This window comes from Planosporangium mesophilum (assembly GCF_016863255.1).
Classification (GTDB): domain Bacteria; phylum Actinomycetota; class Actinomycetes; order Mycobacteriales; family Micromonosporaceae; genus Planosporangium; species Planosporangium mesophilum.
The window spans coordinates 1-56,449 of record NZ_BOON01000035.1; the positions used below are offsets into that span (position 1 = coordinate 1).

56 protein-coding genes, 1 tRNA gene and 1 pseudogene (1 of these 58 cut by a window edge) are annotated in these 56,449 nt (G+C 69.5%); 46 read left to right on the forward strand and 12 right to left on the reverse strand.

Annotated elements, in window-relative coordinates:
• The 3 genes from Pme01_RS19195 to Pme01_RS19205 all read left to right on the forward strand — a co-directional run.
• On the forward strand, positions 1-360 hold a 360-nt coding region (locus tag Pme01_RS19195), incomplete at its 5' end, for a hypothetical protein (RefSeq protein ID WP_203935736.1).
• 93 nt (positions 361-453) lie between these two features.
• Positions 454-1,161 carry a DUF6193 family natural product biosynthesis protein gene (locus tag Pme01_RS19200; RefSeq protein WP_168116598.1) on the forward strand — a complete coding sequence of 236 codons (708 nt, stop codon included), beginning with the start codon at positions 454-456 and terminating at the stop codon, positions 1,159-1,161.
• 21 nt (positions 1,162-1,182) lie between these two features.
• Entirely contained in the window at positions 1,183-1,581 is a 399-nt protein-coding gene (locus tag Pme01_RS19205) for a hypothetical protein (protein WP_168116599.1), read from the forward strand.
• 512 nt (positions 1,582-2,093) lie between these two features.
• Here Pme01_RS19205 and Pme01_RS19210 read toward each other — a convergent pair.
• Positions 2,094-2,966 (reverse strand): 8-oxoguanine DNA glycosylase OGG fold protein, encoded by an 873-nt coding sequence (locus Pme01_RS19210; protein WP_168116600.1) that lies wholly within the window; start codon positions 2,964-2,966, stop codon positions 2,094-2,096.
• A 364-nt stretch (positions 2,967-3,330) separates the two neighbouring features.
• Here Pme01_RS19210 and Pme01_RS19215 point away from each other — a divergent pair, with 364 nt between their 5' ends.
• The 5 genes from Pme01_RS19215 to Pme01_RS19235 all read left to right on the forward strand — a co-directional run bounded on the left by Pme01_RS19215 (position 3,331) and on the right by Pme01_RS19235 (position 9,817).
• Positions 3,331-3,636, forward strand: a complete 306-nt coding sequence (locus Pme01_RS19215) for a helix-turn-helix domain-containing protein (protein WP_203935744.1) — start codon at positions 3,331-3,333, stop codon at positions 3,634-3,636.
• Positions 3,624-4,754 carry a tyrosine-type recombinase/integrase gene (locus Pme01_RS19220; RefSeq protein WP_168116601.1) on the forward strand — a complete coding sequence of 377 codons (1,131 nt, stop codon included), beginning with the start codon at positions 3,624-3,626 and terminating at the stop codon, positions 4,752-4,754. The genes Pme01_RS19215 and Pme01_RS19220 overlap by 13 nt, the downstream gene beginning before the upstream one ends.
• A 1,052-nt stretch (positions 4,755-5,806) precedes the next feature.
• Complete coding sequence (locus tag Pme01_RS19225) at positions 5,807-6,856, forward strand: GIY-YIG nuclease family protein (RefSeq protein ID WP_168116602.1); 1,050 nt, start codon at positions 5,807-5,809, stop codon at positions 6,854-6,856.
• 808 nt (positions 6,857-7,664) lie between these two features.
• Positions 7,665-9,035, forward strand: a complete 1,371-nt coding sequence (locus Pme01_RS19230) for a PIN-like domain-containing protein (RefSeq protein ID WP_168116603.1) — start codon at positions 7,665-7,667, stop codon at positions 9,033-9,035.
• A 161-nt stretch (positions 9,036-9,196) separates the two neighbouring features.
• Positions 9,197-9,817: an HD domain-containing protein gene (locus Pme01_RS19235; RefSeq protein ID WP_239088328.1), complete on the forward strand. Its 621-nt coding sequence runs from the start codon at positions 9,197-9,199 to the stop codon at positions 9,815-9,817.
• On the opposite strand, the gene Pme01_RS19240 is transcribed toward Pme01_RS19235, so the two are convergent.
• The gene (locus Pme01_RS19240) at positions 9,814-10,281 is read right to left on the reverse strand and encodes an NUDIX domain-containing protein (protein ID WP_168116604.1); all 468 of its coding nucleotides are present in this window, start codon (positions 10,279-10,281) and stop codon (positions 9,814-9,816) included. The genes Pme01_RS19235 and Pme01_RS19240 overlap by 4 nt on opposite strands.
• A 12-nt stretch (positions 10,282-10,293) precedes the next feature.
• Positions 10,294-10,926 carry a phospholipase D-like domain-containing protein gene (locus tag Pme01_RS19245; RefSeq protein ID WP_168116605.1) on the reverse strand — a complete coding sequence of 211 codons (633 nt, stop codon included), beginning with the start codon at positions 10,924-10,926 and terminating at the stop codon, positions 10,294-10,296.
• 315 nt (positions 10,927-11,241) lie between these two features.
• On the opposite strand from Pme01_RS19245, the gene Pme01_RS19250 reads away from it, so the two are divergent.
• From Pme01_RS19250 to Pme01_RS19310, 13 genes are all read left to right on the forward strand, one after another.
• Positions 11,242-11,562, forward strand: coding sequence for a hypothetical protein (locus Pme01_RS19250; RefSeq protein WP_168116606.1), 321 nt, complete (start codon positions 11,242-11,244; stop codon positions 11,560-11,562).
• 245 nt (positions 11,563-11,807) lie between these two features.
• A complete protein-coding gene (locus Pme01_RS19255) occupies positions 11,808-12,755 on the forward strand; it encodes a hypothetical protein (RefSeq protein WP_205864249.1) in 948 nt (315 codons plus the stop codon).
• 196 nt (positions 12,756-12,951) lie between these two features.
• Positions 12,952-13,770 carry an FtsK/SpoIIIE domain-containing protein gene (locus Pme01_RS19260; protein WP_239088343.1) on the forward strand — a complete coding sequence of 273 codons (819 nt, stop codon included), beginning with the start codon at positions 12,952-12,954 and terminating at the stop codon, positions 13,768-13,770.
• 92 nt (positions 13,771-13,862) lie between these two features.
• A complete protein-coding gene (locus tag Pme01_RS19265; protein WP_168116609.1) occupies positions 13,863-14,288 on the forward strand; it encodes a DUF6197 family protein in 426 nt (141 codons plus the stop codon).
• Positions 14,285-14,983, forward strand: coding sequence for a hypothetical protein (locus Pme01_RS19270; RefSeq protein ID WP_168116610.1), 699 nt, complete (start codon positions 14,285-14,287; stop codon positions 14,981-14,983). The genes Pme01_RS19265 and Pme01_RS19270 overlap by 4 nt, the downstream gene beginning before the upstream one ends.
• Entirely contained in the window at positions 14,980-15,279 is a 300-nt protein-coding gene (locus Pme01_RS19275) for a hypothetical protein (RefSeq protein WP_168116611.1), read from the forward strand. Before Pme01_RS19270 ends, Pme01_RS19275 begins: the two co-directional genes overlap by 4 nt.
• Entirely contained in the window at positions 15,272-15,670 is a 399-nt protein-coding gene (locus Pme01_RS19280) for an RRQRL motif-containing zinc-binding protein (protein WP_168116612.1), read from the forward strand. The genes Pme01_RS19275 and Pme01_RS19280 overlap by 8 nt, the downstream gene beginning before the upstream one ends.
• Positions 15,667-16,185, forward strand: a complete 519-nt coding sequence (locus Pme01_RS19285; protein ID WP_168116613.1) for a hypothetical protein — start codon at positions 15,667-15,669, stop codon at positions 16,183-16,185. Before Pme01_RS19280 ends, Pme01_RS19285 begins: the two co-directional genes overlap by 4 nt.
• Complete coding sequence (locus Pme01_RS19290; RefSeq protein WP_203935737.1) at positions 16,182-17,009, forward strand: hypothetical protein; 828 nt, start codon at positions 16,182-16,184, stop codon at positions 17,007-17,009. Before Pme01_RS19285 ends, Pme01_RS19290 begins: the two co-directional genes overlap by 4 nt.
• Positions 17,006-17,299 carry a hypothetical protein gene (locus Pme01_RS19295; RefSeq protein WP_168116614.1) on the forward strand — a complete coding sequence of 98 codons (294 nt, stop codon included), beginning with the start codon at positions 17,006-17,008 and terminating at the stop codon, positions 17,297-17,299. The genes Pme01_RS19290 and Pme01_RS19295 overlap by 4 nt, the downstream gene beginning before the upstream one ends.
• Positions 17,296-19,074, forward strand: coding sequence for a replication initiator (locus Pme01_RS19300; protein ID WP_168116615.1), 1,779 nt, complete (start codon positions 17,296-17,298; stop codon positions 19,072-19,074). Before Pme01_RS19295 ends, Pme01_RS19300 begins: the two co-directional genes overlap by 4 nt.
• 27 nt (positions 19,075-19,101) lie before the next feature.
• Positions 19,102-19,308, forward strand: a complete 207-nt coding sequence (locus Pme01_RS19305; protein ID WP_168116616.1) for a helix-turn-helix domain-containing protein — start codon at positions 19,102-19,104, stop codon at positions 19,306-19,308.
• Positions 19,308-20,531 (forward strand): tyrosine-type recombinase/integrase, encoded by a 1,224-nt coding sequence (locus Pme01_RS19310; protein WP_168116617.1) that lies wholly within the window; start codon positions 19,308-19,310, stop codon positions 20,529-20,531. Before Pme01_RS19305 ends, Pme01_RS19310 begins: the two co-directional genes overlap by 1 nt.
• Positions 20,532-20,606: 75 nt before the next feature.
• On the opposite strand, the gene Pme01_RS19315 is transcribed toward Pme01_RS19310, so the two are convergent.
• A tRNA-Val gene (locus Pme01_RS19315) sits at positions 20,607-20,678 on the reverse strand.
• A gap of 103 nt (positions 20,679-20,781) precedes the next feature.
• Positions 20,782-21,057 (reverse strand): annotated as a pseudogene (locus Pme01_RS31815) (PGPGW domain-containing protein); the annotation flags it as partial.
• Between the two features lie 451 nt (positions 21,058-21,508).
• Here Pme01_RS31815 and Pme01_RS19325 point away from each other — a divergent pair.
• The 3 genes from Pme01_RS19325 (at position 21,509) to Pme01_RS19335 (ending at position 24,539) form a co-directional block, all read left to right on the forward strand.
• On the forward strand, positions 21,509-21,940 hold the full coding sequence (locus tag Pme01_RS19325; protein ID WP_168116619.1) for an SsgA family sporulation/cell division regulator: 432 nt from the start codon (positions 21,509-21,511) through the stop codon (positions 21,938-21,940).
• Positions 21,941-22,038: 98 nt separating this feature from the next.
• Positions 22,039-22,848 (forward strand): SDR family oxidoreductase, encoded by an 810-nt coding sequence (locus Pme01_RS19330; RefSeq protein WP_168116620.1) that lies wholly within the window; start codon positions 22,039-22,041, stop codon positions 22,846-22,848.
• A 44-nt stretch (positions 22,849-22,892) separates the two neighbouring features.
• A complete protein-coding gene (locus tag Pme01_RS19335; RefSeq protein WP_168116621.1) occupies positions 22,893-24,539 on the forward strand; it encodes a CocE/NonD family hydrolase in 1,647 nt (548 codons plus the stop codon).
• A 60-nt stretch (positions 24,540-24,599) separates the two neighbouring features.
• Here the strand turns inward: Pme01_RS19335 and Pme01_RS19340 are convergent, their stop codons facing one another.
• Complete coding sequence (locus tag Pme01_RS19340) at positions 24,600-25,061, reverse strand: SRPBCC family protein (RefSeq protein WP_168116622.1); 462 nt, start codon at positions 25,059-25,061, stop codon at positions 24,600-24,602.
• Between the two features lie 328 nt (positions 25,062-25,389).
• Between Pme01_RS19340 and Pme01_RS19345 the strand changes: the two genes are divergently transcribed.
• Positions 25,390-26,274: an MHYT domain-containing protein gene (locus Pme01_RS19345; protein WP_168116623.1), complete on the forward strand. Its 885-nt coding sequence runs from the start codon at positions 25,390-25,392 to the stop codon at positions 26,272-26,274.
• Between the two features lie 52 nt (positions 26,275-26,326).
• On the opposite strand, the gene Pme01_RS19350 is transcribed toward Pme01_RS19345, so the two are convergent.
• Genes Pme01_RS19350 through Pme01_RS19360 form a run of 3 tightly spaced genes read right to left on the reverse strand, consistent with a single transcriptional unit; the run spans position 26,327 to position 29,404 of the window.
• On the reverse strand, positions 26,327-27,178 hold the full coding sequence (locus Pme01_RS19350; RefSeq protein ID WP_168116624.1) for an ABC transporter permease: 852 nt from the start codon (positions 27,176-27,178) through the stop codon (positions 26,327-26,329).
• Entirely contained in the window at positions 27,165-28,151 is a 987-nt protein-coding gene (locus Pme01_RS19355; protein WP_239088330.1) for an ABC transporter ATP-binding protein, read from the reverse strand. The genes Pme01_RS19350 and Pme01_RS19355 overlap by 14 nt, the downstream gene beginning before the upstream one ends.
• The gene (locus Pme01_RS19360) at positions 28,148-29,404 is read right to left on the reverse strand and encodes a LolA family protein (protein ID WP_203935738.1); all 1,257 of its coding nucleotides are present in this window, start codon (positions 29,402-29,404) and stop codon (positions 28,148-28,150) included. The genes Pme01_RS19355 and Pme01_RS19360 overlap by 4 nt, the downstream gene beginning before the upstream one ends.
• A 163-nt stretch (positions 29,405-29,567) precedes the next feature.
• Here Pme01_RS19360 and Pme01_RS19365 point away from each other — a divergent pair, with 163 nt between their 5' ends.
• Both Pme01_RS19365 and Pme01_RS19370 read left to right on the forward strand, forming a co-directional pair.
• Complete coding sequence (locus Pme01_RS19365; protein WP_168116625.1) at positions 29,568-30,227, forward strand: response regulator transcription factor; 660 nt, start codon at positions 29,568-29,570, stop codon at positions 30,225-30,227.
• Positions 30,228-30,280: 53 nt separating this feature from the next.
• On the forward strand, positions 30,281-31,636 hold the full coding sequence (locus Pme01_RS19370) for a sensor histidine kinase (protein WP_168116711.1): 1,356 nt from the start codon (positions 30,281-30,283) through the stop codon (positions 31,634-31,636).
• 40 nt (positions 31,637-31,676) lie between these two features.
• On the opposite strand, the gene Pme01_RS19375 is transcribed toward Pme01_RS19370, so the two are convergent.
• Positions 31,677-32,753: a LolA family protein gene (locus tag Pme01_RS19375; RefSeq protein ID WP_168116626.1), complete on the reverse strand. Its 1,077-nt coding sequence runs from the start codon at positions 32,751-32,753 to the stop codon at positions 31,677-31,679.
• Positions 32,754-32,856: 103 nt separating this feature from the next.
• Here Pme01_RS19375 and Pme01_RS19380 point away from each other — a divergent pair, with 103 nt between their 5' ends.
• Together Pme01_RS19380 and Pme01_RS19385 are read left to right on the forward strand one after the other, a co-directional pair.
• Positions 32,857-33,468, forward strand: a complete 612-nt coding sequence (locus Pme01_RS19380) for a MerR family transcriptional regulator (RefSeq protein ID WP_168116596.1) — start codon at positions 32,857-32,859, stop codon at positions 33,466-33,468.
• Positions 33,469-33,477: 9 nt separating this feature from the next.
• The gene (locus tag Pme01_RS19385) at positions 33,478-35,859 is read left to right on the forward strand and encodes a VIT domain-containing protein (protein WP_168116627.1); all 2,382 of its coding nucleotides are present in this window, start codon (positions 33,478-33,480) and stop codon (positions 35,857-35,859) included.
• On the opposite strand, the gene Pme01_RS19390 is transcribed toward Pme01_RS19385, so the two are convergent.
• Positions 35,856-37,868, reverse strand: a complete 2,013-nt coding sequence (locus tag Pme01_RS19390; protein ID WP_239088332.1) for a GGDEF domain-containing protein — start codon at positions 37,866-37,868, stop codon at positions 35,856-35,858. The two genes, Pme01_RS19385 and Pme01_RS19390, sit on opposite strands and share 4 nt — an antisense overlap.
• 120 nt (positions 37,869-37,988) lie before the next feature.
• Here Pme01_RS19390 and thrS point away from each other — a divergent pair, with 120 nt between their 5' ends.
• The 3 genes from thrS to Pme01_RS19405 all read left to right on the forward strand — a co-directional run bounded on the left by thrS (position 37,989) and on the right by Pme01_RS19405 (position 41,604).
• On the forward strand, positions 37,989-40,013 hold the full coding sequence (gene thrS, locus Pme01_RS19395; protein ID WP_168116628.1) for a threonine--tRNA ligase: 2,025 nt from the start codon (positions 37,989-37,991) through the stop codon (positions 40,011-40,013).
• Positions 40,014-40,086: 73 nt separating this feature from the next.
• On the forward strand, positions 40,087-40,629 hold the full coding sequence (locus Pme01_RS19400) for an HIT family protein (protein WP_203935739.1): 543 nt from the start codon (positions 40,087-40,089) through the stop codon (positions 40,627-40,629).
• 159 nt (positions 40,630-40,788) lie between these two features.
• Positions 40,789-41,604, forward strand: a complete 816-nt coding sequence (locus tag Pme01_RS19405; protein WP_168116630.1) for a polysaccharide deacetylase family protein — start codon at positions 40,789-40,791, stop codon at positions 41,602-41,604.
• A gap of 118 nt (positions 41,605-41,722) precedes the next feature.
• Here Pme01_RS19405 and Pme01_RS19410 read toward each other — a convergent pair whose 3' ends face one another.
• Complete coding sequence (locus tag Pme01_RS19410; RefSeq protein WP_168116631.1) at positions 41,723-43,879, reverse strand: elongation factor G-like protein EF-G2; 2,157 nt, start codon at positions 43,877-43,879, stop codon at positions 41,723-41,725.
• Between the two features lie 167 nt (positions 43,880-44,046).
• Between Pme01_RS19410 and pgsA the strand changes: the two genes are divergently transcribed.
• The 14 genes from pgsA to secF all read left to right on the forward strand — a co-directional run.
• Positions 44,047-44,670: a phosphatidylinositol phosphate synthase gene (gene pgsA / locus Pme01_RS19415; RefSeq protein ID WP_168116632.1), complete on the forward strand. Its 624-nt coding sequence runs from the start codon at positions 44,047-44,049 to the stop codon at positions 44,668-44,670.
• Entirely contained in the window at positions 44,667-45,656 is a 990-nt protein-coding gene (locus Pme01_RS19420) for a phosphatidylinositol mannoside acyltransferase (RefSeq protein ID WP_239088333.1), read from the forward strand. The genes pgsA and Pme01_RS19420 overlap by 4 nt, the downstream gene beginning before the upstream one ends.
• A gap of 14 nt (positions 45,657-45,670) precedes the next feature.
• The gene (locus Pme01_RS19425) at positions 45,671-46,816 is read left to right on the forward strand and encodes a glycosyltransferase family 4 protein (protein ID WP_168116633.1); all 1,146 of its coding nucleotides are present in this window, start codon (positions 45,671-45,673) and stop codon (positions 46,814-46,816) included.
• Positions 46,817-46,830: 14 nt separating this feature from the next.
• Positions 46,831-47,346 carry a hypothetical protein gene (locus Pme01_RS19430; protein WP_168116634.1) on the forward strand — a complete coding sequence of 172 codons (516 nt, stop codon included), beginning with the start codon at positions 46,831-46,833 and terminating at the stop codon, positions 47,344-47,346.
• A gap of 77 nt (positions 47,347-47,423) precedes the next feature.
• Positions 47,424-48,386, forward strand: a complete 963-nt coding sequence (gene pdxS / locus Pme01_RS19435; RefSeq protein ID WP_168116635.1) for a pyridoxal 5'-phosphate synthase lyase subunit PdxS — start codon at positions 47,424-47,426, stop codon at positions 48,384-48,386.
• A gap of 73 nt (positions 48,387-48,459) precedes the next feature.
• Entirely contained in the window at positions 48,460-49,068 is a 609-nt protein-coding gene (gene pdxT / locus Pme01_RS19440) for a pyridoxal 5'-phosphate synthase glutaminase subunit PdxT (RefSeq protein ID WP_168116636.1), read from the forward strand.
• On the forward strand, positions 49,068-49,820 hold the full coding sequence (locus Pme01_RS19445; RefSeq protein WP_168116637.1) for a YebC/PmpR family DNA-binding transcriptional regulator: 753 nt from the start codon (positions 49,068-49,070) through the stop codon (positions 49,818-49,820). Before pdxT ends, Pme01_RS19445 begins: the two co-directional genes overlap by 1 nt.
• A gap of 138 nt (positions 49,821-49,958) precedes the next feature.
• Positions 49,959-50,990, forward strand: coding sequence for an aminotransferase class V-fold PLP-dependent enzyme (locus Pme01_RS19450; RefSeq protein WP_168116638.1), 1,032 nt, complete (start codon positions 49,959-49,961; stop codon positions 50,988-50,990).
• A 131-nt stretch (positions 50,991-51,121) separates the two neighbouring features.
• Positions 51,122-51,658, forward strand: a complete 537-nt coding sequence (gene ruvC, locus Pme01_RS19455; protein WP_168116639.1) for a crossover junction endodeoxyribonuclease RuvC — start codon at positions 51,122-51,124, stop codon at positions 51,656-51,658.
• Positions 51,655-52,257 (forward strand): Holliday junction branch migration protein RuvA, encoded by a 603-nt coding sequence (ruvA, locus tag Pme01_RS19460; RefSeq protein ID WP_168116640.1) that lies wholly within the window; start codon positions 51,655-51,657, stop codon positions 52,255-52,257. Before ruvC ends, ruvA begins: the two co-directional genes overlap by 4 nt.
• Positions 52,254-53,294, forward strand: a complete 1,041-nt coding sequence (gene ruvB, locus Pme01_RS19465) for a Holliday junction branch migration DNA helicase RuvB (protein ID WP_168116641.1) — start codon at positions 52,254-52,256, stop codon at positions 53,292-53,294. Before ruvA ends, ruvB begins: the two co-directional genes overlap by 4 nt.
• A gap of 142 nt (positions 53,295-53,436) precedes the next feature.
• Complete coding sequence (gene yajC / locus Pme01_RS19470) at positions 53,437-53,781, forward strand: preprotein translocase subunit YajC (protein ID WP_373315496.1); 345 nt, start codon at positions 53,437-53,439, stop codon at positions 53,779-53,781.
• Between the two features lie 52 nt (positions 53,782-53,833).
• Positions 53,834-55,666 (forward strand): protein translocase subunit SecD, encoded by a 1,833-nt coding sequence (secD, locus tag Pme01_RS19475; RefSeq protein WP_239088334.1) that lies wholly within the window; start codon positions 53,834-53,836, stop codon positions 55,664-55,666.
• Positions 55,667-55,668: 2 nt separating this feature from the next.
• Positions 55,669-56,449: the 5' portion of a protein translocase subunit SecF gene (secF, locus tag Pme01_RS19480; protein ID WP_203935740.1), read on the forward strand. It continues 383 nt past the right edge of the window; the window shows 781 of its 1,164 coding nt (coding positions 1-781); its start codon is at positions 55,669-55,671; its stop codon lies beyond the right edge, outside the window.

Sequence of the window (56,449 nt, forward strand, 5' to 3'; positions counted from 1 at the left end):
GTCGTTGACACCAGGCAATTCGCTCTGTCGAGAGGGATCGGTCACTTCCTCGACTTGAGCCCTGATGCATGGCGAGATCCTGTGATGAGTTCGATTGCGGACGGAAGCATGCCACTGTATGTGAACACAAAGGGATTTGGGGCGGACTTCAAGACGATGGCGCTGAGAGGTCTCAAGCGGGATCCGGATTTCCCTAATCCGTATGCAACCGAGGAGGAGATGGGCTGGATCGCCAGGGCCGTCGCCAACGGGCAACGTGAATGGAGTTCGATGAAGTTCTTTGATCCCGACGGAAACCTCATGACCGTTCCCGAGCCGGACTGGTCCACCTTTGGGCGATTGGCGCCCCTGCCTAAATAGGTGGCTGGGCCATGTGGCTCCGACCACCAGAAGCCACGTGGCCCTGTCGGCGTATTCTGAATACCTGGTTACCTGTCCCGGAGGCGTGCCACGATGGCAGAGAGCGACGCGCAACCCGAACCTGCGCTCACCGAGGTCCTCGATCCCGACCTGTACCCGGATCTCATCCGGCAGGGTGGACTTGCCGCGGCAATGAGCGACGTGGCACGGCGCAACAATATTGATTTGGGAACGGTCGGCGTTCACTCCAGATCAGGACGATTCAACTCCGCCATGATCGACTCTGGCAGGGGGACTATTTCGGTCCTACTCGGGGCGGAGAGGCGGTTCTTTGATGTCAATATCTATGGCAAAACGCACCCTTGGGCCCGTGGCGCAACGGACGATCTCACGGCAACGGTGATGGTCGCTGACGCGTGGCGCAGAGGCGCGACGCTCACTGAGTTGACCGGAGAGTTCCCGTTCATGTCCTGCACTGAGTTGGCGCAGGCGTACGAGAGCGGTGACCCCGTCACGACACAATGGCAGCGACTTCTCGAGGATGGGGACCTGGAATCGATCCGACCTCTGTTACGGGCGGCCTACGCAAACAGTCGGATCCGAAGCTTGTTTCCGGTTGTCAGTCATACCACGCTCCTGCGTCTGGCCAGAAATCCCGTTGATCGGTCTGGTGACGAGACGTGGATCACGCAGACTTCGGACGACGCATATCGCGTCGAATTGACGAGGCGGGACCGCCCACAGCGTGTGGCCGGGTCCCCAGGCGAAGCCATTGAGGTGGCGCTTTCCTATCTGGATTGATGATGCTCCCGCAGAGGACTCATGCCGTTCAACATTTCACACCGGTCACCCGAAGAGATCGAAGACCTCAATCGACTTGCCGATGAGGTCGTTTCCGCTCTGTCCAGGGCGGGACTACCCGCCGCGATGGAGGTGGACGCCATAGATGACCACATGGGTGCTCTGGTGTACGTGGACACCGTCGCCGACGCCATAGGTGGCGTGCATGTCCGGTGGCGTCCGCATCCGGAGCTCGCTGCGGCATCCCGACGTGCCTTCGAAGCCGGCGATTACACCCACGCTGACATGGACTTCGATGGTGCGGTTGCGGAAGCGATGGCGGCGTCTATCATGCGAATCCTGCAGAGGGCGGGGTTTCAAGTACAGGACGCCGCTGAGCTCAACGACTACCAACCATTCGAGGTGCGTGTCCATAGGTGACTGACGCCCCCCACAATGAAGCGTGGGTCACGTACATCGAAGCACGAGTCGTAGCGCAGCGGGTGCGTGCCCGTGATCGTCGAGCAAGATCACGGCGGTCCATGTGATCGGTGTGCGATCGCCGGTCGGCGCTGTCGCTGCTGTTCGGTGGGTGAGCGTCCCTGACGCACGCTGATAGCCGCTGGCAGGTACCCTAGTGCCCGTCGCCCTCATAGCTCAGGGGATAGAGCAACGGTTTCCTAATCCGTTGCTGCTTGCAAGCTTGTATCCACCCGTGACCTGCCAGTCCTACTGGCCAGGCGAGCCGGCAGCACGCCGGTAGTGACGTGGCCGATACTTGCAACCTGACTGCAAGAGCCCCATCCGCGACACCGAGTGGCTGTTCCTGCCGGCGCGGGTCTCACGACGGTCAGCGACAGCAACTCGCCGACTGCCATGAACGGTGGCAGGGCTACACCAGCGGCTTCCGGGAGTGCGCAGCCCTACAAGGTGCGGCCCGTTCGCCCATGCCGTCATTGATGGCCCAGCACGATTTGGCGTAGCTGCTGAAGCCCTCGCTCGAAGTCCGCTGTGTCGCTCGGCGTTGCGGTGGCCGGCAGTGCGGCGAAGGCCTCGGCGGCTTCGTCAAGCGCGTCAAGGACGGCCATGACGTCTGGCCGAGCGTCGCCTGGCGGTTGCCCGCCGGCGGCCGAGTCGCCAGTTGAGTTCGGGCCGGCCCATTGGCCGGTTGGGTTCCTGGAGGCGGCGTCGGCGAACATCAGGTATTCCACGTCGGCGGGGGCGCACCCTAGCTCGAAGGCCCACTCGATGGCTGTGTGCACGTACTCGCGGTAGTCGGCCGCGTGCCAGTCGAGGCGGACTCGCCAGCCGGCGTGCTCACGTAGCCAGGCCTGTACCAGGCGGTCCAGTACGAGCGCCGGCGTCGCGGACGACCCAGCGCTGCAGAAGAACAGGTACTTGGTCGCGAACGCTACGCCGAGCCAGTTCAAGCGGTTCTTCGCCAGCCACGCGAACGCCTCCGGCCCACCATCGCTACGCACCCGATCGGCCGCCTCGCGCAATATGGGGGCGGCATCCTTGTTTTCGGTAAGCACGCGTGCGGTCCGAAACGGGCCGTACCCGACCCGGCCGTACCCCCACACCATGGCTGCGATAAATGCCTCCACAGCCGCTCGTTCGTCGTCACCGCGCACCGAAGCCACTACGGCGGCACGATCGATCGGGTTGGGCAACCGGGCAAGCAGTGGTGCGTGAACTGGCAGGAACGTCGACCACGACGACCGGCTCCACCCGATCGCCAGCTGCCCCGGCCGACCCTTCCGATCCCAAACAGCGAAGAGCCGACGCAGCCGCGCCGGGACGGCCCTACCGTTCGCATCGATCATGTGGACATCTTGTCCCAGTCCAGGCAGCCGCGGTTGTCGTTTGCCGCGCCTACGGGAGTGCATGCCCGATTGCCCGGGATTGAGCCAAGCCAGGACATCCACAAGCCCAGGCATCTACTCGGACAATCCGTTGACTACGTCGTGATGGCTCGACCTCCGTCTTAAGCCCGGCGCCCGCTGTAGGCGCCGGGCTTGCTTGTTTCCACCCCCGTTTCCGGCTTCATCGGCCGAACCCTTCGTCAAGGAGCCCGTCGCGTCCACCGCTCACCCCAATCCCCACCGTCATCTGGCCTGCCAAACGGCGCAGCGGTCTCTCGATCCCCACCTGTCGGCCGCGCCCTCGTCGACCGGGGAAGGCAATCAGTTGCTCTACACCCCATCCGAGGCCGCCGAACTGCTGCGGGTGCGTGAGTCATGGCTGCGGCGCAAGGCCGCCGCCCGGCAAATCCCGTGCACTTTCCTCGGCAAGCACCTGCGGTTCTCCGCGGCCGACCTCGCCGCGATCGTCGCCCAGCACGGCCAAGCCCCGACCGGCCGCCGGCCCCGCCGCCGCACGCCGCGGTCCACCGTCCGGGATCGTGACTTGCCCACCCGGCCGATGCGAAGCGTGGATCCACCCGACCGCGTTGACCACAACCACGACCAGGGGAGCAGTACATGGCATGGGTAGAACGTCACCGCAGCGCGTTTCGGGTCCGGCTGCGGCTACCCGACGGCACCGTGATCACCGACTCGCTGCACGAGGCCAAACCGGCCGCGCAGCTGCGGGCCAAGGAGATCGACGTGGACATGGCCCGCGACGCCTTCATCGACCCTCGTGACGGGAAGATCAGCTTGGGGGAGTGGGTGGAGATCTGGGCCGCCACCCACCAGGCCGCGCCCACGACCTGGGCGGCCTACCGCAGCCACCTGCGGATACACATCCTGCCCCGACTCGGTCATCTCCAGCTGGTGGCGATCCGCCGCCAGCACGTCAAAGCCCTCGTCGTCGAGCTACGCAAGACCCTGGCGGCGCGCTCGGCCGCCGACGTGGTCATGGTGTTGTCGATGGTGTTGCAGGAAGCCGTGGAAGATCGCAGGATCCCGTTCAACCCTTGCCGGGGAGTGCGGGTGGCCAACCCGAATCGCCCGGAACGCCCGCACGCCACCACCGAGCAGGTCGCCGCGATCGCCGCCCGGATGCGCCGGCCCATCGACGCCCTGATGGTCATCACCGCCGCATACACCGGGATGCGCTGGGGCGAACTTGCTGGCCTCGACCACGACAACATCGACCTGGATAGGGCGACCATCTACGTGCACCCCGAGGTCGGCGCGCTGCACGAGGTCGGCGGCAAGCTATTCCTCGGCCCGCCCAAGACCGCCGACTCCGTCCGGCACATTCAGCTGCCGCCCTTCCTGGTCGACCAGCTCACCCGGATGCTCGACGCCCATGACCATCCGATCGTGTTTCCCGGTGCCCGGGGGAGCTTCCAACGCCGCTCCAACTTCAACCGTCGGGCCTGGACCCCGGCGGTGGCCGGCGACCCGGCCGCCGGTATCCCGCCGGTCCTGGCCGGCATGCACTTCCACGACCTTCGTCACACCCACAAGACCTGGCTGATCGAGGACGGCATCCCCGAGATCGCCCAGGCCCGGCGGCTGGGTCACCGACTCGGCGGGGTGCGCGGCATCTACAGCCACGTCACGCCGGCCATGCAGCAGCGCCTGACCCAGGCGCTGCAACGCCGCTGGGAATCCGTGCAGTCAGCGCCGACCGAGCAGGGGCGGCCGGCCGCCGCGGCGTGACCGCCACGCGGGCGCGGTCCACGCCCGTCTGCCGGCCCGTCGCAACGTGAATGATCTTGTGCTCCCCATTTGCTCCCCACGTAAGGGACGCAACGGGAAACGCCCGTTACCGGCGAGCCGGTGACGGGCGTTTGACCTGCATCAATGCTGGTGGGCGATACTGGGATCGAACCAGTGACCTCTTCGGTGTGAACTACGGGCAACCTGGTCGCTTGAAGTCTCGTAGGAGGTCACGCGGTCTGTTGCAGTCGGTCGTGGTCTGGTTCGGTGCGGTCGGTTGCTGTACTTCGCTGCTGTACGGCACTATGCGATCAGGACGGCTGATGTCTGATCGCGTCGCGACTGGTGCTTGCTCCTGCCCCGTACCCTGGCTCAGTGTATCTAGCCGAAGCCCCGAAGATCACTGACTGGATGCAAGCCTGGGGCAGCATCGCGAGTCTGATTATTTCGACAGGCGCACTGGTCTTCACCGGCCTCCTACTGCGGCATGAGATTCGGATCCGACGCGAAGAGGAAACAGCTGCCAGCGCTAACCAAGCCCGCCTCGTATTCACGCGGATAACGGAGACAAGTTCTGACGGCAGGTACCTCCAGATAGGATGGGAGGTTGTAAATTTTAGTAGCGAGCCGGTGATGGACGTCAGGGTTAGAGCCTCGAAAACTGGTCGTCGTGGGACGGCGTTCTCGCAGTGGACTAAGGCCGATGAGATTGTCAAAGTGCGCCGGGAAGGCTCTTGTCTGATCCCATATCCGGGTTACCCCTCGGACTTTGGCGTTGCACTTGAGGTGCACTTCGTGGATGCGAACGGCCTTGAGTGGTCGAGGACGAATAGAGAACGTCCAGTCAGGCGGTTCGTGTGGGTCACGCCCGCCGATGACGAAGACCTCCTACTGCCCGACATCGGACGTAATCCGCTTGCGCGACTCGTCATTCGGCTTATTCATATCCTCCGTGCCGCCAAAGTAAGGCGAAGGTGGCGCAAGAGAGGGATGGAGGTAAAGATTGCTTCACCTCGCTTTTGGTAGCCAGTGTGGGTATAGAGGAGCACGACATGCCAAAGATCAGTGCCGCTCTGCGCGACCTCGCCACTCGACCCCATGCCCTCTATCGCTTTTGGGACCGCACGGACGTGCTTCTTTATGTGGGCATCACCGCTGATTTGCCGCAGCGGATGGGTGACCATCGGACCGATAAACCCTGGTGGTCTCAGGTCGCCCGAGTTACTGTCGAGCATTTCGATACTAGAGAAGCCGCACTTAAGGCCGAGACGGAATCGATTCGGGAAGAGCGTCCTCTCTACAATGTCCAAGGAAATATCCTGGTGCATGCACCCTCAAATGAGGGTGTTGAGGATGCGGTGCGTAACCAAGTCGATTTAATACTGAGGCACATGTGCGTACACCAAGACGAATACGACAAGGCCCTTAGTGATGCGACGGATGCAATTGATGAAGCCAAGAATGAACCGGATGACGGCCTTGCAGATGCCGATCCAACCTTGCTGGCGGCCGAGTTAAAGGCGGATAGTCTCACAACATCTATCTTTTATCTGGAACGCGCTTGGGAACACCTTAGTGAGTGGCTCCCTGATGGTCAGTATGAGCGGTGTCGTGCACTTGCTGAGGAGTACGAACGCCAATGGAACCTAGAAATAGGCGAAGCGGAGCTTCGTGATCGGACCGCCTGGTTCATCGCTCTTGAGTATGGCCGAGAATATCTGGCCAAGATGCCACCGGAAGAACGTGATGAGTGGTTCGAGGTCGCCCGAGGCTTTCTTGCTGAACATGTCGATGACGACCATCTTACGTTTCATGCCGCCCACTATGCGCGCGCCTACAAGGCCAACAGGTGGTACGGACGTGCGTATCAGATGTGCTCCGGATCTGGTCGACACAACGCAGCCTGCCGAAACAAAGCCGCGTTCAAGGTCTGGTATCGCGACGACCCAGCGTGTTCACCCGGTCCGTGCGTTGGACACTCAGAGTTGTGCCAGTCACACCTTCGGGCAGTTCTCGAAGGCCATTACACCTGGCCCCAGACGGGCTCACCAGTTGTCGTGAATAGGTATGAACCAGTGCCCGAAGACACCCCACCGTTCTGAACGCCTTTCGCCATCCCGTCCGCCGTCGACCCGCCCTCCGGGGAGCGGGCCGCCGCCTGGGCCGCCACGTCGTACGGGCCGTAACGCGAGTACGGGCGCTGGCGGCCCGGGCGGGGGTCTGCTCGGCTTGCCCGGGTCGACGGCGGACGGGATGGCTCCGCGCAACCACCCACCCACCGCGACGGCTGCACGGATCTTGGCCATCCCGGGGCCGGAGCGCCCCCGCCGGAGGCAAAGAGCCCGACCAGCGCGGCGCCCCAACCCGCGCTACGGCGCGGCGTGGCTGCCGCGCCGCGCCGCGCGTCCAGCTCGCCGTCGGCCGGCTGCCGGCCCCCCTACATCACGAGCCTCGGCGCTGCCCGTCCTTCGGCGGCCCTGGGGGCTTCTCGCTGTTCGCGCCAGCCGATGGGCGTCGGCCTGGTCGCCGCCGAGCGACAGCGGCAGCGGCGGCCAGGCGCCCGATCGGCGGCGCGTGCGGCCCGGTTCGGGCCGCCTTGAAGCCGTACAGAAACTCCTCCCGACTCGGAAGTAGCTTCCGGCGGCCGGCCGGTTTGTTGCCGGATATGGCACATCCCGAGCGGCACCCCCCGTCATCCACACTCAGCGCGTCACGATCGGCAGACGATCGCCTAACGGTGCCGCTCGCTGGTGCCCTGCGTCCCGGCTCTGGCTGCGGTAGTACCAAGGCTGTCGGTCTTTTGGCGTGTCACCCGGAAGTGGCGATGGGTTAGTGGACCGACAGCTTGAACATGACTACGCTCGCATCCCGAGCAACTTTATCCCCCGAAGTGCGGAACAAAGAGGAGCAATGGCGGGCTTCAGCGAAGAATTCCGGCAGTACCTTCCGCCAGACGAAGAGATGATCGGCCGCGTCTTCACCAAGGGGGTGATCACCCTCGACGCAAACGTGCTGCTGGATGCGTACCGATACGCTTCTGACGCTCGTGCAGAGCTTCTGCGTGTCCTCCATAGCCTCGGTGGCCGGCTTTGGGTGTCACACCAGGTAGCGTTGGAGTTCCACCGCAATCGCGTGTCGGTGATCTCGGGACACGGCGATTCGTATCGCGAAGTTTTGAAAGCAGGTCATGATTTCCGGCAGAAGTACGACGCTGAGCTGGCTAAACAGTTGCGCGAGTTTGCCAATCGGGTAGCTCTTCCTGACGGGGAACGTACCGAGATTCTTCGACATGTGACAAGCGGGCTGGATGCGCTTTCGGCTCATCTCAATCAGTTGCAGGCTCGCCACGGCGTATCTGATCGGTTTGTCAGTGACGACCCTGTATTGAAGCAGTTGCAGCATCTCCTAGACAATAAGGTGGGACCTCCGCTCGCCCCAGAGGAAGAGGCGGCCGTGAGGAAAGAGGCGCAACGAAGGATTGAGGAGAAGATCCCTCCGGGGTTCAAGGATGCAGGCAAGAGTGAGGGTGACCCGTGTGGGGATTACCTCGTTTGGCATCAAAGCCTTTTGGAGGCCAAAGCTCGATCCGTCCCACTGTTATTCGTTACCCGAGATACTAAAGAGGATTGGTTCCTTAGAGTAAAAGGGAAGACCGTCTCTGCGCTCCCAGAACTGATATTGGAGGCGCGGCAAGTAGCGGGAGTTGACTTCGTTGCTATGACTACGAAGACATTCCTGGTTCACTCGCAGCGGTATTTGGATACTGCGATTAGTAAAACAACCTTGGATCAGGCTGAAGCTATACGTCTGAACAGCAGGCAGCGTCAACTGAAGGGTCGGCTGATTTATCTCCTGCCAGAGGCCTGGAATGCTCTGATTCAGAGCATCAACGTTGAACTCCCATTGATTGAAGATCGGCAAGCGGAAATTGAGACGATCCTTGCTCATCTTCGCAAAACAAACCAGACGGAAGGGGACTATTACAAGGCCCTTCTGCCTGAGCTTAGGGGTCTGCGGTTGGAGAGGCTAATGCTCGAAGATGCCAGACGGGCCCTGCTCAGAGGTACCGTTGAATCCGATGATGGAACAATTGCCGTAGAGGTGGACAGTAAGGGCACCACTATAGCAATCTCGGAACAGTTGGCTCGCCTCTCCTCGGAGGTCGCTAATAAAGCTGAGATGCAGATGTTTAAATCAAAGCCGGGAAAGGTCCGGGCCATCCCCGGCGAAGTTCCGCTCCCAGGCCTTCTTGATGACGATCAAGATAATGGTGCTGGCTAGTGGTTCGGTTGTGACGGGTGTGGTGCAGTTGTAACAAGGGTACGACGTGTGCTTGGCTCCGGTACCACCTTTTGATAGGCGTCCGTGGCTCTTCGACGGTAAGCCAAGGTGGTCTTTTGGCGGCTTCAACGGGCGTGACCGGCAGGGACGTTTTGGGACGGATGTGGGACGTTCTCGTCTGCGTATCGGTTCTGGTCAAGATCGGCTCTACCGTCGTGGCCATGCCTTACTCAGTTACATGGGCGCGCGAGCTGGCTGCGGCTCGCATGGCTGAACCGCTGCCCCGACGATGGGGGCATGTGCAGGCGGTCGCCGCTAAAGCCGAGAGTCTTCGACCGCTGGCCGGCGAAGACGCTGACCTCCTAGTGGTCGCTGCCTGGCTGCATGACATCGGCTACGCCCCCGATGTGCAAGACACCGGCTTTCATCCGCTCGACGGGGCCCGCTACCTGCGCAGCCTCGACGCTGATCCCCGTTTGTGCGGGCTGGTCGCCAACCACTCAGGCGCCAAGTACGAGGCGGAGCTACGTGGCCTGGCCGACGAGCTCGCCGAGTTCCCCGACGAAAACACGCTCGCTCGCGATGGTGTTTGGTACTGCGACATGACCACCAGTCCGGTCGGCCTGCCGGTCACGTTCGACACCCGGCTGGCCGAGATCCGGGAACGCTACGGCGAAGACCACAGCGTCCCCCGAGCAATCATGGCCGCCTCGGACGAGATCCGCGCTGCGATCGATCACGTGCTGAGTCGGGCGCGCGCCTTCGGTGCGAGCGCCGTCTAGCGGACTGCGCCTCGCTCGCCGGCGAGGAAGTCGAGGATGCGAGCCCGGATCCGTGGATGCATGGGCAGCTTCTCGACTTCCTCGGGCGTGAACGCGCCCAGTTCGGTCGACTCGTCGCTGATCTGAAGCTGGCCGCCCTGCGCTCGGCACGCGATGCACACCGAGTACTCCTGGCGGACTTCGCCATCGTCATAGGCGAAGACATGTTCAGGGTCTGTGTACACGCCGATGATGTACTCGGGACGCACGTCCAGCCCGGTTTCCTCCCGGACTTCTCGAACCACCGTCTCCGCAACGGACTCGCCGATCTCCATCGCGCCACCCGGTAGCGCCCACAGGTCGTTGTCGGCCCGGCGCTGAAGGATCAGCCGTCCGGCCTGGTCGACCACAACCGCTGAAGCCGCGGGTACGAGGGAGTTTGCCTGAGGTGCGTCCGTGTCCCGGTAGTAGTCGATCCGCCCCATCGCATTCCCTGTCTAGCTCCTGGCACGTGTGCTCTTCTTCGGCCGATCATCCCTCACCGGCATTGTTGTCGCCCAGACGCTGTCGAAGTGCGTGGCGAAGCGGGAGAACATGCCGTTAGGGCCGAGCCTGCGAAGGTGCAACATCGGCGCGGACGCCCCAGGCGTGGCGTACAGGTGCGGCGTGACCAGCATTTCGTCATCGAAGCGGAAGACCGAGTTGTACAGCGGCACGTTCTGCTGGCGCATTTCGAAGTTCTCGCACTGCAACAGTGGCGCGAAGTACTTCATCGACGTGTGGATGCGAACGACCAGTGTCATGGCTAGGTCTTCTTCGGCATCACGGTCCGCGACGTACTTCGACTCGGGGTCCGCGATCACGGCCCGAACCTTGCAGCCGTTACTGCACTTCTCCTGGAGCGCCTCGATCAACCGTGGGTGCTCCATGGGCAGGAAGTACAGCGTGTAGCCGAGCAGGTCGATCTGGCGCCCGGCACGTTCGATCAGCTCCCACCATCCCGAGTGCGGCATGTCGCTCCGATATGGATACGCCCCAACGATCTCGGCGTTGGCGGTCCCAGTATCAGCAGGCTTGCGCTGTGCTCCCGGCCAGAGAAACTCTTCGTCCTCGTTGAGGAACTTCGCCACCGTCCACCGGTGCCGAGGATGTGGCGTCCGTCCTCCGAGCCATCGACCGACTGTCTTCGGATCGACCTCGGCCGCTGTAGCCACAGCCTCAATCGATGTCCTACGGCGTTCCAGTGCTGCTCGCAACCGTTCATTCGCCATCAGGACCCCTCCCTGGGTCACGGGACGCATCGAGCGTACCGCAAGCGTCCTAAACGTCCCAGCGACGTTGTGTATGCGTCACCTCGCGCCCTGTCTCCTTGAGTTGCAAGCGAAAGCGCTTTGCATAACCGAGCAGTAGTCCACAAGGGACTCGCTCATGACAAGGAGGACGCAGTGAAGCTCATCGTGGACACCACCGGCAAGCAGGTGACGGCGACGAAGGAGCCGGTCGAGAGGCTGGACCAGAACGGCAGGCAGCGGTCGGACAAGGAGACGGGCCGGCTGATGTGGTCGACGCAGGTGTTCGTCCTGGACCAGGACGGCGGCGAGGTCATCACCGTTCACACGGCAGGAGAGAAGCCCGACGTGAAGGTGGGACAGCTCGTGGCCGTCTCCGATCTGGAGGCCCTGCCCTGGGCGACCAACGGGCGCAACGGCGTGAGTTTCCGCGCTACCGCGATCAAGCCAGTTCAGGTCCCCGCCTCCGGCAAGTGACCTTCACTCGCCGGTGCTGCTGACTGCTCCTGGTGTTCGTGGCTGAGGCCAACGCGGACCGTTTCGTCCGCTACCCCAACTGAATCCGGCTCCGGGGATGGTGACGGCTCCTACATCCCTGAACCGCTGACCACCTGTTGTGTGGTCGCACCGAAGAAGAACTGGCGCGGGGTCGGTAACGGCTCCTACACCTGCCGACCCCACGCCATCTACCCATCCAGCCCAATGTCTTGGGAGGACGTGTCATGTCCAAGTCTAACGGCCGCTGGTCGTCCGGGCGCTCCTGGAAACGTGGATCCGGAACGGTGACGGTCATCGAGGCCCGGGTGCACCGCACCTCGGAACGCAACGCCAAGCTGGCGTTCTTCCTGACCACCTTCGTGGTCGGCCTGCTGTCGGCGACCGTCGCCGCGTCCTACATCCACCCGATCCTGGCCCTGTTCGTCGGCATGGCCCTCGGCCTCGTGTGCGGCGCCATCGTCTGGGCGCTGGTCCGCATCTGGCCGGTGATCCGGCTGCTGTGGTGGTGGACCCCCGAAACCCTCCTCGGCCTGGCGGTCGTGTACGGCTTCACCGCCCTGGCCCACCACACCACCCTCGCCGTCCGCATCGCGGTCGTCGCCCTGATCGTGGGCGTGCCCGCCGCGGTTCCCTACACCCGTCGCCGCATCGTGGCCCTGGCGTGGTGTTTCATCGTGCGGCACCGGATCCGGACCTGCTTTGCGCAGTTCATCATCGCCAACCAGTCCGGCACCCTGCCGCTGATCCTGTGGGCCAAGCCCACTCCGGTCGGCGAACGCGTCTGGGTCTGGCTGCGCACCGGCCTGTCGCTGGCCGACCTCAACGCCCGACTCGACAAGATCGCCGTCGCCTGCTGGGCCTCCACCGTCACCGTGGAGCGGGCCAGCGACGGCAACGCCGCCTACGTGCGGCTCGACATCAAGCGCCGTGACGCGCTCACCGCCACCGTGGGTTCCCCGCTGGTCGGCCTGGTCGACCCCGACACCCCGGCCGCCGAACCCACCACCGTCGAGGTTCCGACCGCGCTGGATCTGCCCGACATGCCGGCCGAGCCGGCCACCGTCCGCATCCGCCCGATGCCCACCCCGCGCACCGCACCGGCCAGCAAGCCAGCCGCCGCCCCGGCGGTCGCCGGTGCCCGTGGCGAAGACCTCTCCGACTGGATCGACTGACCAGCCGTTTCGCCACATCACCCATCGATCGGGCGCGAGGCAGTCGCGTTACGGGGCTCCTCGCGCCCACCCAACGCCCTCGAATGGAGGCACCACCATGTCCACCGTCACCGCAGCAGGCGCTGCGGAACCCGACGAGCCCGGCCGGATTCCGAACTGGGCCACACCCGCCCCGGCCGAGGTTCCGGTCGGACCCATGCTGTCGATGTTCGATCCCGTGTTCCTGGGCATCGACGAGTTCGGCGCCCCCGTCTACCTCGAACTCATCTACCGCAACGTCCTCGCCGCCGGCGAACCCGGCGGCGGCAAATCCGGGCTGCTCAACACCATCGCCGCCCACGCCGCCCTGTCCGACAACACCCGCCTGGTGCTCTTCGACGGCAAGCTCGTCGAACTCGGCATGTGGGAGCAGGTCGCCGACGCCTTCGTCGGCCCCGACATCGACCACGCCCTGACCACGCTGCGCCGGTTGCAGCAGGTCATGAACAACCGCTACGCCTGGCTACGCGCCCACGGCCGCCGCAAAATCGCCCGCGACGACCGGCTGTCGGTCATCGTCGCCATGGTCGACGAGATCGCCTACTACTCCGCCACCATCGGCACCGAACAGCAGCAGAAGGAATTCGCCGCACTGCTCAGGGATCTGGTTGCCCGTGGCCGGGCCGCCGGGGTCATCGTCATCGCCGCCACCCAGCGGCCCAGCTTCGACATCATCCCCACGTCGCTGCGCGACATCTTCGGCTACCGGTGCGCGTTCCGCTGCACCACCAGCAACAGCTCCAACATCATCCTCGGCCAGGGCTGGGCCGAGCAGGGCTACAACGCCAACGACATCGCCCCCACCAACCAGGGCGCGGCCTACCTGCTCGCCGAGGGCGGCATCCCGCGCCGGGTCAAGGTCGCCTACCTCACCGACACCCAGATCGCGGCCATCGCCGACTACGCCGCCTGGATCCGCCGACCTACCGGCATCCACACCCCGGCTGGCACCACCGGCATCGCCACGGCCGCCTGACCACAACCCAAGAAAGCGCTCGGGGCCGGCTCATCGCCTGGCAGCAGACCGACCCCGAACCATCCGACAACCCACGAAGGGACGTGGACACCATGCACCCTACCCACAATCCGCCCACCACGGCCGGGGCCGACACCCCGGCCCAGGTGCTGCGCGACGCCGCGCTCTACCTCGAACGCCACGGCTGGACCCGGGGCGCCTTCTATGACTACCTCAACGGCCTGCACCGGATGCCGGCCGCCTGCGCCGTCGGCGCCATCCGCGTCGTCTGCTTCGGCACCCCCGTCGACGACGCCACCGACCTCGACGACCTGGCGGACGAGCCGCCGCGCGCGCAGGTCTTCGACGCCATCCGCGTTCTCGCCCAACGACTGGCCGGACCCCACGTCGCCCACGGGGTCGAGAACTTCGTCGTCACCGACTGGAACGACCGCGCCATCACCATCGGGCAGGTCGTGACCGTCCTCCGCGACGCCGCCGACCACTGGGACTACACCACCCACGGCGGTGCGGCATGACCACCACCACCGATGTGACACGTACGTGTCAAAGTCCGTCCCAGGACTTCACCACCGCGCGACTGCTCGCCGCGCTCGAACAGTGCTGGGCCGCCATCCGCACCCGGCACCCCGAGGTCCCCGCCGCCGTGCTGGTGGTCGCCTCCGGCTCCCCGGCCCGGGCCAGCCAGAACCTGAAGTGGGGCCACTTCGCCACCTCCCGCTGGCAGCACGGCGACAACCGGCTGCCCGAGGTCCTCGTGTCGGGGGAGGGGCTGTCCCGTACCCCCGCCGAGATCCTGACCACCCTGCTGCACGAGGCCGCCCACGGCCTGGCCGACGCCCGCGGCATCGAAGACACCTCCCGCCAGGGCCGCTGGCACAACAAGCACTTCGCCGCCCACGCCCAGGAACTCGGCCTGACCCCTTCCAAGGACGCCAAGCTCGGCTGGTCGCCCTGCACCCTGCGCCAGGAAACCGCGCAGCACTACACGGGCGAACTCGACCAGCTCACCACCGCGCTCGGCGCCTACCGGCACGCCGAAGTCATCGCCACCAAGACGCGCACGAACAACAACAACGGCGTCTCCGCCGAATGCGCCTGCGCCCGCAAGATCCGCGTCTCCCGCGCGGTCTACGAAGCCGGTCCCATCCTGTGCGGCCTGTGCGAGACCCGCTTCGCCGCCGACACCGACGACGAGGGGGATCCGGCATGAACCCCTCCACCGTCAAGACCGCCTTGACGTCCAACCGCCGACGGCGCGCCGTCGAGAACGACGAGTACGCCGCCTTCATCCGCCGCGCCATCGCCGCGCACGCCCGCCGCGTCGCATCCGGCGACGTCGAAGCCCTGCGGGATCTGGTCGGCCTGTCCGCCGACCTCGATGCCGCTCTCCTCAACGCCGTCAAGGGCCTACGGGCATTCGGCTACTCCTGGTCCGAGATCGCCGACCGGCTCGGCGTCAGCAAGCAGGCCGCCCAACAGCGCTGGGGCGGTGACCGGGATGCGTAACGCCTACCTCGACACCCTCGTCGCACTCGGCCGGTTCATCGAGTTCTACGACCCCGACGGCGACCGCCACGGGCTACCCACGTTCCCGTACCGGTGGGCGCCCACCGACCTGGCCACCCGCCGCCAGCTACGCGCCGCCGGACTGCGCCCGGCCGGCCAGCCCATCGCCGCCCAGATCCTGTGGCGGCACAAGAAGCAGCGCCGCGTCGCCTACCTGTACCCGATCGCCGGGGCCAAGGCCAAGCGCAGCGCCACCCCGGCTCAACAGGTCGCCATCGCCAAGGCACTGCTGGCCCGGCGCACCTGCCCGACCTGCCGTCAGGTCAAGGGCTACTACATCCCCCGCCGTACCGGCGAATGCCTCGACTGCATCCCGGGAGGTACCCGATGACCATCCGTCATGTGTGCACCTGGCCCGCGAAGCCGTGCGCCTGGTGCGAAGACACCATCAACCACCTGCAACGCTGCGGTCGCCTCGGCTGCAGCAACTACGTCGACGACCGCGACCCGGTCACCGGGCACCTCGTGACCACCGCCGACCCGGACAATCCGCACCACGCCATCGAGGTGTGGTGCTGCAACCTGTGCCTGGATCTGCTCGACACCTATCTCGGCCAATCCGGCTGCGGCTACTGCATCGACGGCTGGATGCCGGTTTCCCACGGTGTCCTCGGCCCGGCCTACCGCACCTGCCCCTACTGCCGGGACGCCTGCCCCGGCTGCCATGGCATCGGCCGGTTCGCTGCCGGTTTCTTCGACTACGACGAAGGCCAGCTCAGCTATGACAACAGCTACCTGATCGAGGCATTCGCCGAACACCACCTGAGGCCGTACTTCTGCGGCACCTGCCACGGCCTGGTCACTGTCGTGCCGCTACGTCACCCGGCCGGAGGCGACCGGTCATGACCGCCTCCACCACCATCAAGACGGGAGCCCACCACGGTGGGCTCCCCACCCCCGCCACACCGACCACGGCCGATAAGGCCGAGGGCTACGTCCAGGTCGCCATCATGCTCGGCGTCGCCGCCATGGCCGGCGCCGCGAGCTTCCGCCACGTCCACGACTGGACCATGCACAACAGCCCACCCGGCACCGGGGACTGGTTCGGCTGGGCCAACGCCATGGTCAGCGAACTCATCCCCCTCGCTGCTGGCTTGGAAGCCCGCCGCCGTCACCGCCGCTATGGCAAAGCCGGCGCCTACCCAATCGCTCTCATCCTCGGCGCGGTTGCCCTGTCATTGACCGGCCAGTTCGCCGAAGCCAAACCCGGCATCTCCGGCTGGATCATCTCCGCCGTCCCCGCCCTCGGGTTCCTGGCCCTGGTCAAACTCGTTCTGTCCCGGCCCACCTCGCCGGTCAGCGAACCCGCCGAACCTGCCCCCGAAGCCGTCGACGCCGGACCGTCCGATTGGCACCCCACCACCCAACCGCACGACCACGCCACGTTCGTCGTGCCCGAACCCGGTCCGGCCACCCTGACGGCTGAACCCGCGTCGGTCGACTCCACCTCCCGGCTGGAGGCCCCGGCCCATCTGATTCCCGGCGCCAGGTTCGCGCTCGCCCAGCACGAGCAGGCCACCGGCCGGGCCATCACCGCCGACGAGCTCGCCGCCCGCATGAGCCTCACCCCGCAGGTTGCCGGGCAACTCCTGACCGCCCTCGGCCAACCCGCCGCCCCGGCTACCCCGGCGCGGGTCAACGGCCACCCGGTCCTCGGCGGTGACGCATGACCATCTACGCCATCGAGGTCTTCCACCTCGTCCACACCTGCCCCGCCAACCCCGAACCCCACCCGGTCGACACCCGCCGCCGGATCGTCCACGTCACCCCTGGCCGGGACTGCCTCACGCCGAAGACCTTCGACAACGGCGTCACCATCCGCTGCGGCGATTACAACGCCTACGACCAGCAGTGCGCCAACTGCCGCACCATCATCACCATCACCAAGGTCACCACTCACGACCTCGGCTACCAAGGACCCGCGCACCTCGCGCCTGTTCCTGCCGAGGAGTCGGCGTGACCGCCTCGACGCTGGACACCGCGCCCCAGGCCACCCCGGTCTGGGGCGCGGTCTCGAACGCCGAGACCCCCATCGACCGCACCAGCCTGGTCGGACAGGTCATCCTGCGCACCCGAGCGGGCGACTACGACCGCTGGCTCGACCACGTCCGGCCCGCCGCCGGCTGCACCCGCCCCATCCGCCTGACCGGCACCATCGACACCCACGACAAGGCCACCGGCGCCCGGCTGGCCCGCGTCGACACCGCAACCCTGCCCGACGGCGTCCTCTACAAGGCCTGCGGCAACCGCCGCCACACCGTCTGCCCATCCTGCGCCGAGACCTACCGCCGTGACGCCTTCCAGCTCATCCGCGCTGGTCTGGTCGGCGGCAAGGGCGTCCCGGAATCGGTGGCGACCCACGACGCGGTGTTCCCGACCTTTACCGCGCCCTCGTTCGGCACCGTCCACACCCGGGTCGTGCGCAAGCACACCTGTACTGGCCGGCGCCGCTGCGACTGTCGCGCCGAGCCCTGCCACGTCCGCCGCGACAGCCCCGGCCGGTGCGAACACGGCCAGCCGACGGTCTGCTTCGCCCGCCACGAAGAGAACGATCCCCGGCTCGGCAAGCCACTCTGCCTGGACTGCTACGACCACGACCACCAGGTCGTGTGGAACTACCACGCCGGTGAACTGTGGCGGCGCACCAAGCAGGCCATCGAACGCCACCTCGCCCGCCTCGCCACCAAACGCGGTATCTCACCGGTCATCGTGCGCACTGCCACCGGCAACCTCCGCGAAGTGCCGCCGGTGCGGGTATCCCATGGCAAAGTCGCCGAATTTCAGGCCCGCGGCGCGGTCCACTTCCACGCCCTGGTGCGCCTTGACGGCGTCGACCCCGACGACCCGGACGCCATCGTTCCCGCACCCGACGGCATCACCGCCGACGACCTCGACGACGCCATCCACACCGCCGCCGCCCAGGCCGCGTTCACCACCCCACCGCACCCCGACAATCTCGAGGGCTGGCGTATCGCCTGGGGTGACCAATTCCTGGTCAAGCACATCACCATGCGCGGCGAGGGAGAGGTCACCGACCTCATGGCCGCTGCCTACCTGGCCAAGTACGCCACCAAATCCACCGAAGCCACCGGCCACCGCTCCGCCCGCCTCACCCCCGACACCATTGATGACCACGCCGACGCCGACGGCGACCACACCGCCCGCCTGCTCGACGCCTGCTGGCGTCTCGGCCGTCCCACCCACACCCCGCAACCGCTCGCGGACCGGCCCCGTCCCGCCCGGTCGGCCACCGCCCTACGATCGCAGTGGACGTGTCCGACCTGTGGGAACACCACCCGCCTCGCGGTCTGTCCGCACTGCCCGGCCTCCGCCCCGGTTGACACGTACGTGTCAAAACCGGAGATGGACAACCCCTACGCCGGGCTCCGCCGCTGGGCACACATGCTCGGCTTCGGCGGCCACTTCCTCACCAAGGCCCGCCGCTACTCGACCACTTTCGGGCTCCTGCGCGAGGCCCGCACCGCCTACCGGCGCACCGAACATCTCCACGGCCCTGACGACTGGGCTCACGCCGATGACCACACCGCCGAGGACACCACCCTCGTCGTCGGCACCCTCACCTTCGCCGGTGTCGGCTGGCACACCTTCGGCGACGCCCTGCTCGCCAACACCGTCGCCGCTCTCGCCCGCGCCCGACATGCCACCGGACGCGAAGAGATCGATCACGAAATCGGCACCGCCCTGGCCGTCGGCGTCCTGCCGGTAGCCGCCTGAGCAGACAACCGAGAGGAGAACGCATCCATGAGCAGCACACCCGTGCAGCTCACACCCAAGTGGTATTCACCCAAGCAGGTCGCGGCCCTGCTTGGCTATGGCCCATCCAAAGTCAAGATGCTGATCGCTACCGGTGAACTCCGGTCCATCAAGGACGGCAAGTACCGGCGCATCCTGCCCGAGTGGGTCGACGAGTACGTACAGCGCCGCGCTCAGCAGCAGGAGGCGGCCTGATGACCGCAAAAAGGACCCGCGCCAACGGTGAGGGCTCGATCTTCCCCTACCGCAGCGGCTTCGCCGCTTACGTCTGGGTGACGAAACCGGACGGCAAGCGGACCCGCAAATACGTCTACGGCAAGACCCGCGAGGACGTCCACGACAAGTGGATCAAGCTTCACGCACAGGCGAAAGCCGGGCCAGTCGCGACCAAGGTGCCCAGGCTGGGGGAGTACGTGACCGGCTGGCTTGAGGAGGTTGTCCGGCCCAACGTCGCGCCACTGACCTACGCCACCTACGAGACGTTCACCCGGCTCTACATCATTCCCGGCCTCGGTCCGGCGCGACTGGACCGGCTTCAGGTCCGCGACGTGCAGACCTGGTTGAACAAGATCCGTGAGACCTGCCAGTGCTGCGCGCAGGGCAAGGACGCCGCCCGGCCCGCTGCCAAACGGCGGTGCTGTGCGCTGGGCCGCTGCTGTCAGGACACGTTGTCCGGCCGTTCCATCAGCGACATTCGGGCGGTCCTGCGATCGGCGTTGTCCAGCGCGATCACCGAAGACCTGATCACCAAGAACGTTGCTGCGGCGGTCAAGCTGCCCACGGCGCGGTCGCGCAAGCGTAAGGCGTGGTCGGGCGACGAAGCTCGCCGGTTCCTGGAGTCCGCCCGGGCCGATGATGACCCGTTCTATGCCGCCTACGTCCTGGTCCTCGTGCTCGGATTGCGCAAAGGTGAGGTGCTCGGCCTGGCATGGGACGACGTGGATCTCGACAGCGCGGAGTTGGCGATCGGTTGGCAGGTGCAACGGGTCCGCCGCAAGCTCCTGCGCCGGGAGACCAAGACGGAGGGCTCGGACGCGACGCTGCCGCTGCCGGCCATCTGCGTCACCGCGCTGCGGCACCGCCAGGTACGGCAACAGCGAGCCAAGGCGACGGCGGGTAATAGCTGGCAGGACTCCGGTCTGGTCTTCACCACCCGGTACGGCACGCCGATCGAGCCGCGTAACTTCAACCGTTCCTACGACCGGCGCATCGCCAAGGCTGGCGTCCGCGACATCACCGTCCACGACGCCCGGCGCACCTGCGGCACGCTGCTGGCCGACCTCGACGTGCATCCCCGGGTGGCGATGACGATCCTGCGGCACGCCCAGTTCTCCATCACCATGGAGATCTACACCCAGGTCTCATCGGAGGCGACCCGGGCGGCGCTGAAGAAGCTGGGGGAGAGCCTGGATGGTTAGCCGCTGCTGTACTTCGCTGCTGTACAAGATCGAAAAGAGGCCGTCTCCGACATCGGAAACGGCCTCTGACCTGGGTGGGCGATACTGGGATCGAACCAGTGACCTCTTCGGTGTGAACGAAGCGCTCTCCCGCTGAGCTAATCGCCCGGGCGAGGTACGACTGTACCTGATCCTCCCCGCTGCCCGCATTCCCGGGGTGGTCACGTGTCGGCACCCCCTCCCCGGAGCCGGTCAGACGTCCGCCGGCGACCTACGCCGACATGAACAGCCGAGCGAGGCGCGCGGTCGGGTCGATGCCGAAGCCGTGCTTGAGCGAGAGCCACAGCGCCGCCATGACGATCACGAACAAGGCCGTCAGCAGGAGGGCCCGTACCAGCCAGTGCTGCTGGCGTTGCCAGGCGTTCCACTGGAACAGCCGTTCGTGGGTGTGGTGCAGCAAGCTCCTGGCCCATACGAACTCGATCGCCCAGACCCCGATGCCGGCGATCACGATCAGCCAGCCGGGTCCGGGGAGCGGTACGAGCACCAGCCCGAGGACCACGAAGACGAGCCCCACCAGCCCGACAAGGGTCCTGAAGAGCGTCTGCCCGCCCGGCAGTGTGTGGAACCAGGTGCGGATTGGGATGACCTTTGAGGTGAGTGGCGCTTTGGTAGGAGGTATGCCGGCCGATGGCCGTTCGTCGGGAACGTCCTCCGACATATCAGCCCTCCTTGTACGAACGTCCCCGTTACCGACGGCCTCGACCGAGCGTTGACCAGAGCAGTCGACGTCTGAACAAGCCCGGCGCCGAGCAGGTCCGACAACCTGAACCGAACAGGACATCCTACTTCTTTCCAGTGAATTCAGGGGTTAAACGGGTCTGCCACATCCCACTACTGGGTGAGATCAGCGGATGACTGAACGTAATGACCACGAGCGGCTGACCATGGGAATGGCGAGGCAAGATCGCCTCGCACGGTGCCGGGGGGAGTACGACATGAGTGCGATTCGACCGACCAGTGTCGAGGTTGAAACGTCTTTGAGGTTGGTCGCGCCGGACGCGACCGCGTTGCCGGTACGGGCGAGCCTGCGCTACGACCCCGAGGACCCGTACGCGGTCCACGTGCTCTTCCACGCAGAGACCTCCGCGGGCGAGCCGGTGGGCTGGTCGTTCGCCCGCGAGCTCCTGGTGACGGGGCTGGACGAGCCGGCGGGCATCGGTGACGTGCGGGTTTGGCCGTGGGCCAGCACGCGGGGGGACTTCGTCGCGCTCGCGCTGTCGTCGCCCGACGGTAACGCCCTGTTCGAGGTGCCGCGCAGCGTGCTCGTCCGGTTCCTGCGCCGCACGTACATCGCCGTCCCGCGGGGCCGCGAGAGCGAGCACCTCGACGTGGACGCGGCCGTCAGCCGGCTGTTGGCAGATCGCTGATCGGGTCTCCGGCACGCCCGGTGCCGGAGACCCCGACCAACGAAGCACCGACACGCACAACCACGTGTCGCGGCCGAACCGGCGGGTAAACCGCAACCATGCTCAAGCGATTCGACGACTACGACCGGGTGGCGGTGGTCACCGGCTCAGACTCCGGGATCGGCGAAGCCATCGCTGTCGCCCTGGCCAACGAGGGGTTCGACGTCGGGGTGACCTGGCATTCGGATGAGGCCGGCGCCCGCGGCACCGCCGAGAAGGTACGCGCGGCCGGCCGCAAGTGCGAGGTCCGCCAGCTCGACCTGACCCGGCTGCCGGATGCGGCGGCGATCGTGGACGAGCTGGCCGACGCCCTCGGCGGCCTCGGAGTGCTGGTCAACTGCGCCGGTACGGGCATCAACGCGAAGGCCGTCGACACCACGTACGAGCAGTGGCGGCAGGTGCTGTCGGTCGACCTGGACGGCCCCTTCCTGTGCTCCCAGCGGGCCGCCCGGCGGATGCTGGCCGCCGGGCGCGGCGGGCGCATCGTCAACATCACCAGTGTGCACGAGCACGCGCCGCGGGTCGGGTCGGGCGCCTACTGCGCGGCCAAGGGCGGTCTGGGCCTGCTGACCAAGGTGATGGCGCAGGAGCTCGGCGCCTCGGGGATCACCGTGAACGCCGTGGCTCCCGGTGAGATCGCCACCCCGATGACCGGCAACGAGGACGTCGACCCGTACACGATCGACCGCCCGGGTGTACCGGTCGGCCGCCCCGGGGACGCCAACGAGGTGGCCGCCGTGGTGGCGATGCTGGCGAGCCCCGCCGCCGCGTACGTCACCGGCTCCTCCTACGTCATCGACGGCGGCATGCTGCTGATGGGTCCGCAGGCCGGTTCCCACCTGCGAAGCGACGACTGGCGCGACGGCTAGCGGCTCCACGGCGGCCGAGCGGGCGACGAAGGCGCCGGGGCACCATGACCGTTCTCAGTCGCATCGCCAGGCGGGTGTTCGGCCTGCCGGCGCCGAGCGCCCGGCGGGTACACGTCCACCCGAGCGTCGAGGTGCCGATGCGAGACGGCGTCGTCCTGCGGGCCCACCACTACGCGCCGGACGTACCGGCGGCGCCGACGGTCCTGATCCGTACCCCGTACGGGCGCGGACTCCAGCCGCGCGTACTGGCCAGAACCATTGCGGCGCAAGGGTTCCACGTACTGATCCAGTCGTGCCGGGGTACCGCCGACTCCGACGGCGTCTTCGAGCCGATGCGCCACGAGCGCGACGACGGCCTCGACACCGTCGAATGGCTGCGCGGGCGGCCGTGGTACAGCGGCGAGCTGTGCACGTTCGGCCCGAGCTATGTCGGCTTCGTGCAGTGGGCCCTCGCCGCAGAGGCCGGCCCGGACCTGAAGGCCATGGCCACGATCGTGACGACGGCCGACTTCCGCGACTCCACGTACGCCGGTGGTGCGTTCTCCCTGGACGCCGTGCTCACCTGGGCCGCGCTGCTGAGCGCGCAGCGCGGCCCGCGCCTGGCCAACTTCGTGGAGCTGCGCCGGGGCCAGCCGAGGCTGCACCGGGGCCTGGCCCACCTGCCGCTGAGCGAGGCCGATCTGGTCACCACCGGCGAGGAGATCGCGTTCCTGCGGGCCTGGCTGGCGAGGCCGGGCGCCGAGTACTGGGACGTGCGCGGCCACGCGACGCGACGCGCCGACGTCACGGCGGAGGTCCTGATGGTCGGCGGCTGGCACGACATCTTCCTGCCGTGGCAGCTCGACGACTACGCGGCGCTGCGGGCCGCCGGCGCCCGGCCGTACCTGACGATCGGGCCGTGGACGCACGGCAGCTTCGATCTGGTCCGCCATTCGGTAGCCGAGTCGGTCGCCTGGTTCCGCGCCCACACCGGAGACCGGAACGTGCCACCACGCCGCGCCCCGGTATGCGTACACGTGGGCGGGGTCGACCGGTGGTGGGAGCTCGACGACTGGCCGCCGGACGGCGCCCGTACCCGGGACTGGTTCTTGTGGCCCGGTGGACGGCTCGGGGCCTGGCCGGCAGGGGCGGCGACAACCCCGGATGTGGCGCCGGCGCGGTTCCGGTACGACCCGGCCGATCCGACGCCGTCGGTGGGGGGCCCGCGCCTGGTGGCCCAGGCTGCGGGCCGGCTGGACAACCGCGGCCTGGAGGCGCGGCCGGACGTGCTGACGTTCAGCAGCGCGCCGCTGTCGCGGCCGGTCACGGTTCTGGGGTCGGTGGCGGCGACGGTTCACGCCCGCGCCACCGGGGAACACTTCGACCTGTTCGTCAGGCTGTGCGACGTCACTCCGGACGGTCGGTCGTGGAACGTGTGCGACGGGCTGGTACGCGTCGCGCCGGGCCGGTTCCCGGCAGGCGGCTCCGGCGTCCGGCCGGTTCGGGTCGACCTGTGGCCGGCGGCGCACCGGTTCGAGGCCGGACACCGGGTCCGGGTCCAGGTCAGCGGGGGAGCCCACCCACGGTTCGCCAGGAACACGGGTACGGGTGAGCCGATCGCCACGGCGACCCGGCTGCTGCCCGTCGAGGTCGAGGTGTTCGCCGACGCACGGCACCCGTCGGCGCTGCACCTGACCCAGGTTTCGGGGTGAACGACGGCGAGGGCCGCACCGGGACATTCCGGTGCGGCCCTCGCTCGCCGTACGCGTTCGTTACGGCACGGGCCGGCCGACGTCGCCGCGCCAGCCGCCCGTCTCGCGCTCACGGGCCTCGATGTACTCCCGGAACCGTTTCATGTCGCCCTTGATCCGCGCGTCGACGATGCCCGTCTTGTCGCCGACCTGCTCGACGAAGCCGTTCGGCTCGATCTCCATCTGCGCGGTGACTCTCGTGTGGCTGTCGTCCAGGCGGTGGAACGTGACGACGCCCGCGTGCCGTGGTCCGTCCACGGAGGTCCAGGCGACCCGCTCGTCCGGGTGCTGCTCGGTGATCTGCGCGTCGAACTCGCGATGCACACCCGCTATGTCGATCACCCAGTGCAGTCGGGTGTCGTCGAGTTGGCGTACCTCGGTGACACCCTCCATGAACTGCGGGAACTGCTCGAACTGTGTCCACTGGTTGTAGGCGGTACGCACCGGCACCGCGACGTCGACAGATTCGACGACCGTACTCATACCTACTCCTTCCTGGAGGCTCGTTCTCCTCAATGGCTACCCGATCTGCCGGCGGCGGAAACCCATCTCATCGACCCGCTCTTGTCGGGGACGGGGCACGGCCATAGGCTGCCGGAGACGTGTGAGCGGGGTCCCATTCGCCGGTATTGATGCGCCTATTTGAACTCGGGCACCCGCCGAAACGTCTGTATGGGCAGGAAGCGACGACCGTCCCGCGTTCGTACGCGGCGGCCGACGGACCGAAAAGGTCGAAGGTGGCTCAACCACATAGGTTGGTCTCGAGCGCCCGGCGTCACCCTCGTGGGCCGCTGGCAACGGAAGGGGTTTCGTGGCGGAGGTTCATCACTTCGCGTTCGGGTGGATCAACCCGACGTTGGCGTACGTCATGTCGTTCATGGGTTCGCTGCTCGGCCTCATGCTCGCGGCCCGGGCGCGCGACGTGAGCGGTGTGGCCCGGGCCCGGTGGCTCGCCCTGGCGGCCGTCGCCATCGGCGGCACCGGCATCTGGCTCATGCACTTCATGGCGATGGTCGGTTTCGACGTACCGTCCACGGTGGTGCGTTACGACGTGCCGAAGACGGTGTTGAGCGTGGTCCTCGCCGTGGTGATCGTCGGCCTCGGCCTGTTCATCGTCGGCATGGGCCGTCCCCGGGTGTGGAAGCTGCTCATCGGTGGTCCGATCACCGGCCTCGGGGTCGCCGCCATGCACTACACCGGCATGGCCGCGATGAACATGGGCGGCGTCGTCACGTACGACCGCACGAAGGTCATCCTGTCGATCGTGATCGCGGTCGTCGCGGCCACCGTCGCGCTGTGGTTCGCGCTCGTCATCCGGGCCGCGTCCGCCAAGGTCGGCGCCGCCGCGCTGATGGGTGCCGCGGTGTGCAGCATGCACTACGTCGGCATGTCGGCGATCCAGGTCAGGCTGGCCCCGGAGACCGCGGTGATCGAGGGCGTCAGCCCCCTCGTACTGCTGCTGCCGATCAGCATCCTGGCGTGCGTCGTCATCGCCGTCCTCGCGTACGCGACGGTCGGGTTCTCCACCGACCGCGCGGACGACGACGTGATCGCCCCCGCGACCGCGGACGGGGCCCCGGGCGCGACCCCGAACGGGATTCCCGGCCAGCGCTCCGGTGCGCCTGCCGGGCAGTTCGCCGGCCGGTTGCCGACCGCCGCCGGGCTGATGACCCCGCGCCCGGGCCGCGACCGCTGACCTCGGATAGCGAAAAAGGGGGCCCCGGACCGGGGCCCCCCTTTTTTTCGCGTCAGCTCGTCACGTCACGCCCGGCGAAGCGGGCCCAGGCGGCCGTCCAGAAGACCAGCGCGTACGCCCCGGCGACCAGCGCGCCCTGGCCGGTGCCCGACCACGACACCGGGTCGCGCAGCAGGTCGCCGTAGTTCATCCAGTAGTGCGTCAGCAGGTACGGGTGCAGCCAGCTCAGCTGCGGGATCGAGTCCAGGACGAAGCTGAGCACGTTGACGATCAGGATCGCGACGGTCGCCCCGATCGGCTGCTCGGTCAGCGTCGACACGAACAGCCCGATCGCCCCGAGCGCTGCCAGGCCGCAGGCGATGTAGACGCAGACGCCGAGCAGCCGCAGCACCCCGTCGGCGAACGACAGTTGGGTACCGGAGAGCGTCGTGACCGGGCCACCGCCGAACAGCGCCAGGCCGAGCAGCGCGCCGACTGCGGCGACCAGCAGGGTCGCGGTCAGTGCGAAGATCACAATCGCGGTGTACTTGACCGCGAGCATCCGGACCCGTTCGACCGGGACGGTCAGCAGGTAACGCAGCGTACCCAGGTTGGCCTCGCCCGCGATCGCGTCGGCGGAGATCGCCGCCACGGCGAGCGGCAGGAACAGCGGTAGTTCGACGGTGAGCGCGGCGAGCGCCACGAACAGGCCGTTGCTGGTGATCGAGGCGAAGAAGTTCGGCCCCTCGCCTCCGCCGCCCGGTGGCGAGACCTTGACCGCGATCGCGATGATCGTCGGTACGACGGCGAGGATGGCCAGCCCGGCCCAGTTGCGGCGCCGTCCGAAGATCAGCCACAGCTCGGAGCGCAGCAGCCGGGTACTGGGACGGCGGACCGGTACGACCGGTGCCTCAACCACTGACATCGAAGCCCTCCCCGGTCAGGGACACGAACATCTCCTCCAGATCCGGCGCGACCACGGCGAACCCGCGTACCGGCACGTCGTGGCGTACCAGCTCGGCCACGATCTTCTCCGGCGCCAGCCGGCCCAGCGGCGCTGTGGCGGTCTCCGTCGCCGTCTCCACCCCGGACATGCCCAGCTCGCGCAGGACCCGGGCGGCCGCCTCGGGCCGGTCGGTCTCCACCCGTACCCGGGGAACGGCCCCGGCGCGCAGTTCGGCCAGCGGCGCCTGCGCGACGAGCCGGCCGAGGTGCATGACGCCGACGTGGGTGCAGATCTGCTCCACCTCGCTGAGCAGGTGGGTGGAGAGCAGGATCGTGGCGCCCTCGGCGGCGAGGTGGGTGAGCAGGGCCCGCACCTCGCGGGTGCCCTGCGGGTCCAGCCCGTTGGTGGGCTCGTCGAGGATCAACAGTTCGCGCGGGGCGAGCAGGGCGGCCGCCAGCGCGAGCCGCTGACGCATGCCCAGTGAGTACGCCCGGTAGCGCTTGCCCGCCGCGGCGAGCAGCCCGACCCGGTCGAGCGCCGCGTCGACCCGCCGCCGGGCCGTACCCGGTTCGGCGGTCCGGTCGGCGGCGTCCAGCCGCAGCAGGTTGGCCCGGCCCGACAGGTACGGGTGGAACGCCGGCCCCTCGACGAGCGCGCCGACCCCGGGGAGTACCCGAGCCGCCGCCTGCGGCATCGGCTGGCCGAGCAGGCTGTGGGAGCCGGCGGTGGGCCGGATGAGGCCGAGCAGCAGCCGGATCGTCGTGGTCTTGCCCGAGCCGTTGGGGCCGAGGAAGCCGTAGACCGATCCGCGCGGTACGGCCAGGTCGATGCCGTCGACCGCGACCTGCCGGCGGAACCGTTTGGTCAGGCCGGTGGACTCGACCGCCAAGGACCCGGCCGGCTGGCCGGGTCCAGAGGTGGTGGTGGCGGTCGCTGTGGCGGGGGCGGTCACTTCGCCCCTGCCTGAGCCGCGGCCTGGTACAGCATCGCGGGCGGCACCGCGCCGGCCAGTACCCGGCCGTCGTCGGTGAACAGCACGTTGAACAGCCTGCTGCTCAGCAGGTGGCCGCTGCCCCAGGGGCCGCTGACCGCGGGCAGGTTCTGGATCGAGAAGCCGGGCCTACCGCTCGGGCTCGCCTGCGGAGTGGCGGTGGCCTGCGGCGGGATCTTCTTGATCACTATGCTCGTCCAGCCCTTGCCGACGACCGTCGGCTGCTGCTGCTGCATGCCGTGCGGCTTGTGCGGCTTGGCCTCCTTGACGGTCGCGCCCGCCGGCGGCGTGAAGTTGAACTGCGCCGGGTTCGGCTGCGCGAAGTTGACCTGGGTGAACGCCAACTCGAAGGCCGGGTTGGTGTACCTCTTCGCGAAGATCTGGACCCGCAGCGGCACCTTCTTCTGCGCGTCGACGGCCAGCGTGACCCGGTCGACGAGGGACCTCGCGTCGCGTGGGCTCAGCATCAGTTCGTTGGCGGCGCGGCCGGCGACCCGGACCCCGCTGCGCGTCGAGATGTTCGTGTACGGGTCGAGCTTGGCAATGATCGTGTTGGAGAGCTCCTGCGGCGTCATCGCCGTCGCGCTGGCCGAAGGAGTCCCGCTCGGAGTCAGGCTCAGGCTCGGCGTCTCGCTCGCACTCTCGGATCCGCTGGGGCTCGGGGTCTGGACGTTCGCGGCCCCGGTCGTACTGACGGATCCGCCCGGGCTCGGACTCTCGCCGGCGCCCGACTCGCTCGGCGACGGGCTCGGGGTCAGGCTCGGGGTGGCGGACGCCCCGGCCCCGCCGGGCAGCGTCATGTGCGTCGCGGTGTTCTTCTGGCTGTCCCACACCCACAGGTCCTTGCCGTTGCGGATGACGTCGGTCTCACCGAGCGTGGTGACCAGCGCGATCCGTGACCGGTTCGGTCCGGCGTACCAGACCCGCAGCGTGTGGGAGCCGGCGAGCAGGGACCGCAGGTTCGAGCCGCCGCCGCTCGGGCTGGGCATCGCGGGTAGGCCGAGGTCGGCCCGTTCCACGAGGGTGCCGGAGACCGGCTGGCTGCGGGCGTTCTGTATGTCGGTCAGCAGCTGGGCTGCCGAGGACGTGGGCGGGCTGGTGGTCTGGGCTGAAGCGGTGAGGGTACGGGCTGACGCACCGCCACCGATCATCGCCACGAAAACAGCGACCGCCACTGCCCAGCGCAGCGCCGGTCGAGACGTGAAGATCGACATCGGTTATCTACCTCCTAGGACCATGCTGCTGCCAGGCCGCTGTGAGGTGGCTGAGAGCTCGCCGTGTTCGCTGAGAACCGGCTGAGAGGAGCGCTTGGAGTCCGCTGAGAGGTGACTGAGAGCCGCTACCGCCGCGCTGGCGCCGTCATGACACCCTGAGACAATGCGGTTGCTCGTGGTGGAGGACGAGGCGCGACTGGCCAACGCCCTTCAGCGTGGCCTGGCCGCCGAGGGCTTCGCCGTCGACATCGCGTCCGACGGTCCGCGGGGCCTCGAACTCGCCCGCCACGGCGAGTACGACGCGATGATCCTGGACGTGATGCTGCCCGGCCTTTCGGGCTACCAGTTGGTACGGGTACTGCGCGCCGAACGCAACTGGCTTCCGGTCCTCATGCTGTCCGCCAAGGACGGCGAGTACGACCAGGCCGACGGGCTGGACTGCGGCGCCGACGACTACCTGACCAAGCCGTTCTCGTACGTGGTGCTGCTGGCCCGGCTGCGGGCGCTGCTGCGCCGGGGCGCGCCCGAGCGCCCGGCCGTGCTCACCGTCGGGCAGCTCATGCTCGACCCCGCCGCCCGCCAGGTCATGCGCGACGGCATCGAGGTCGTGCTGACCACCCGGGAGTACGCGCTGCTGGAGTACCTGATGCGGCGCGCCGGCCGGGTCGTGTCAAAGGTCGAGCTGCTCGACCACGTGTGGGACGCCGGGGCCGACAGCGCACCGAACGTTGTCGAGGTCTACATCGGATACCTGCGGCGCAAGGTCGGCCGTGACGTCGTCGAGACGGTCCGGGGTGCCGGGTACCGGGTGGTCCCGGCTTGAGGCCGAAGGCGCTGCTGAGCTTCTGGGACCGACTGAGCCTGCGCTCCCGGCTCCTGCTCATCGGCGCCGGCGGTCTCGCCGTGGGGTTCGCCCTGGGCGGGATCGTCCTGATCGCCGCGCTCCAGTACGCCCTGCAGCGCGGCGTCGACACCGACGTGCGCAGCACCGCCAGCGGCGTGGCGGACCTGGTCAACGTCAGGGCGCTGCCGCAGCCCGTACCGGTCTCCGGCGACCAGATCGTGCAGGTCGTCGACGTGCAGCACCGGGTGCGGTCGGCGTCCATCGGAGCCGACCGCCTCGTCCCGCTGCTGCGTCCGGAGGAGCTGGCCAGGGCGCGGGCGGGCAAGGGCATGAACGTCGACGGCGCCCGCGTCGGCATGGACGGTCCGCTGCGGGCCGTGGCGGTACCGGCCGGCCCGCCCGACGATCCGCAGAGCGTCATCGTGGCCCGGCCGGTGTCAAGCGTCCGCGAGAGCGTGACCGTGGTACGCACGGCGCTGCTCGTCACGTACCCGCTGCTCATCGCCGTCCTGGCGCTCTTCGCGTGGCGGGTGGTGGGCGCCGCGCTGCGCCCGGTGGAGCAGCTGCGTACTGGGGCCGAGACGATCACCGGTGGGGGTGGCAGCGACCGGCTGCCGGTACCGACCTCGCGCGACGAGATCCACCGGCTCGCGGTCACCCTCAACGACATGCTCGACCGGCTCGCCCTCGCGCGGGCCCGTCAGCGCGCGTTCGTCGCCGACGCCGCGCACGAGCTGCGCAGCCCGCTCGCCAACATGCGGACCGAGCTGGAGGTGGCGCAGCGTATCGGCGACCCGCCGAACGTGGACGGCCTGCTGGTGGACGTGGAGCGGCTCACCGGGCTGGTGGACGATCTGCTGCTGCTGGCCCGCGCCGACGATGCCCCCGGGCCGGCGCGTACCGAGCCGGTCGAGTTGGGGGCGCTGCTGCGGGAGACGGCCGAGCGCTACGCCGCCGCCCGGGTACCCGTGACCGTGGCCGGCGGGTCTCCGCAGTGGACCTCCGGTGATCCGCAGGCGCTGCGGCACGTACTGAGCAATCTGGTCGACAACGCGGTCCGCCACGCCGCGTCGCGGGTGACGCTCGCCGTCGTACCGGGCGGGTTCACCGTCATCGACGACGGCCCCGGCATCCCGGCCGCCGACCGCGCGCGCGTCTTCGAGCGGTTCACCCGCCTCGACGACGCCCGGGCCCGGGACGCCGGCGGGGCGGGGCTGGGGCTGGCCATCGTGCAGGAGCTGGTACGCCGGCACGGCGGCACGGTCACCCTCGCCGACGCCAATCCGGGAGTACGGGCCCGGGTCCGGCTGCCGGTGCTTCCCAGCAAGGTTCCCCTGCCACCGCAGCCCGTCAGTGGTACGTCAGGCACCCATGGGCGAGAGCCGTAGGTGCCTGACGTACCACTCACAAGGATTTTGTCGGCCGTGGTTAGTGGGTGGCGGCCGCCTCGTAGAGCCGCTCGGGGCGCACGGCGCCGGCCAGTACCCGGCCGTCGTCGGTGATCAGCACGCTGAACAGCTTGCTGGTGACCAGGTGACCGCTGCCCCAGGCGCCGCTGACGGCGGGCAGGCGGTCGACGGAGAAGCCCGTCCCGTCGCTGCTGGACGGGCTCTGTGCCGGCAGCTTGGCCATGACGACGCTGGTCCAGCCCTTGCCGACGACGGTCGGCTCGGGCAGTTCGGCGGGGGCCGGACGGTCGGTGCGGGCAGCTGCCTGCTCCCTCACGCGCGCGCCGGGCGGCGGGGCGAAGCGGAACTGCGCGGGGTCCGGGCGGGCAAAGCTGACCTGGGTGAACCTGACCTCGATCGCGGTGCTGTCCGAGCCGGCGGGGTAGACCTGTACGCGCAGCGGCACCCGCCGCTCCGCGTCGATGGCGAGGCTGACCCGGCCGACCAGCGAGGTGGTGTCGCGCGGGGTGAGGGTCAGCTCGTACGCCGGCCGTCCGGCGACCCGCGCGGAGCCGCTCGTCCTCACCTCCGTGGACGGGTCGATCGCGGCCAGCGCGGCGTTCGCGGCCTCCTGCGGGGTCTTGGGCAGCCCGTCGGGCGACACCGGCGGTTTCTGGGCGCTCGGGTCGGCGGCCGGGAGTACCGAGTGGGTGGCGGTGTTCTGCTGGCTGTCCCAGGTCCAGACGTCGCGGCCGTCGCGGATGACGTCGGTCTCGCCGAGCGTGCCGAGCAGGGCCAGCCGGGCCTTGTCCGGGCCGGCGTACCAGACCCGCATCGTGTGCGAGCCGCTGACCAGCGACTGCAGGTCGGAGCTGCCCTGGCCGAGGCCCGGCAGCGGTGGCAGGCCGAGGTCTGCCTGCTGCACGACCGTGCCCGACACGCCGTCGAGGCGGGCCGTCTGCAGATCCGCCAGCAGTTGCGCGGCCGTCCGCGCAGGCAGGCTGGGGTCGGCCGAGGCCGTGAGGGTACGGGCTGCCGCACCACCACCGACCACGGCCAGGAGTACGGCGACCGGCACTGCCCAGCGCAGCGCGGGTCGGGACGTCACGATCGACATGGTTGCACCTCCTGCCCTAGATGCTGCGGGTGGCGGCTGAGAGGCGGCTGAGACTCCCGCCGAGACATTGACACTGCAACGGTGACAGTGTCACGGTGGAGGGGTGTGGACAATCGACGAGCTGCTGGACCGGGTCCGCACCGCGCTGGCGCAGGCGGAGTACCCCGGCCCGCCCAACGGGCGGGTCCGTGACCTGCCGGATCGCCGTGCCGTCCGGTGGTACGCGACGACCGGACTCGTCGACCGGCCCGCCGGGATGCGGGGGCGCAACGCGCTGTACGGGCCTCGGCACCTGCTCCAGCTCGTCGCCGTGAAGCGCCGTCAGGCCGAGGGTGAATCCCTGGCCCGGATCCAGGCGGAGCTGAACGGCGCGACCGACGCGACCCTGGCCGCCATCGCGCGGGTACCGGACCGGCTGCTCGCGTCCGGCGACGCCGGGGTGGAGGTCGGGCTGCCGCGGACCCGCTTCTGGGCCGCGCCGCCCGCGGTCGCGCCGCCCGCGGTCGCGTCGCCCGCGGGCGTGCTGGAGCCCGCGCCCGTGCCCGCGGTCACGGATGACGGCGCCGTCGCCACGCTCGCCGGTGTGCCGCTGCCCGGCGGGGCGGTGCTGCTCCTGCCGGCCCACCCCGACCCCGACGACCTCGCCGCGATCCGCGCGGCCGCCCGGCCCCTGCTCGACCTGCTCGCCGACCGGGGCCTACTTCCGAACCCGTAGGAGCGCGTCATGACCCTCTCCGTCACCACGATGAGCCCGGCCGAGGCGGCGCGGGCGGCCGCACCCGTGGAGGAGGCCGGCCTGGGGGCGTTGCGCACCGGGCGCGGCAACCTGCCGCTGGACCGCCTCGACGTGCAGGCGCAGCTCACCGGCCTGGTCAGCCGGGTGCGGCTCACCCAGGAGTTCGTCAACACCCACGACACCGCCCTCGAGGCCACGTACGTGTTCCCGCTGCCGGACAGGGCCGCCGTCACCGGCATGACGATGACCGCCGACGGCCGCGTCGTCGAAGCCGACCTGCGCGAGCGCGGGGAGGCGCGCGAGGAGTACGACCGGGCGATCGCTGCCGGCAAACGCGCCTCGATCGCCGAGGAGGAGCGGCCCGACGTGTTCACGATGCGGGTGGGCAACATCCGGCCCGGCGAGCGGGTGAGCGTCGAGCTGAGCCTGGTCGGGCCGCTGCCGTACGCCGACGGCGCCGCCACCTTCCGGTTCCCCCTGGTCGTGGCGCCGCGCTACGTCCCGGGCGCCCCGCTGCCGGGCCCGGGCGTGGGCGACGGGTACGCACTGGACACCGACGCCGTACCGGACGCGTCCCGCATCACGCCCCCGGTCCTGCTGCCCGGCTTCCCCAACCCGCTGCGGCTGTCGCTCGACGTCGACATCGACCCCGCCGGGCTGCCGCTCGGCGAGGTCCGCTCCAGCCTGCACACGGTGGTGACGGAGGGGAGCAGGGTGAGCCTGCGGCCGGGCGAGCGCGCCGACCGCGACTTCGTGCTGCGCCTGGCGTACGGGTCCACCGACGAGTCCTCGACGCTGGTGTGCGTACCGGACGACGACGGCGACGAGGGCACGTACCGGCTCACGCTGCTGCCGCCGGCCGGCGGCGGGCCGGCCCGCGGCCGCGACGTGGTCCTCCTGCTGGACCGCTCCGGCAGCATGCGGGGCTGGAAGATGGTCGCCGCCCGGCGGGCCGCCGCGCGCATCGTCGACACGCTCACGGACGCCGACCGGTTCGCGGTGCTCACCTTCGACCACGAGGTCGGGCACCCCGACGACCTGCCGGCCGGCCTGGTCGTGGCCACCGACCGGCACCGCTTCCGCGCGGTCGAGCACCTGGCCAGGGCGGACGCCCGGGGCGGTACCGAACTCCTGGCGCCGCTGCGCGACGGGCTCGCGCTGCTGGCCGGCGACTCGCCCCGGGAGCCCGTACTGGTGCTGGTCACCGACGGGCAGGTCGGCAACGAGGACCAGATCCTGCGCGAGATCACGCCCGGCCGGGTACGGGTGCACACCGTCGGCATCGACCGCGCCGTCAACGCCGGGTTCCTCGGCCGGCTCGCGGCCCTCGGCGGCGGCCGGTGCGAACTGGTCGAGAGCTCCGACCGGCTGGACGAGGCGATGGAGCACATCCACCACCGCATCGGCGCGCCGCTCGTCACCGACCTGACGGTCACCGCCGACGGGCTCGCGCTCATCGACGACACCCGTACGCCGGGCCGGCTCCCCGCGCTCTACCCGGGCGTACCGCTGGTGATCTCCGGCCGGTACCGGGGGCCGGCGACCGGCTCGCTCACCGTGACCGGGCGTACCCGCGACGGCCGGCCGTGGCGGACTGCCGTGGCCGCGTCCGGCAAGGAGGCCCCGGCCGTCACGGCGCTGTGGGCCCGGGCCAGGCTGCGGGATCTGGAGGACCGGTACGCGGCCGGCTCCGGCGGCGCCGACCTGGAGAGGCTGGCCGTCACCACGTCCCTGCGCTTCGGCGTGCTGTGCCGCTTCACCGCGTACGTGGCGGTCGACAGCCGGGTGGTCACCGAGGGCGGCCAGCCGCACCGGGTGGTCCAGCCGGTGGAGCCGGTGTCGGGCTGGGACCTGCTGGCCGCGCCCGCCCCGTCGGGCGGTGGGCTGCGGATGATGGCGATGGGTGGGTCGGGCCCGGCACGGGGGTCCATGATGATGGCGGCCGAGATGACGGCGGCCGACGCGCCGGTCCACGGGCGCCGGCAACCCGGCGGCGTGCTGCCCGACCTGCGGGCGGCGGTGGCCGCGGCGGCGGGCGCGCCGTGGCACGCGGGGTCTACGGCCGGGGTGGATCTGCGGTCCCTGCGCGAGGTCGCGGCCGTCGAGGCGCGCCGCCTGCGCGAGTCGGCGCAGCGACCGGAGTACGAGCGGCGCGAACTCCTCGCCGACCTGGCCAGCCGGCTGACCGTGCTGGTCGGTGGCCGCACCGAGGCGGAGTACGAGCCGTTGCGCCGGCTCGCGGAGGCCCTGGACGGCGGTGGCGACCTGGCGGCGATGTGGGCCGAGGCGCTGCGGGTACTGGACGCGTTCGCGGCGGGCACCCCGGCGGTCGAACCGGATCGCAGCCGGACCTTCTGGAAGCGCGGCTAGCCGGCCTTCGGGTACTCGGTATCTGAGCGCCGTGCCCGCTTGGCCCGGTACATCGCGCTGTCGGCGCGGTTCAGCACGTCGTGACTGGTCTCGCCGGCGGCGTACAGGGTGCCGTCCACGCTCAGCCGAACGGCGACGGCGACCCCGGCGATCGCGACGGGCTCGCGGAACGCCTCGCGTACCCGCTGGGTGAGCCGCCGCAGGTCGGTCTCGGTCTCCAGCGCGGGGGACAGGATCACGAACTCGTCGCCGCCGAGCCGGGCGACCAGGTCGCCGGCGCGGGTGCAGCCCTGCAGCCGGCCGGCGACCGCGGCGAGCAGGTCGTCGCCGGCGGCGTGGCCGAGCGAGTCGTTGATGCCCTTGAACCCGTCGAGGTCGATGAAGAGCACCGCGCCGGGACCGGTTCGTACCGCCTCGGCGAGGTGGGTCATGAACGCCCGGCGGTTGGGCAGGCCGGTCAGCGCGTCCAGGTGGGCCAGTCGCCAGGTCTCGTCGAGCAGTTCGCACGTGCGCAGCACGGTGGCGGCCTGGTCGGCGACGCCCAGCATGCGGGCCACGTACGACTGGACACCGGCGGCGGCCTGGCCGACGAACCCGGCGACGAGGACGCCGTACATCCGGTCGGGCAGGGCGATGCCGACGACCGCCATCAGGTCCATGCCACCCCGCTCCAGGAACCCCCGGATCATGGGGTCCTCGGTGGTGTGGTCGTAGAGCGTGGTGGTCTCGGGTTCGCCCCGGCGGGACGCGAAGATCAGCGGGCTCTCCTCGGTGTCCAGGACGATCGCCGAGATCCGCTCGTGGAGCTCCGAGGGCCAGCCGACGTGGGCAGCCATGCGCAGTGCGCCGGTGTCGTCCATCAGCAGCATGGCGGCCTTGTCGGCGTGCAGCACGGCGTACGCCGCCTCGGTCGTCACCCGCGCGACGTCGGCCGGGGTCCGGGCGCGGGTGAGCGCGCGCGCCAGCCCGAGCAGGCTCTCGGCGCTGCGCTGCCGCTCGGCCGCGGCCTCGAAGGCGGTCAGCGCGTCGAGCGTGACCGCGGCGAGGTTGGCGTACGCGTCCAGCAGCGGGCGTTCGGCGTCCAGGAACGCGTCGTTGAACGCGACCAGGTAGCCGTAGTGCCGGGTGGGGGAGACGATGTCGGCGATCAGCCGGTCCGGGCCCGGCTCGACCCGCCCGCCCGCGGTCAGCCGGCCGATCTCGGCCTGGGACAGGCCGAACCCGTGTACCTGGGCCGGCTGGTCCGCCGACGGCTGCGCGACGAGTACGAACGCGTGGGCACTGACCGCGAACCCGGCACGGTCGGCGACCATGGCCAGGACCCGGTCCGGCGCCTGGGCCGTGACCAGCTCGGACACCGTGTGCTGCAACTGGGTGAGCTGGTCGACCATCGCGCCCCGCAGGTGCTCGCCGGCCTCGCCCCGGCTCCGCGAGAACAGACGCGGCTGGCGCCAGCGCAGCTCGTACACGCAGGCAGGCGCGCCCAGCACCTGGCACTCGGGGTGGGCGACGGTGGCGAGCGGCAGCCCGAACGCGGCGGGGACCTGGGTCAGCAGACCCTGGGTGTACAGGCAGTCGTGCCTGTCGGGCCGGAACTGCGGGTGGAGCTGGTAGCGCAGGGTGGCCGAGCCGCGCCGTACCCGGACGGCCGTCATCTCGGCGCAGGTGGAGAACCTGAGGTTGGCCGTGGCGATCAGCCGCAGCAACTGGGTCGGCCCGCCGACCACCGACAGGGCGAGGATCAACGGCGTGCCGACGGTGTGCTCGATGATGGTCAGCCCGACCTTGTGGGCGACCTCGGGGTCGTCGAGCGCGATCGCGGCCGACTCGAAGAGCCGGATCTTGAAGTCGTACGACCACCAGCGGCGCGGGTCGTCGTACACCTCGGGCTCGTGCGCCGCCCCGGCCAGCGCGAGCGTGCGGGCGACGGCCTCGTCGCCGCCCGTCGCGCGAACATGCCGAAGGATGGCGCGTATCGTCACGCCGGACGTCTGCCGTATCGAGTCCATGGCCGCCCTCCGACCGCCACGATCGACACCGGCGGCGCGGTCCTGAGGAGACTTCGTGGCTCGGTCTGACGAGACGGATAGCATCGTCGGGTAGCCGCATGACCTTCAGGGAGTGAAACCGTGTCCGCACCTCGTACCGCAGCCGTGACCGACGCCGTCCTCGTGCCGGCGCGAACGACGGCCGCCGACGCGGTGGCGGCGGCCGGACTGCCCGCGTCCGGGCCCAACGCGATCGTGGTGGTCCGGGACCCGGAGGGGCGGCTGCGTGATCTCGACTGGGCACCCGAGGCCGACACCACGGTCGAGCCGGTGGCGATCTCCTCGCCCGACGGTCTGAACGTGCTGCGCCACTCGACCGCCCACGTACTCGCGCAGGCGGTCCAGGACGTGTTCCCGGAGGCGAAGCTCGGCATCGGCCCGCCGATCGACAACGGCTTCTACTACGACTTCGACGTCGCCCGGCCGTTCAACCCCGAGGATCTCGACAAGCTCGAGAAGCGCATGCAGGAGATCATCAAGTCCGGCCAGCGGTTCCAGCGTCGCCGCTTCGACTCGCTCGAGCAGGCCAAGGCCGAGCTGGCGAACGAGCCGTACAAGCTGGAACTCGTCGCCTGGAAAGGCGAGCAGGATTCCAGTGACATCAAGGGCGCTGTCGAAGACAGCGAGGTGATGGAGGTCGGCGGCGGCGAGCTGACGATCTACGACAACATCAACCCGAAGACCGGTGAGCGCTGCTGGGGCGACCTCTGCCGGGGTCCGCACCTGCCGTCGACCCGGCTCATCCAGGCGTTCAAGCTGATGCGCAGCGCCGCGGCGTACTGGCGGGGTTCGGAGAAGAACCCGCAGCTCCAGCGGATCTACGGCACCGCGTGGCCGACCCGCGACGCGCTCAAGGACTACCAGCGGATGCTGGAGGAGGCCGCCCGCCGCGACCACCGCAAGCTCGGCACCGACCTCGACCTGTTCAGCTTCCCCGACGAGCTGGGCTCGGGCCTGCCGGTGTTCCACCCCAAGGGCGGCATCATCCGGCGGGAGATGGAGAACTACTCCCGCCAGCGGCACGAGGAGGCCGGGTACTCCTTCGTCAACACCCCGCACATCACCAAGGGCCACCTGTACGAGGTCTCCGGCCACCTGGACTGGTACGCCGACGGCATGTTCCCGCCCATGGAGCTCGAGGGCGCGAAGTACTACCTCAAGCCGATGAACTGCCCGATGCACGACCTGATCTACCGGTCGCGCGGGCGGTCCTACCGCGAGCTGCCGCTGCGGATGTTCGAGTTCGGCACCGTGTACCGGTACGAGAAGTCCGGCGTCATCCACGGCCTGACCCGGGTCCGGGGCATGACCCAGGACGACGCGCACATCTTCTGTACCCCTGAGCAGGTCGAGGGTGAGCTGGCCTCGCTGCTGAAGTTCGTGCTCGACCTGCTCTCCGACTACGGCCTGACCGACTTCTACCTGGAGCTGTCGACCAAGAACCCGGAGAAGTACGTCGGCAGTGACGAGGTGTGGGAGGTCGCGACCGAGACCCTGCGCCGGGTCGCCACCGAGTCCGGGCTCGAGCTGGTGCCCGACCCGGGTGGCGCGGCCTTCTACGGGCCGAAGATCTCGGTGCAGGCCCGGGACGCCATCGGCCGTACCTGGCAGATGTCGACCATCCAGCTCGACTTCAACCTGCCCGAGCGCTTCGAGCTGGAGTACCAGGCGGCCGACGGCACCCGGCAGCGGCCGGTGATGATCCACCGGGCGCTGTTCGGGTCGATCGAGCGGTTCTTCGGCGTGCTGACCGAGCACTACGCGGGCGCGTTCCCGGCGTGGCTGGCACCGGTACAGGTGATCGGGATCCCGATCCGGGCCGACCACGCCGACTACCTGCGCGCGTTCGCCGACCGGCTGCGGGCCGAGGGCATCCGGGTCGAGGTCGACGACTCCGACGAGCGGATGCAGAAGAAGATCCGCAACGCCCAGCAGCAGAAGATCCCGTTCATGGCCATCGCCGGTGACGACGACGTGTCCGGCGCGACGGTGTCCTTCCGGTACCGCGACGGGTCGCAGCGCAACGGCGTACCGCTGGACGAGGCGGTCGCGCACGTGGTGGACGTCGTGCGGTCGCGGACCAACGTGGGGCCGTCGGCGGCGTAACAGTCTGTGCTCTTGGACACGTGGTGGAGTCATGGCCCCGCCACGTGTCCAAGATCTAGGGCGGAGGGCAGGGATGGAACCAGACGAGTTGGACCGGCTGTGGACGCCACACCGGATGGCGTACATCAACAGCGACGACCGGCGAGACGAGGACTTCGACCGGCCGTCCGGGTGTCCGTTCTGCCGGGCGCCGGGGCGTGACGACGCCGACGGGCTCGTCGTCGCGCGTGGCAAGACCGTGTTCGCGGTGCTCAACCTGTACCCGTACAACCCCGGTCACCTGATGATCTGCCCGTACCGGCACGTGGCCGACTACACCGACCTCGACGAGGCGGAGACGGTCGAGCTGGCCCGCTTCACCCAGACCGCGATGCGGGTGGTGCGCCGGGTCAGCGGCGCGCACGGGTTCAACCTGGGCATGAACCAGGGCTCGGTGGCCGGTGCCGGCATCGCCGCGCACCTGCACCAGCACGTCGTACCGCGGTGGGGCGGCGACACCAACTTCATGCCGGTGGTGGCGCGCACGAAGGTTCTGCCGCAGCTGCTCGGCGACACCCGGCGGCTGTTCGCGGAGACGTGGCCGCAGGTCGAGGCGGAGACCGCCGCCACGTCCTGAAGGGCGCTGCCTGACGGCGCCGTCCGTGTGAATGACCCGTATCTGCCCGGCCGGGGGACCCGCCCCGGCCGGTCGCCGTGTCACGATTTTTCGTTACCGTCCCGGATTCGCCCGGGTGGATGTCCGGGATGTCACCCGGGTGGAACCGGGGAGATACGGATGAACGTGACCAGGCGTGCGCTCCTGCGGGGGTCGCTGCTGGTCGGCGGCGGCGCCGTTGCCGGCGTCGCCGCCACCAGGGCGCACCGCTGGTTCGGCCCGGACCGCCAGCCGCTCGACGGCGGCTACGCGGCGGCCGCCGACCGGCTCGCCGCCGTGCGGCACCCCAGCACGTCGGTCACGTACTACGTGCGGACCGCCGAGCCGGTCGTGGCGTTCACGTTCGACGACGGCCCCGGGCCGAACTGGACCAAGATGGTGCTCGACACGCTGGACGAGTACCGGGTGCCGGCCACGTTCTTCATGGTCGGCCGCAACCTCGATGCCCACCGCGACCTGGTGCGCGGCCGGCTGGATCGCCACGAGGTCGGCAACCACTCGTGGTCGCACCCGGATCTCGCCGAGCTCGATTTCACCGCGGTACGCAGGGAGCTGACCCGTACCCACGACGTGATCCGGGCGGTCACCGGCCGGGAGGCCACCCTGATGCGCCCGCCGTACGGGCACCTCGGCGGCTCGACCCTGCTCGCTGCGGACTCCCTCGGGTACGACGTGGTGCTCTGGTCGCAGGCGATGCACGAGAAGACGTACCTGTCGAACCCGGCCGGGCAGGTGACCGACATCGTCGAGCACGCCACGCCCGGCGCGATCGTGCTCGCGCACGACGTCGGCAACGACACCCGCCTGGTCGCGCTCCGCCGGCTGGGCGAGATGTTCAAGGGCCTGCGGGACCGGGGCTTCCGGTTCGTCACCGTCAGCGAGCTGATGGCGATCGGGCAGCCGGCTTCGGTGGAGGCGCCGCAGGCCCGCGCCTGACCCCGCCCACGGCCCGGTCGCTCACCGCACCCTCCGGATCGTCGATCCAGGAGAAGTGGTCGCTGGTTCGCCCGGTTCGGGCCGCCATTTCTCCCAGATCGACGCGAACGTCACGGCTTCACCCGTGGCGGGCGGCGGCTTCCTTCTTCACCTGCTCGGCCAGGTGGGACGGCATCGCCTCGTGCCGGGCGAAGGAGCGGCTGAACGTACCCGAGCCCGAGGTCATCGCCCGCAGTTCGACCGCGTACCGGATGAGTTCGGTGGCGGGCACCTCGGCCCGCACCACGGACCGGTCGTTGTCGGTCTCGGTGCCCAGGACCCGGCCGCGACGCCCGGACAGGTCGCTCATGACGGCGCCGACGAACTGGTCGGGCACCCGGATCGTCACCTCGTCGACCGGTTCGAGCAGGACGACCTGGCCCTTCTCGGCGGCGTCGCGCAGCGCTTGGCCGCCCGCGGTCTGAAACGCCGCGTCGGAGGAGTCGACCGAGTGCGCCTTGCCGTCAACGAGCGTCACCCGCACGTCCACGACCGGGTACCCGGCCGCGATGCCCCGCTCCATCTGGGCCCGTACGCCCTTCTCCACGCTCGGGATGTAGTTGTTGGGCACCGCGCCGCCGACGACCTTGTCGACGAACTCGAACCCGGCGCCGCGCGGCAGCGGCTCCACGTCGATGTCGCAGACCGCGTACTGGCCGTGGCCCCCGGACTGCTTGACGTGCCGACCGTGGCCCCGGCCGCCGGTGCCGAACGTCTCGCGCAGCGCCACCCGTACCGGCTCGGTGTCGAGATCCACCCCGCCGGCGCGCAGCCGGTCCAGCACCACGTCGGCGTGCGCCTCGCCCATGCACCACAGCACGAGCTGGTGGGTCTCGGGGTTGCGCTCCAGCCGCATCGTCGGGTCGCCGGCGACCAGCCGGCCGAGGTTCTTGGCCAGGGCGTCCTCGTCCGACCGGGACTTGGCGACGATCGCGATGGGCAGCAGCGGCTCGGGCATCTCCCACGGCTCGATCAGCAGCGGGGCGTCCTTGGCGGAGATCGTGTCGCCGGTCTCCGCGGTCGTCGACTTGGTCACCGCGACGATGTCACCGGCGACCGCCCGGGGCACCTCCCGCAGCCCCGAACCGAGCGGCGAGTACAGGTGGGCGAAGCGCTCGTCGGCGTCGTGGTCGGGGTGGCCGCGCCGGCTCATCCCGTGACCGGCGATGTGCACCGACTGGTCCGGGGTGAGCGTGCCGGAGAACAGCCGTACGAGCGAGACGCGCCCCACGTACGGGTCGATCGTCGTCTTGACCACCTCGGCCACCAGCGGGCCGGCCGGGTCGCAGGCCAACGGTTCGCGCGGCGAGCCGTCGAGGCCCGTGATCGCGGGCAGCGGGTGCTCCAGCGGCGACGGGAAGCCCTGGGTGAGTACCTGGAGCAGGGCGTCGAGGCCGAGGGAGGTCTCCGCGCAGACCGGGACCGCCGGGTAGAAGTGGCCGCGGGCCACAGCCTTCTCCAGGTCCGCGATGATGACCGAGCTCTCGATCTCCTCGCCGGCCAGGTACCGGTCCATCAGGGTCTCGTCCTCGCTCTCGGCGATGATGCCTTCGAGCAGGGCGTTGCGGTACTCCTCGATCGCCGGCAGGTGCTCGGCGTCGGGCTCGCGCACGACGGGCGGGTAGCCCTCCGAGTAGTCGAAGACGCGCTGGGTGATCAGCCCGATCAGCCCCGCCACGGTCTCCCCGTCGTCACCGAGCATCGGCAGGTACAGCGGCAGCACGTTGTCACCGAAGACCCGCTGGCAGATCGCGATCGTCTCGTCGAAGTCGGCGCGCTGGTGGTCCAGGCGCGTCACCGCCACCGCGCGGGGCATCCCCACCGCCGCGCACTCCTCCCACAGGGAGCCCGTCGCCGCGTCCATGCCGTCCGCCGCCGACACCACGAACAGGGCCGCGTCGGCGGCCCGCAGGCCCGCCCGCAGCTCGCCGACGAAGTCGGCGTATCCGGGTGTGTCGAGCAGGTTCACCTTGATGTCGTCGTACAGCAGCGGCGCGCAGGCCAGCGCCACCGAGCGCTGCTGCTTGACCGCGGTCGGATCGTGATCGCACACCGTGGTGCCGTCGGTGACCGAGCCCGCGCGGCTGATCGTGCCGGTGGCCGCCAGCAGCGCCTCGACCAGGGCCGTCTTGCCGGCGCCCGAGTGCCCGACGAGCACCACGTTGCGCACCCTCCCGGGTTCTTCCACCACCGGCGCCGGGCCGGTGACCCCTTTCTCCTGACTCTTCTGTGCCATCGCACGCCTCCCGTCAGGCGACAACTGTCAGTTACCTTGTGATCCAGCTCACGTAGCGGGTCTCTTCATTGATCCCACACCCGAAACCATGCCGGCACAAGCCCGGCATGGCTCTCGCGGGGTGGCGGTATGCCGAGCTGCCGGGGCGCCGATAGGGTGAGAGCGCCATGGCGAAGATCTTCAGTGTCGTGACCAAGCCCGTCGTACTCCGTGTCGTCGATCCGGTGGCCCGGGCACTGCTGCGCGCCGGCGTCTCGCCGGACGTCGTGACGGTGCTCGGTACCGTCGGCGTGGTCGCCGCGGCCGTGGGGTTGGCCACCCGCGGTCACCTGGTGATCGCCGCCGTGGTGATCACCGCGTGCGCCCTCACCGACATGCTCGACGGGGCGATGGCCCGCGCCCGCGGTACCAGCAGCCGCTTCGGGGCGCTGCTGGACTCCACGATGGACCGGATCGCCGACGGCGCGATCTTCGCCTGTCTAGCGTACTGGTTCGCCGTCACGCCCCAGCCGCGACAGCACGCCCTTCTCGCCGCGACGCTGATCTGCCTGATCGCCGGCCAGGTCGTGTCCTACGTCAAGGCCCGCGCCGAAGGTCTCGGCCTGGACGCCAACGTCGGCATCGCCGAGCGGACCGAGCGTCTGCTCATCATCGGGTTGGGCGGGCTCGCCTGGGGGCTGAAGATCCCGTACGCGCTGGACGTCGCGCTGTGGCTGCTGGCCGTCCTGTCGGTGGTCACGGTGGGGCAGCGGATGGTGCACGTCTACCACCGGGCCAGGGCGTCGTCGTGAGCGCGCGCAGCGAGCGAGGCGGTCGTCCCGCCACCGCGCGGGGTCGGCTCAGCGCGGCCGAGCTGGGGTACGCGGCCGGTTGGCGGGTCGTACGCGCGCTGCCGCGCGGGGCGACCTGGCCGGTCTTCGCCGCCGGCGCCGACCTGACCGCGCGCCGGCGCGGCCGCGCCGTCCGGCAGTTCGCGACCAACCTGCGCCAGGTCGTCGGCCCCGACGTGTCCGACGCCGACCTCGACGACCTCGTCCGCTCGGGGCTGCGTTCGTACGCCCGGTACTGGCTGGAGGCGTTCCGGCTGCCGGCGCTGAGCCGCGACGACATCCTGCGGACCTTCTCCCTCGACGGCGAGGACCTCCTCGCGGCCCACGTCGCGGCCGGTCAGGGCGCCGTGGTGGCGCTGCCGCACGCCGGCAACTACGACCTCGCCGGAGCGTGGGTCGCCGCGAAGGGCTGGCCGATCACCACGGTCGCCGAACGGCTCAAGCCGGAGAGCCTGTACGAGCGCTTCCTGGCCTTCCGGCGTGGGCTCGGCATGGAGATCCTGCCGCTGACCGGCGGCGACCGGCCGGCGCTGGAGGTCCTCGAAGAACGGGTGCGGGCCGGTGCGGTGGTGCCGCTGCTGGCCGACCGGGACCTGTCCGCCCGGGGCGTCGAGGTGGAGTTCTTCGGTGCCCGTACCCGCATGCCGCCCGGTCCGGCGCTGCTCGCGCTGCGCACCGGCGCGCCGCTCTACACCGCCAGCCTGTGGTTCGAGCCGGGCGGTGCCCGGGCCCGGCTGTCCGGGCCGGTAACGCCGCCGGACGCCGGAACGCTGGATGTACGGGTGCGGCACCTCACCCAGCGGGTGGCCGACGGGTTGGCGCGGGGCATCGCGGAGCATCCTGAGGATTGGCACATGCTGCAGCGAATGTGGTCTGCGCCGCCGGCCGGCGCGTCGAACGGCCGGGCGCCCACGGCCGGTGCCCCGGCTGGTCCGGGCCAGGGTTAGAGAAGGGACCTGGAGTGCGCATCGGCATCGTCTGCCCGTACTCCTTCGACGTGCCCGGCGGCGTGCAGAACCACGTCCGGGACCTCGCCCAGACCCTGATCCGGCTCGGTCACGAGGTGAGCGTGCTCGGCCCGGCCGACGAGGACGCGGAGCTTCCGCCGTACGTGGTGTCGGCCGGTCGGGCCGTACCGGTGCCCTACAACGGCTCGGTCGCCAGGCTCGCCTTCGGGCCGCTGTCGGCCGCCCGGGTCCGCCGCTGGCTGGTCGCCGGCGACTTCGACGTGCTGCACGTACATGAGCCGTTCAGCCCGAGCCTGTCCCTGCTGGCCGTGCTCTCGGCCCGCGGGCCGGTGGTGGCCACCTTCCACACCGCCATGACGCGCTCACGGGCGATGGCGGCGGCTCAGGGCGTGCTCCAACTGGTCTCGGAGAAGATCACGGGGCGGATCGCGGTCAGCGAGCTGGCGCGCAAGGTGCAGGTCGAGCACCTGGGCAACAGCGCGTGGGAGATCCCCAACGGGGTCGACGTCGCGCGCTTCGCCGGCGCGCAGCCGCTGCTCGGCTGGCCGGGTACGGGCGGCGCGATCGGTTTCCTCGGCCGTTACACAGAGCCACGCAAGGGTTTCTCGCTGTTGCGCGACGCGTTCGCGCTGCTCGCGCCGCGGCGTCCGGGGTTACGGCTGCTGGTCGCCGGACGGGGCGAGCCCGACGACGTCGTCCGCGATCTGCCCGCCGACATCCGTGAGCGCATCGTCTTTCTGGGCATGGTCTCGGACGAGGAGAAGGCGCGGATGCTGGGCAGCGTCGACGTGTACGTGGCGCCGAACACCGGGGGAGAGTCGTTCGGGATGATCCTTACCGAGGCGATGGCGGCCGGAACCGCCGTGGTGGCCAGCGACCTGGACGCGTTCCGTCGGGTTCTGGACAATGGTCGGGCCGGTGCGCTGTTCCGTACCGGCGACGAGAAGGCCCTGGCGGCGCTGCTCGACCGGCTGCTGGACGATCCGGTGGCCCGCAAGGCGCTGGTCGCGCGCGCGACCGAGGTGGTCTCCGGGTACGACTGGCCGGTGGTGGCCGCCCGGGTCCTTGAGGTCTACACGACGGCGATCGAAGCCACTGCGGGGGTCGTGATCGACGAAACGGTGGACCCCCTTCCATAGGGCGGGGCATTACGATGCGCGGCATGTGGTGGGTCGTCGCCGTCGTGGCCGTCGTGATGCTCGTTGCCACCTATCTCACCTGGACGGCGGCCCGGGTGGACCGACTGCACGGCCGGGCGGCGGCCGCGTACGCCGCGCTCGACGCGCACCTGGTGCGCCGGGCCGCCGCGGCGCTCACCGTTGCCGAGGCGGTCCAACTGCCGGATCTGATGTACGCCGCCCGTATCGCCCTGGATGCCCACTCCGGCGAGCGCGACGTCGCCGAGAACGATCTCACCCGCCAGCTGCGCGGTATCGTCGGCGAGCCGGTCACCCCGACCCTCGCCGAGCTGGTCGCGATGAGCCGCCGGGTGGCGCTGGCCCGACAGGTCCACAACGACGTGGTGCGCGACGCCCTCGCGGTACGCCGCCGCCCGCTGGTCCGGGCGCTGCGGCTGGCCAGCCGGCATCCCCGGCCGGCGTACTTCGACGTCGACGACCCCACGCTGGAGCCGGTGGTAGCGGTCACCCCACCGGTCGTACAGGCCTGATCCGCCGCCCCGCGGCCCCGCCAAGCAGGCCGCGACCTGCCGATTGGCTGTCGGGGACGGCGCCGCGCCGACGTACCATGAGGCAACGATCCTTCCCCTTCCCGCTAGGAGTCCGTACCGCCGTGTCCGAACAGACCTCGTCCCCCAGCAGTACCGCGCCCGCGACCGGAACCGCCCGGGTCAAGCGCGGCATGGCCGAGATGCTCAAGGGCGGCGTGATCATGGACGTCGTCACGCCGGAGCAGGCGAAGATCGCCGAGGACGCCGGCGCCGTTGCCGTCATGGCGCTCGAGCGCGTGCCGGCCGACATCCGTGCCCAGGGTGGCGTGTCCCGGATGAGCGACCCGGACATGATCGACGGCATCATCAACGCCGTGTCGATCCCGGTGATGGCGAAGGCCCGGATCGGCCACTTCGTCGAGGCGCAGGTGATCCAGGCGCTCGGCGTCGACTACATCGACGAGTCCGAGGTGCTCACCCCGGCCGACTACGAAAACCACATCGACAAGTGGGCGTTCACGGTTCCCTTCGTGTGCGGCGCGACCAACCTCGGTGAGGCGCTGCGCCGGATCAACGAGGGCGCCGCGATGATCCGGTCCAAGGGCGAGGCCGGCACCGGCGACGTGTCCAACGCGACCACGCACATGCGCAAGATCCGCCAGGAGATCCGCCGGCTCACCTCGCTGCCCTCCGACGAGCTGTACGTGGCGGCGAAGGAGCTGCAGGCCCCGTACGAGCTGGTGCGCGAGGTGGCGGCCACCGGCAAGCTGCCGGTGGTGCTCTTCACCGCGGGCGGCATCGCCACCCCGGCGGACGCCGCGATGATGATGCAGCTCGGCGCCGAGGGCGTCTTCGTGGGCTCGGGCATCTTCAAGGCCGGCAACCCGGCCCAGCGCGCCGCCGCGATCGTCAAGGCGACCACGTTCTACGACGACCCGGACGTCATCGCCAAGGTGTCGCGCGGCCTGGGCGAGGCGATGGTCGGCATCAACGTCGACGACATCCCGGTACCGCACCGCCTCGCCGAGCGCGGCTGGTAAGCACTTTTCGCGATCTTGGACACTCGGCGGGTGACAGGCCCGTCGAGTGTCCAAGCTCCGTTCTAGGAGAACGATGATCATCGGTGTACTCGCCCTTCAGGGCGACGTCCGCGAGCATCTGAGCGCGCTGGCCGAGTGCGACGCGATCGCCCGGCCGGTGCGCCGCCCCGAGGAACTGGACTCGGTCGACGCGCTGGTGATCCCGGGCGGTGAGTCGACCACGATGAGCAAGCTCGCGATCGACTTCGGCGTCCTCGAACCGCTGCGCAAGCGGGTGGCCGGCGGCATGCCCGTCTACGGCTCCTGCGCCGGCATGATCATGCTGGCGACCGAGGTCCTGGACGGCCGACCCGACCAGCAGAGCCTGGCCGGCATCGACATGGCGGTACGGCGGAACGCCTTCGGCCGGCAGGTGGACTCGTTCGAGGGGCCGGTCGAGATCGATGGCATCGACGGCGGACCGTTCCATGCCGTTTTCATCCGGGCGCCGTGGGTCGAATCGGTCGGCGACGAGGTCGACGTGCTGGGGCGCGTCACGGAAGGGCCGGGCGCCGGTAGGATTGTCGCGGTTCGGCAGCGGAATCTGCTCGCGACCGCCTTCCACCCCGAGCTGACCGGGGACCTTCGGGTCCACCGGTACTTCGTGGAGATGGCGCGGGCGGCTGACATGACGGAGGGGTAATGTCCGGCCACTCAAAGTGGGCGACGACCAAGCACAAGAAAGCGGTCATCGACGCCAAGCGCGGCAAGCTGTTCGCTCGACTCATCAAGAATGTCGAGGTGGCGGCGCGTACGGGCGGCGGCGACCCGGCCGGTAACCCCACGCTCTTCGACGCCATCCAGAAGGCGAAGAAGAACTCGGTGCCCAACGACAACATCAACAACGCGGTCAAGCGCGGCTCCGGGCTGCTCGCCGGCGGCGCCGACTACCAGACGGCGATGTACGAGGGCTACGGCCCCAACGGCGTCGCCATCCTGATCGAGTGCCTGACCGACAACCGCAACCGGGCGTCGACCGAGGTGCGCACCGCCCTGACCCGCAACGGCGGCAACCTCGCCGACGCCGGCAGCGTGTCGTACATGTTCTCCCGCAAGGGCGTCATCATCGTGCCCAAGGCCGGGGAGCTCACCGAGGACGACCTGCTCCTGGCCGTGCTGGACGCCGGCGCCGAGGAGGTCAACGACCTGGGCGAGGCCTTCGAGGTCGTCTCCGAGCCGACCGACCTGGTCGCGGTCCGGTCGGCGCTGCAGTCGGCCGGTATCGAGTACGAGTCCGCGGACTCGTCGTTCGTGCCGAGCGTGACCGTGCCGCTCGACGAGGAGGGCGCGCGCAAGATCTTCAAGCTCATCGACGTGCTCGACGACTGCGACGACGTGCAGAACGTGTACGCCAACTTCGACGTCTCCGACGACGTGATGGCCGCCGTCGGCTGACACCCGCTTTTCATGATCGCCGAGTGTTTGTGGTGCCGTAGCGCCGTGAACGCTCGGCGATCACGTATGTGGGGGAGCGGGCCACCGGTCCGCGTCTGGCTCTCGTAAAGCGTTTCCGGTCCCACCTAGCGTCGGGTCATGGACGTTTCCAGCGCGCAGAAACTGTGGGATCCCGAGCCGGGCTGGCTCAACACCGCCAGCTACGGCCTGCCGCCCCGGCCGGCCTTCGAGGAGTTGCAGGCCGCCCTCGGCGACTGGCGGATCGGCCGCACCTCCTGGGAACCGTGGGGTGAGTCGACCGTACGGGCCCGCGCGGCGTTCGCGCGGCTCGTCGGTGTCCACCCAGACGACGTCACGATCGGCAGCACCGTGTCGCAGCTGCTGGCCCCGGTTGCCGCGGCGCTTCCCGCCGGTACCCGCGTCGTGGCACCCGACATCGAGTTCACCTCGAACCTGTTCCCCTGGGCGGTCGCGCCCGGCGTCGAGGTCCGTACGGTGCCCGCCGACCGAGTCGCCGACAGCGTCGACGCGAGCACCGACCTGGTCGCGTTCAGTCTCGTGCAGTCGGCCACCGGGGCGGTCGCCGACTACGACGCAATCGTCTCGGCCGCCCGCGCCCACGGCGCACTCGTCGTCGTCGACGCCACCCAGGCGTGCGGCTGGCTGACCTTCGACGCCGGCCGGGCGGACGCCGTCGTCGTCGGCGCGTACAAGTGGCTGATGTCGCCGCGCGGTTCGGCGTTCGCGTACCTGTCGCCGGCGCTGCGGGAGCGCCTGACGCCGTACGCGGCGGGGTGGTCCGCAGCCGAGGATCTGCATACCTCGTACTACGGACTACCGCTGCGGGTGGCCTCCACGGCCCGGCGCTTCGACATCTCGCCGGCGTGGTTTTCGTATGTGGGCACCGCGCCGGCCCTCGAGCTGGTGGAGGAGATCGGAGTCGAGGCGATCGGCGCGCACGACGTGGCGCTGGCCAACCGGTTCCTCGCCGGCCTCGGGCTACCGCCGGGGGACAGTGCGATCGTCACGGTTGACGTACCCGGGGCCGAGGAGCGCTTGGCGCGTGCGGGCGTACGGGCGGCGATCCGGGCCGGCCGGGTCCGGGCGTCCTTCCACGTGTACTCGACGGAGGCGGACGTCGACACGGCCCTGGAGGCGTTGACCGGCTGATCATCACGGGACCCTGGCCCGGACGACACCGATCTTGTGACCTCGCACGCCCGTGTCGTGACCCGGGATCGAGGCGATACCGCGGGTAGGGTGTCGAACAAGCGTTCGGCGGAGGTGCGGGGAGGGGCTCGGTGCGGGTACTCGGCGTCGATCCGGGACTGACCAGGTGCGGGGTCGGTGTGGTCGAGGGCCGTCCCGGGCGTCCCTGCACGCTGATCGACTACACGGTGGTACGCAGCGACCCCGGCGACGATCTGGCACACCGCCTGCTCAACCTGGACCTGGCGCTCACCGAGCTGGTCGCGCGGCACCGCCCCGACGCGGTGGCCGTCGAGCGCGTGTTCAGCCAGCACAATGTGCGTACCGTGATGGGCACCGCGCAGGCCAGCGCGGTCGCCATCCTGGCCGGAGCGCGGGCCGGGCTGCCGGTGCAGTCGTACACGCCGAGCGAGGTGAAGGCCGCCGTGACCGGGTCGGGCACGGCCGACAAGGCGCAGGTCACCGCGATGGTGACCCGCCTGCTCAGGCTGGACGCCCCGCCCCGCCCGGCTGACGCCGCGGACGCGCTGGCGCTCGCGATCTGTCACGTATGGCGGGGCGGCATCAAGTCCAAGCTCGCCGCGGCGACCGCTGCCGCGGTGGCCGGGCGGAACGGAGGCCGGCTGTGATCGCGAGCGTTCGAGGGCGGGTGGCCGCGGTCGGGCCGGACCGCGCGGTGATCGAGGTCGGCGGGGTCGGCCTGGCGGTGTCGTGCACCCCGAACACCCTCGCCACGCTCCGGACCGGCGCCGAGGTGCAACTCTCGACCACCCTGGTGGTACGGGAGGACTCGCTCACCCTGTTCGGCTTCGCCGACGACGACGCGCGACAGCTTTTCGAGCTGCTGCAGACCGCCAGCGGGGTGGGGCCGCGGCTGGCGCAGGCCGTACTCGCGGTGCACTCACCCGATACGGTGCGCCGGGCCATCGCCGGCGGCGACACGGTCACGCTCACCCGGGTACCGGGTATCGGCAAGAAGGGCGCCGAGCGGCTGGTGCTCGAGCTGCGCGACAAGGTCGGCCTGATTCCCGGCGGCGACGGCGCGCTGCCGGTGGCCGGCCCGGCCTGGGCCGACCAGGTACGCCAGGCGCTGGTCGGGCTCGGCTGGACGGCCGGGCAGGCCGACCAGGCGGTCGCCGCCGTGGCCGAGAGCCTCGACGGGCAGCCCGCTCCGCCCGTACCCGAGCTGTTGAAGCAGGCCATCCGGCTGCTCGGGCGGGCCCGGTGACCGAGTCGCTCGTCTCCGCGTACGCCTCGCCGGAGGAGCGGGAGGCCGAGGCCAGCGTGCGCCCGCGCACCCTGGACGAGCTGGTGGGGCAGGACCGGGTACGGGAACAGCTCGAGCTCCTGCTGCACAGCGCGCTGCGCCGGGGCAGCCCGCCCGATCACATCCTGCTCTCCGGTTCGCCGGGGCTTGGGAAGACCACGATGGCGATGATCGTCGCCGCCGAGCTCGGCGTCGGGCTGCGGATCACGAGCGGGCCGGCGATCGAGCGGGCCGGCGACCTCGCGGCCGTGCTGACCAGCATCGGACCCGGCGACGTGCTGTTCATCGACGAGATCCACCGGATGGCACGGCCCGCCGAGGAGCTGCTCTACAGCGCGATGGAGGACTTCCGGGTCGACGTCGTGGTCGGCAAGGGCCCCGGCGCGACCGCCATCCCGATCGACCTGGAGCCGTTCACGCTGGTCGGGGCGACCACCCGGTCCGGTCTGCTGACCGGGCCGATGCGCGACCGGTTCGGGTTCGTCGGGCACCTGGAGTTCTATGAGCCGCCCGAGTTGGAGCGGATCGTGCGCCGGTCGGCGCGGATCCTGGGGGTGCCGATCACTGACGACGGCGCCGCCGAGGTCGCCGGGCGCTCCCGTGGTACCCCCCGCATCGCCAACCGGCTGCTGCGGCGGGTGCGCGACTACGCCGAGGTGCGCGGCGACGGCGTGGTGACGGGGGACGCGGCGCGGGCCGCGCTGCGGGTGTACGACGTCGACGAGCGGGGACTGGACCGGCTGGACCGGGCGGTCCTCAAGGCGCTCGTGCTGTCCTTCGGCGGCGGGCCGGTCGGCCTGTCGACGCTCGCCGTGGCGGTCGGCGAGCAACCGGATACCGTAGAGGAGGTGTGCGAGCCGTTCCTCCTCCGGGAGGGCCTGATTGCGCGTACTCCGCGCGGCCGCATCGCCACCGCCGGAGCCTGGCGTCACCTGGGACGTACACCCCCGCCGGGAACGGCGGGGACTACACCGGACCTGTTCAGCGTTGAGCCCTGAGAGGGCCGTGACCGGACCGTGATCGATGCCGAGTCCAGTGGTATGGCACACACCGATTAGACTCGCCGCGGTCCGTACTGGCCGCGTTACCTCGTTTCCGGCGGTGTTCCGCCTGATTTGAGCCGATCGGAAGGCAGGCATCGTGCTCCTCGCCGCAAATCAGCAGAGTGGCAGCCCCTTCGGGATGTGGATCCTGTTGGCGCTGTTCATGCTGGCCGCATACTTTTTGATCATTCGACCGCAGCAGCGCCGTCGCAAGCAGATGGAGACACTGCAGTCGTCGATCGGCCCGGGCGACGAGATCGTCACTGTCGCCGGCCTGTACGGCAAGGTGGTCGACATCGACGACAAGACCGTGACGCTCGAGGTCGCTCCGGGTGTGACCAACCGGTATGCGCGGCAGGCTATCGGACAGGTGGTGAAGTCGGCGGACCGACCCGCGTCCGAGTCCGAGACGCCGGCCTCCGACACCACCCACACCGAGTAACACCCGCCCGCCCGACCCGACGTAACCGCACACACCTAGGAGAACGACCGCCGTGGCCGCACCTTCCGGACAGCTGAAGGCGTCGCGATATTTCATAGCCCTCGCGCTGATTCTCGTCGCGCTGTACTCGCTGGTGTTCTTCACCGGTGACAAGAAGGCGCATCCCAAGCTGGGGCTGGACCTCCAGGGCGGGACGAGCATGACGCTGTCGGCGGCGACGCTCGGCACCAACCAGGCTCCGGACAAGGAGCGGCTGGAGCGCGCGCGCGAGATCATCGCCAGCCGCGTCGACTCGACCGGCGTCTCCGAGCCCGAAGTGATCACCGAGGGCGCCAGCAACATCGTGGTGAACGTCGCCGGCAAGACCAACGAGGCCGACCTGCGCAAGCTGGTCGCGCCGGCGGAGCTGCGCTTCCGCCATGTCGGTGGGACCGCGCCGGACACCGGCGGCGCCGAGCCGACCCCGACGCCGTCGGCTTCGGGGTCGGCCGCGCCGTCCGCCGCGCCCAACGCGAGTGCCTCCCCCAACGCGAGCGCCGCGCCCGGCGCGAAGCCCAGCGCCAGCGCGTCGGCCGCGGCCGGTGCCAGCGCGGCCCCGAGCGCGTCGGCCAGCGCCAGCGCGGCGCCGATCAGCGAGTCGCTGGAGAAGCGGCGCGCGGCGGTGATCGCCAAGCTCGGCCCGGCGTACCAGGCCGCCCAGACGATCCAGAGCCCGGAGCAGGTCAACCCGCAGCTGCTCGCGACGCTCAAGCCGTTCGGGCAGCTCAGCTCCGCCGAGGTCGCGGCGCTGCCGGCCGACATCCAGTTCAACGTGCCGACGATCACCTGCAAGCAGCTCAACGGGCGTGACCCGGGTTCGATCAGCGACCCCAAGCAGACCGTGGTCGCGTGCGGCACCGAGCGCGGCGCCGGCGCCAAGTACAAGCTGGACCCCGCCAAGGTCGTCGGCGAGGACGTCAAGGAGGCGTCGTTCTCCAACGAGCCCACCCAGGGCTGGATCGTGCGCCTGGCGTTCCGTAACCCGGACAAGTGGGCCAACCTGACCGGTGAGGTCTACGGCAACGGCAGCGTCCCGGACACCCAGCGCCAGGTCGCGATCGTCCTGGACAACACGGTCGTCTCCGCCCCCGTCATCCAGGAGAAGATGACCGGCGACGCGACCATCTACGGCCAGTTCACCCGCTCGGACGTGGAAACGCTGTCGCAGCAGCTCAAGTACGGCTCGCTGCCGCTGAGCTTCAAGATCCAGGACTACTCCGACGTGACGGCGACGCTCGGCCTGCAGCAGATGAAGATGGGCCTGCTCGCCGGCGCGATCGGCATCCTGCTGGTCGTCCTGTACTGCCTGTTCTACTACCGGGCGCTCGGCCTGGTGGTGATCCTGAGCCTACTGGTCTCCGCCGCGCTGGTCTTCGCCTCGCTGGTGCTGCTGGGTCGCTTCATGGGCTACACGCTCAGCCTCGCCGGTATCGCCGGCTTCATCGTCGCGATCGGTATCACCGCGGACTCCTTCGTGGTGTTCTTCGAACGCCTGAAGGACGAGGTGAAGGACGGCAGGACGGTCCGCAGCGCGGTGCCGAGGGCCTGGGTACGGGCCCGGCGCACGATCCTCTCGGCCGACACGGTGTCGTTCCTGGCCGCCGCGGTGCTGTACTTCCTCGCGCTCGGCCCGGTCAAGGGCTTCGCCTTCACGCTGGGTATGTCGACGCTGATCGACGTGCTCGTCGTGTTCCTGTTCACCCACCCGCTGGTCGCCGTGCTCGCACGGCTGAGCGCGTTCACCTCGCCGAGGTTCTCCGGGCTGGGTAACCTCCGCTCGGACAAGGCGGTCGGGGCAAGTCAGGCGACCAACCGTTTCGGCGCCGTGCGTACGAAGGAGTCCTGAGAATGAACACCCTTCGCCGGCTCTACCGGGGCGAAACAGATATCAACTTCATCGGTCACCGCAAGCGGTGGTACATCGCCTCGGCGGTCCTCGTCCTGATCTGCCTGGTCAGCCTGGTTTTCCGGGGCTTCAACTTCGGCATCGAGTTCGCCGGCGGCAGCCAGTTCCAGGTGCCGACGAAGCCCGGCGTCTCGCTGGAGAACGTGCGCGGCGCCGTGGAGGGCCGGGGCATCACCGTGGTGTCGGCGCAGAGCGCCGGTAGCGGTAGCTCCCAGCGGTACGTGGTCCGCACCCCGCAGCTCGACGAGGACCAGCGCAACACGGCGATCGACGCCATCACGCGGGCCGCGCACGTGACGCCGGAGGAGGTCACCAAGACCGAGGTCAGCTCCTCGTGGGGCAGCACGGTCACGAACAAGGCGCTGCTGGCCCTGGTGGTCTTCCTGGTCGTCGTCGGCGTGTACATCTGGATCCGGTTCGAGCAGAAGATGGCCATCGCGGCCCTCGCCGCCCTCGTCCATGACCTCCTGCTGACGGCCGGCGTCTACTCGCTGGTCGGGTTCGAGGTCACCCCGGGCACGATCATCGGTCTGCTCACGATCCTCGGTTTCTCGCTGTACGACACCGTCGTCGTGTTCGACAAGGTCGACGAGAACGGGCGCGGGCTGCTCGGCAGTTCCCGGTACACGTACGCCGAGGTGGCCAACCAGGCGGTCAACCAGACCCTGATGCGGTCGGTCAACACCTCGCTGATCGGTCTGCTGCCGGTCGCGGGCCTGCTCT

Coding starts and splice junctions, on each gene's coding strand:
- Pme01_RS19450 (WP_168116638.1), top strand. CDS start 49,959: ATGGACGTTTCCAGCGCGCAGAAACTGTGGGATCCCGAGCCGGGCTGG.
- Pme01_RS19280 (WP_168116612.1), top strand. CDS start 15,272: ATGCGTAACGCCTACCTCGACACCCTCGTCGCACTCGGCCGGTTCATC.
- Pme01_RS19260 (WP_239088343.1), top strand. CDS start 12,952: ATGCTGTCGATGTTCGATCCCGTGTTCCTGGGCATCGACGAGTTCGGC.
- Pme01_RS19325 (WP_168116619.1), top strand. CDS start 21,509: ATGAGTGCGATTCGACCGACCAGTGTCGAGGTTGAAACGTCTTTGAGG.
- Pme01_RS19390 (WP_239088332.1), bottom strand. CDS start 37,868: ATGGACTCGATACGGCAGACGTCCGGCGTGACGATACGCGCCATCCTT.
- Pme01_RS19210 (WP_168116600.1), bottom strand. CDS start 2,966: ATGATCGATGCGAACGGTAGGGCCGTCCCGGCGCGGCTGCGTCGGCTC.
- Pme01_RS19200 (WP_168116598.1), top strand. CDS start 454: ATGGCAGAGAGCGACGCGCAACCCGAACCTGCGCTCACCGAGGTCCTC.
- Pme01_RS19430 (WP_168116634.1), top strand. CDS start 46,831: ATGCGCGGCATGTGGTGGGTCGTCGCCGTCGTGGCCGTCGTGATGCTC.
- Pme01_RS19400 (WP_203935739.1), top strand. CDS start 40,087: ATGGAACCAGACGAGTTGGACCGGCTGTGGACGCCACACCGGATGGCG.
- Pme01_RS19350 (WP_168116624.1), bottom strand. CDS start 27,178: ATGTCAGTGGTTGAGGCACCGGTCGTACCGGTCCGCCGTCCCAGTACC.
- Pme01_RS19230 (WP_168116603.1), top strand. CDS start 7,665: ATGGCGGGCTTCAGCGAAGAATTCCGGCAGTACCTTCCGCCAGACGAA.
- Pme01_RS19290 (WP_203935737.1), top strand. CDS start 16,182: ATGACCGCCTCCACCACCATCAAGACGGGAGCCCACCACGGTGGGCTC.
- Pme01_RS19270 (WP_168116610.1), top strand. CDS start 14,285: ATGACCACCACCACCGATGTGACACGTACGTGTCAAAGTCCGTCCCAG.
- Pme01_RS19235 (WP_239088328.1), top strand. CDS start 9,197: ATGTGGGACGTTCTCGTCTGCGTATCGGTTCTGGTCAAGATCGGCTCT.
- Pme01_RS19255 (WP_205864249.1), top strand. CDS start 11,808: ATGTCCAAGTCTAACGGCCGCTGGTCGTCCGGGCGCTCCTGGAAACGT.
- Pme01_RS19205 (WP_168116599.1), top strand. CDS start 1,183: ATGCCGTTCAACATTTCACACCGGTCACCCGAAGAGATCGAAGACCTC.
- Pme01_RS19310 (WP_168116617.1), top strand. CDS start 19,308: ATGACCGCAAAAAGGACCCGCGCCAACGGTGAGGGCTCGATCTTCCCC.
- pgsA (WP_168116632.1), top strand. CDS start 44,047: ATGGCGAAGATCTTCAGTGTCGTGACCAAGCCCGTCGTACTCCGTGTC.
- Pme01_RS19445 (WP_168116637.1), top strand. CDS start 49,068: ATGTCCGGCCACTCAAAGTGGGCGACGACCAAGCACAAGAAAGCGGTC.
- Pme01_RS19360 (WP_203935738.1), bottom strand. CDS start 29,404: ATGTCGATCTTCACGTCTCGACCGGCGCTGCGCTGGGCAGTGGCGGTC.
- Pme01_RS19410 (WP_168116631.1), bottom strand. CDS start 43,879: ATGGCACAGAAGAGTCAGGAGAAAGGGGTCACCGGCCCGGCGCCGGTG.
- pdxT (WP_168116636.1), top strand. CDS start 48,460: ATGATCATCGGTGTACTCGCCCTTCAGGGCGACGTCCGCGAGCATCTG.
- Pme01_RS19305 (WP_168116616.1), top strand. CDS start 19,102: ATGAGCAGCACACCCGTGCAGCTCACACCCAAGTGGTATTCACCCAAG.
- Pme01_RS19295 (WP_168116614.1), top strand. CDS start 17,006: ATGACCATCTACGCCATCGAGGTCTTCCACCTCGTCCACACCTGCCCC.
- Pme01_RS19220 (WP_168116601.1), top strand. CDS start 3,624: ATGGCATGGGTAGAACGTCACCGCAGCGCGTTTCGGGTCCGGCTGCGG.
- Pme01_RS19375 (WP_168116626.1), bottom strand. CDS start 32,753: ATGTCGATCGTGACGTCCCGACCCGCGCTGCGCTGGGCAGTGCCGGTC.
- Pme01_RS19330 (WP_168116620.1), top strand. CDS start 22,039: ATGCTCAAGCGATTCGACGACTACGACCGGGTGGCGGTGGTCACCGGC.
- Pme01_RS19335 (WP_168116621.1), top strand. CDS start 22,893: ATGACCGTTCTCAGTCGCATCGCCAGGCGGGTGTTCGGCCTGCCGGCG.
- Pme01_RS19275 (WP_168116611.1), top strand. CDS start 14,980: ATGAACCCCTCCACCGTCAAGACCGCCTTGACGTCCAACCGCCGACGG.
- Pme01_RS19365 (WP_168116625.1), top strand. CDS start 29,568: ATGCGGTTGCTCGTGGTGGAGGACGAGGCGCGACTGGCCAACGCCCTT.
- Pme01_RS19240 (WP_168116604.1), bottom strand. CDS start 10,281: ATGGGGCGGATCGACTACTACCGGGACACGGACGCACCTCAGGCAAAC.
- Pme01_RS19385 (WP_168116627.1), top strand. CDS start 33,478: ATGACCCTCTCCGTCACCACGATGAGCCCGGCCGAGGCGGCGCGGGCG.
- Pme01_RS19265 (WP_168116609.1), top strand. CDS start 13,863: ATGCACCCTACCCACAATCCGCCCACCACGGCCGGGGCCGACACCCCG.
- Pme01_RS19285 (WP_168116613.1), top strand. CDS start 15,667: ATGACCATCCGTCATGTGTGCACCTGGCCCGCGAAGCCGTGCGCCTGG.
- Pme01_RS19340 (WP_168116622.1), bottom strand. CDS start 25,061: ATGAGTACGGTCGTCGAATCTGTCGACGTCGCGGTGCCGGTGCGTACC.
- Pme01_RS19405 (WP_168116630.1), top strand. CDS start 40,789: ATGAACGTGACCAGGCGTGCGCTCCTGCGGGGGTCGCTGCTGGTCGGC.
- Pme01_RS19225 (WP_168116602.1), top strand. CDS start 5,807: ATGCCAAAGATCAGTGCCGCTCTGCGCGACCTCGCCACTCGACCCCAT.
- pdxS (WP_168116635.1), top strand. CDS start 47,424: ATGAGGCAACGATCCTTCCCCTTCCCGCTAGGAGTCCGTACCGCCGTG.